Raw genomic sequence first — 57671 nt, 5'->3', positions numbered from 1 at the left:
TAAAAATGATCCGAATTATTTAGACCAAGGTCAATGGTATACACCTTCGATGGCGCAAGCGGGCGTCGCTGGCGTGATGCGACAAGTGCTTATCGATGCGTTATTGACTAGCAAACATCCCGTCATTATCAGATCATTAAAAGATGAGGATTTGCCACAGTTAAGCCAGCTGTTCTTTTGTAATGCACTGCGCGGTGTCATGCCAATGAGTAGCCTGACGTTATTATCGGGTGAAATGGTGAGATTTTAAGCGATTGAATCATATTTAAAAAATATTAAACTTGGTATCAATGAAGTCATCTGGGTACAAAACAACTTCTTCATTGCGATACATATCTCGCACTTTTAATAGTGCGTCTTGCTCGTTCTCTGCGTTAACTTCTACGATATTATTCAACGTCTCGACAATCTCTATCTGAAGAGCTCTCTTCAGTTTTTTATCTACTTTCATAATTACTATCCCCGATATACGCTTATCAAAATTTCTTGAGTATTTATATATTCTAGGTTAGCAAAGGCGCTTAAAAAGAAGTGATCGTCTTTTGTTACGTAGACTTGTGCGATAAGGAAAATCGATCAATGATAGTATTTTGATAAGGAGAGATATCCATGGACTACATCTACGAAGATGAACGAATACCTTTACAAATCCGTCGACTATTAATTTTTGATGAGATTTGCAAATTAGCAAAAAAACAACCTGATGAAATTATTCATTTATCAAGATTCACTGAATTATCGCTTGGTGTTATGTATTTGAAAGACTTTAAAAAATTTATTGCGTTTGGCGGCGTGTTTGAGTACGCAGAAACAAGAGAAGAAGTTATCGAGCAGCGTATTAGAGTTTTTCCTAACGATGAACCAGTCACACGTGCGCTGACAGTTAACTTAAAGCAGTTTACTAAACCTGCGCGTACAACTATCCAGCTGGTCTGGTATTGGAACAACTACGTTAAAAATAGAATGCATGCTTACGTCGATTATCGAGAAGAGCACTTTTTTAAAATCAATGATGAAATTGATGGAGAGTATCCACCGCATAAGTTTCATGACCGTCTCGTTGCAACGGCACGTTTACCTTTATGGGACGATAGAGAGGCGTTAATTGCAGATGTATACCGTAATAATAAAGGGCAACCAAGACCTGAGCGCTTCAATGAGAAACGTTTAATATAATTTGCAATAACGCCCACGACCAGTAAATTCAATAATACCTCTATCGCGTAATACTTGTAATTGTCGGCGGATTTTATCTTTAATGTGATTATTTTCAGGATGTTTACGCTGTAATTCATCAGCAAACGCATAAACTTGATTGAGAGAAAAATTAACGTTCAGTTATCAATACATTGCCAAACATCCAGTGTCCAACCACGCGGAGCTGTAGATTGCTTACGTAGAAACAAGGTTTTTTGAAATTGCTCGGTGACATTATCGCGTGGTATGACTTGCTGGTTTTTCACCAAAAATACTTTCCCTGATTCGGGCACTTGTCGTAAATCAATATTGCAACCAACCCAACCGGCACGTTTGGCAGTGACTGATAAAGGCTTACGTTTGACAATCATATCAGGCTTAAAAAAATGCTTAGGAATAATCAGGAAGTTGTTAACGCTATATTCTTGAGAATAGGTTAAAAAGAAAAAGTTAGGATTATTGTCGCTACTGATACGCTCAATCATGGTGTCATAAGCGCCGTCATTGATAATGTTGCTTAACTTTGCTTGCTTACTTTTTAGCTCATATTGCTCATTACAATTTGCACAATAAAAGTCAGCGACAGGCTGATTGTTAGTAAATTCCGCCAATGGCTCGGTATTGCAACTAGGGCAGTAACTTTGCTTAGCAACCCAATCTTCACTGAGTACTCTAATGATTTGACTAGGCGACTTGTAATTTTTGGCAAGATTTTGATTAAAATGTAGATTCATAACCAGTTTTCGTTATTAAAGAAAAGGAAAAACAATAAAAGAAGGTAGAAATATTAGCCCATATCAGCAGGCGTAAATACCAAGATAATTCATAAGCTAAGCAAATACCATTGAAAATCGCACGGTTCAGTGCTAAATTCTAGCAAACTTCTGCCTCGCGAGTTGCCATGAGCAAGCCTACATCTGAAACGCCTCCTGAACGTCCTAATGAAACGCCATCGAATAAACCAGATAGCAGTGTTGAGGAGCGTGTCGATACCACACTACCAGACACGCAACCAGCAGTTGATGGAGTAGAGGAAACGCCAGCGACAGATGTGTCACTCATCAGTGGAGCGGCTAAGCCACGCGAATATAAAGCCGATAATCAATCGTTCTTTATGCAGCGTGGTTATCAAGTGTTGCTAGTGCTGGGGCTTATCGCTGCGTTTTTCTTAGTGATGGTCTATCAGACATTGTTTGGGCGGATTGAGCAGCCAAAGCAAATGGTCACCATTGAGCAGGGTCAGAGCTATTATGCTTACTGCCGCAGTGGCAACAGCAAATCCCGCTGTTTTCTGCCACGATTGCCAAGCTCTATATGAAAACACAAGTCGATGGCCCTTACATGCTGGTATTTATCAATTACCTGAAAATCCTACCTTTGCTGAAACGCTACATATACTTGGGCAAGGGGTAAAAGCATCGATGGTAAAGGTGCAAATCATCGAAGGCAAAACCTCTAAAGATTTATATCAGACGTTACGGGATAATAAAGGCATCAAAAAAGAGGTGCTGACCGACGATAGTGGCAATGATAGAGACAATGCTGGTATTGCTCAAGCGTTGGATTTGGTTGGTATATTGCCAAATGAAGTGATTAATAGTAGCGACCCTATCGTCAATCACAATCTTGAAGGTTGGTTTGCCCCTGATACTTATTATTATGGGGAAGGCAGCACTGATAAGCAGGTACTGACCGATTTATATAAGCGTCAACAGCAAGTATTGACTGAAGCGTGGGAAAATCGTGCGCCCAATTTGCCTTATAAGACGCCTTATGAGGCGTTAGTGATGGCCTCTATTATCGAAAAAGAAACCAGTGTGGCAGAAGAGCGTCCTTTGGTCTCTGCGGTGTTTAGAAATCGTTTAGATAAAGGCATGCGAATGCAGACCGATCCGACCATCATCTATGGTATGGGCAGTCGCTATGAAGGCAACATTCGCCGTAAAGACATTGATGAAAAAACGGCTTATAACACCTATCAAATGGATGGCCTACCGCCAACACCTATCGCGCTACCATCTGCTGCCTCTATCGAAGCGACCTTGCACCCAGCAGATAGTGATGCATTGTACTTTGTAGCGACGGGTAATGGCGGGCACAAATTTACCAATAGCTTGGCGGCGCACAATCAAGCGGTAAAAGAATATCTCGGCGTCATGCGTGAGAAAAAATCACAAACCCCGCCGCAGTAATTCAATCCTCTATCTTTTCTCAAAACCTATCGTGAACTGAGCGTTATGCAACTGTCTACATAACGACATAACGACATAACGCTCATCAATGACATAAGGTCATATCATGTCAGTACCTATACAAAACCATGTATCTCAAACAGTCCAGTCGCAAGCAAAGCAGCCCAAAACAAGTCAGCCCAAAGCAAGCAATGACATCAATGATATCGCACTCAATCAAGGGCGCTTTATCAGTTTTGAAGGTACTGAGGGCGTAGGAAAAACGACTGCCATTGAGCAGCTGTGCACACGCTTAGACGATAGTAATATTGCGTATCTGCGTACCCGTGAGCCGGGTGGTAGCCCATTTGCAGAACGTTTGCGCGCTATATTATTGGACCCTGCGACCGACATCAATGATGATACAGAGCTATTGCTACTATTTGCGGCGCGCTGCGACCATATGCAGCAGGTGATTCTGCCAGCGCTACAACGTGGGACGTGGGTAATATGCGATCGTTTTACCGATTCTACCATTGCTTATCAGGGCTTTGGGCGGGCACATGGCGATGCGGTGGTACGAGCCAAAATTGAATCGCTTATCGAGCAGTTTGTGCCGCACCTACCTGAGCTGACATTGTGGCTGGATTTGCCCGTATTAGAAGGTATGACACGCGCTAATAAACGTAGCGCCGCTGATAGATTTGAGCAGCAAGCGACCGAGTTTTTTACTTGGGTGCACAAAGGCTTTAACACGCTGGCGACTCAGCACCCCGAACGGATACAGCGCATTGACGCATCAGGCACAGCCGATGAGGTGAGCGCGCGAGTATGGCAGGCAGTACAAGGCAGATTTGATGTTTAGTCACTGATTTTATAAAGCCATCACCTAGCCAAATAAAAAGCCCCAACATTGCGTTGGGGCTTTTGTGTTCTATAAACTGTGATATTTTATAAAGTATCAAAACAGTCATCAAGATATTGTCAAAACTGTGTTAAATCAAAGCTGTGGCAATGATCATTTATCCTGTTTATTCACCGCTTTATTATCTGAAATTTCTTGAACATTGTCTTTGTTAATAATATTGTTTTTAGTGACATCGCCTTTAGTGATATCGACATCAGAGCTTGCATTGGTTGTATTATCTTGACCAGAGTCGGGTAAACGATTTGGATCAAGCGCGCCCTTCTTAGTTTTAGGTGCGTTGCCATTACCATTCGTACGGCTGCTGTTAGACACTTTATTTTTAGGCATTGCCTTCGAAGTCGCTGTCGAGTTGGCTGACATGACGCCTTTATTAACGACGTCAATAAACTCATCTTGTGACGCTATCACTTTGTCATTTAAGGTGTCTGACGTGGTTTTAGTTTCAGCATTGCTGCTCGAATGGTTTGATATCTCGTTATCTACATTTTGCTCAGCGACTTTCTGCTCAGTGATTGCCTGCTCAGCAATTATTTCTTTAGCGCTGTCGCTATCAGTGGCAGTGGGTTGTTCTGTTGCATCAACACTATCATCGCTCAGCTCTTTTTCTTTACGCTTTTCAGGTGCTTTTGAGCTGGACTCAAAGTTAGCATCAGCTGCCAGTCGCGCCTGCTCTTGTTTAGGTGTCACGTCGACAGGTTTTGGCTGTACTTCATCTTCCACTACCAGTGAGATGAGCTTGCGATCGCGTGGCACGATGCCATCAAACTTATCGGTAATGACGTGTAGCTTGCCTTCTTTGTCAATTGTATACAGCGGCACGAATTGCTTATTGTCGGCTTTGTATTGCTCAAAGCTATAGCTGTCAGTGATGTTGGTAATCTTGATACGGGCTTTTTTCGACAGCATGCTGGCAAGTTTGGTATAGGTGACGTCTTTGCCAAATAGCCACTGCGAGTGGAAGTTACCTTGCTTATCATCGCGCTCGCTTTTGACCTTTTCGTCGCTGAACTTGAGACGGTACAATTTGCGCTCACCAAATTCATGACGATAATGAATCTCAGACAAGGTATTCATCTCTTTGTCCATACTCATGGCAAACAGACGACCGATACCGATCAGGTCAAGATGATGATCGGCATGATCAGAGATAGGATTGCCAAAATAAGTACGCAGACCGCTCATGCGTGCGCGGGCAATATTGGTATAGTTGTTGTGTGCGACGATGACATCAAAGCCCTGATCTTTTAGAGAAGTTGCTACCAAAAGCGCAATGGGATTTGAGCCGACAATAAGAATACCATTGGTCTCAGGCTCACGGACACCCAGCAAGTTGCCGACTATTTTCGCCCCCAAGCCCTGAATCATAACCGTGCCAATAATGACCATGAATACTAAGGGCACGAGCAGTTCAACACCTTGGATATCGTATTCTTGCAGACGAATAGCAAACAGTGATGAGATGGCTGCAGCGACGATACCACGTGGCCCAATCCAACTAATCATCAGCTTTTCATTGGTCTTTAAGTTTGAGCCAATAGACGATGCCCAAACGGATAAGGGTCGCGCCACAAACATGACGATAGCAAGTAACACCAGACCTGCGAAACCAACGCTAAGTAAGCTTTCCAGCTCTACACGTGCTGCAAGGATAATAAACAGCACAGAGATAAGAAGGATGGTTAAAGATTCATTGAACTCTAAAATCGTATCGCGTGGAAATTTTGGCCAATTCGCCAATGCCACGCCCAATACGGTGACTGTCAATAGCCCAGATTCATGCTCTAAATGGTTCGATACTGAAAATAACACCAAGACAAAGGCGAGCGTAAAGACATTGCGTAAAAATTCAGGAATCATATGCCGACGCATCAAGAAGGCAAGCAGCCAAGCGCCTGCCATACCCATCGCTGTCGCTAATACCACGATTTTGGCAAACAATAAGATACTGCTGGCTTCGCCGCCTGAGATGATGTATTCATAGACCAAAACCACGGCAATAGCGCCGATTGGGTCAATGATGATACCTTCCCATTTGAGGATATTAGAGATCGTCTTATTGGGACGCACACTACGTAATAGCGGCATAATCACCGTTGGACCCGTGACGCACACGAGCGCACCGAACAGCAAAGCAATCAGTGGATCGACATCGAATAAGAGATAAGTCGATAACGCCACGATAGCAATGGTGATAAGTACACCGACCGACACCAGCATTTGCACTACGGTGCCATGCTGTTTAATCTCGTCAAACTCTAACGTCAGAGAGCCTTCAAATAGGATAATCGCCACGCCCAAAGAGATGAAGGGGAACATCAGCTCCCCCAGCACCAAGTCAGGATCGAAGACTCCCAGCACTGGGCCCACGATAATGCCAATCAGTAATAAAAATAAAATGGACGGTTGCTTTAAATACCAAGCCAACCATTGGGCAGCAATGCCAATCCCAACCACGCCAGATAATAATAGGGCGGTATCCATAAATTGATCCTTTTATAATCTTGTCGTATTTTATAGCTATCAACCGCTTTTTTAGAGTAGCGGCTGCCAGTAGTATAGTAATAAGTTGACGCTACTCGCTATAGAGACACATCTCTATAAAACGTAAGCGACGACAATGGTATCCATCATGAATCACAACATGAGCCAGATATGATATAACTACTATAGAGTAGTAAAGACAAAAGCATTGCTAGAAAAAATCGTCAATCTCATATAAATCGTATATGGCATCAAGCTCGCTCAGTCTATTATTGATAGTACTGTCACGCGACTTTTTTTATCCATTTATCTTGAATCGACCATCGCATTATTCTAGTGATGCAAAAGATGAAAAATAAGGGTGATAATAGCCAGCTTTATAAAACAATAGTCAATAATGATTATTTATAGACTTTAGTTTGCTTAAAAATTTATTTGGCTTGCTATCATAACATGCTTTTATTTCATGCTGAGCAAGGCCGTATCTAGTACGATATCAGTAGGCAGCGGTAAAAATATACAATAACTGGGTCAAATAATCGCGCTTGGGTTATTCTACATGATCGGAATAATGACAAAATAGCACGATGACTTATCATACAGTAGCTGCCTTTATCATGCACCTAGCGAGGATTATCATTGTTTTGGGGTGTTTATATAAGGAAAGGCTAATGGTCGATGGCATAAGGGTATAAAAAACAGTAATCTAATAAACGACTAGATGGCGACTAAAAAGGTTGGCCGTCATAACATTCAGTGCCGATGCAACGTTTGTCATATACGGATTTGGTTAAAATTAAAACATCGTATACACGTCACTAGCGATAGTAGCCAAAACATAACCATTAAAAATAACAACGATTACTTATATGGAGGACAACATGCCTATCAATATGCTTACAGCGCAATCTAAGTTTTATGTGCCGCATTGGTTAAAACGTAGTGCGCTGGTGCTTGCTGTCAGTACCTCGGTGGTTACTGGCGTCACTGCCACCGCCATGGCGAGCGCTCAAGCTGTCGTCACCACGGCGGATTTTTCTGACTTAGTACAGCAAGTTACCCCAGCCGTTGCCCGCGTAAATGTCACCAAGACCGTCAGCGAGGCTGAGCTTGCCCAAGCCCAAACAGCCGAATTGTTACGGCAGTTCTTTGGTGATCGTTTACGTATTCCTGATCAGGCTGCCACGCCAGCGATTGAGCATGCTTATGGTACTGCCTTTTTTGTCACAGCCGATGGTTATATGCTGACCAACCATCATGTGGTGGAGGGCGCTGATAAAATCACTGTCACTCTTAACGATAGAACGGAGCTTGATGCAACCTTGGTTGGTAGTGATGAGCGCTCTGATGTGGCAGTGCTAAAAGTCTCGGGTAACCAATTTCCCGCTTTGCCTATCGGCGACTCAAATGCTCTGAAAGTAGGGGAGCCAGTACTAGCCATTGGTTCGCCATTCGGTTTTGATTACTCAGCATCGGCGGGCATTGTCAGTGCTAAATCACGCAGTTTTTCACGCGATACCAGCGTGCCATTTATCCAAACAGACGTGGCATTGAACCCGGGTAACTCAGGTGGTCCACTATTTAATCAGCGCGGTGAAGTGATTGGTATTAATTCGCGTATCTTTAGTGGTACAGGTGGTTACATGGGTCTGTCGTTTTCCATTCCGATTGATGCGGCGATGGATATTTACGAGCAGCTAAAAACCGATGGCGAAGTGGTGCGTGCTTATTTAGGTATTTATCCGCAAGACATCGATCGCAATTTAGCAGAAGCTTATAACCTAGATCGTCCTCAAGGTGCACTACTGACAAGGGTATCACCAGACTCACCTGCACAAAAAGCTGGTCTAAAACCTGGCGATATCATTTTGCAATATAATGAAGTGCAAATTATGCGCGCCTCAGATTTATTAAACTTGCTCAATCGTGCCAAACCGAGCGATAGCTTCCGCGCACAGATTCAGCGTAATGGTAAGCAGATGACCATCAGCGGCAAACTCACTTATGCGCCCAATGATGTGAGAGCACAAGGCGGCGATCAGCAGAATGATGAGGTGCAGTTAGGCTTGCGTTTACGTAACTTGACCGCTGATGAGCAAGCAGAAATCGCAGTGGATAATAAGACGGGTATTTTGGTCACCACAGTTGACCCAACGGGATTGGCGGCGCGCTCAGGTCTATTGGCAGGTGATGTGATTACCAATTTCCACCAAAAGCCAATTAAAAAGGTCACGGATTTTTCAAGCGCCATCTCATCATTGCCCAAAAAAGGCGTAGTGACCATTGAAATTATCCGCCAAGGTATTCCCGCGATTATTGGTTTACGTATTGAGTAAGCTTTGATAGCTTTGATAGCTTGGTAGGAGTAATGGGTAGTCGGGGCAGCAATTGAGCATGGCATAACAGGCGCGTCAATAATTCTACTTGTCTATGATAGAGCTCGACCCCTATAATGGCTGATTTTTTTACCCATGACTTAAAATAATCTAACACTGTCACTAACTTATTCATGGAGCGACTTATTTATCGCTCTATACGTTCTAATATAGGGTAAGCCAGTTGCTCGGCTCATACCCTCCCGTAACCATCAGGTAATTATGACTGACCATGCTCTTTATATCCTAAGTATCTCTACGGTAGCAGTATTGCTCGCGTATATTATACTGTGGTCAGGATTACAAACGTTCAATGCCAATCCTACCAAACGTTTTATGCGTATTTGGTTGAAGTTGGCACTCTACTATGCTGCCTATACTATGCCCGTTTGGGCTTTGCTGTTGGTGATAGGTTGGTCGCAAGACATGCTGCCGATACTGGCGCAGCTATCACTATCACTCGTGCTAGTGGCTGTATTTGCAATGGGGTTCTATTTTTATACCGTGGTGATACAACCCAATCGTTTACGTTTAGATCATCATGCAATCGACTTAGATTTATCCACACCGTTGACGGTTGCCGTATTGGCTGATTTACGCATAGGCTTGTATAGCGGCAAGCCGCGTCATATCCGTAAACTGGTTGCTACCATCAATGCGTTACCAGCAGATGCGGTGCTGATTACGGGCGACTGGTTGTATTATCCAAGTGCTGATTTAGTGGGTCAGCTCATGTTGTTTAAAGGGGTTAATAAGCCTATTTATACAGTGATGAGTACCTCAGACTTGCGTTATCAATCGATTAATACGACCAAGCAAGGACAGCCGTTATTAGAAGATACGTTGTCTAGTGCCTTTGATGTGCTTGATATCAGCTATATTGGTCAACAGTGTACCTCGCTGCCACTCAAATGTACTGGGGCTACTAATGCGCTTCCAGTAATGCCCAGTGCGAGCTATTCTAAAAACAATAAAGAGGGTTTTAGACAGCAAAATTTGGAAAATAGCCCAACCGTCGCCGTGCTTTGCGGCTGGCAAGATGTTCCTAAACAATTTGCTGATATTGAAGAGGCAAATGCGTCTGATAAAGCCGCGCTTGGTGCTGAAATTGCTAATACCACGAAGCCCGTCATCATCTTGGCTTCACGATTTGATAGTATTAGTGATTTGCCAAAATCCTTACAGCCACGACCACTATTGATTACTGGGGCGGCAAAGGCGATTCAAAAAAATATATGGTTGGCACAAAAACAAAAAAATATTGAGCGTAGTAGCGAGCAGTCAACCCTGTTAAACAATAGCCGCATGGGTAAGCAGCGAGGTTTATACCAACATGGCAGTGCGCAAATCTTTGTCAGTAGCGGTATTGGTACACGAGGGTTGCCTTTTCGCTTGTATCGCCCCACTATCGATGTGTTGACGATTCGTTAACATGACTCAAAAGACTTATCAGTGCTGATTCATTGCGCTAAACTGAGAGTTGAATAATAAGGCTGTTGGTTTATAGGTTGTAATGGTATGTCAGCAATTCAATTGATCGAACGTTAATTGATTGATAGCGGTCAAATCAAAATATGCTACACTAGCAGGCGTTTTTATTATTCTATTTTTAGTACTAAATAAGCGTTGTCGGTCATTGGCAAAATAAGGCTAAGACGAATTTTAGTATCTATATTGCGAACGCTTTTATCATAGAAAAAGATTGATCATAAAAAATACTTAGCATTAATATCAAGCAAGATATTGCCAATGTTGCCTATGAATGTACACAATATGAGTGCAGGCGTAGACATAATCATTGACACTTGCCAACGACCTATCATGTGACAGCTTTGAAAAAAGCTAGGATAATACAGTAAGGCACGGTTATGAGCACAGCATACGACGAGATCAAAACCCGACTACAAGGCTCAATGGTAGCCTTGGTAACGCCCATGCATCCTGACGGCACGGTTGATTATAAGCGTCTGGCGGATCTCATAGATTGGCAGATTGAGCAAGGCACGCATTGTCTCGTTGCCGTTGGTACTACTGGCGAGTCAGCGACATTATCTATGCAAGAGCACAGCGATGTCATTCGCTACTTTGTTCAGCATGTCAAAGGTCGTGTACCAGTGATTGCTGGAACAGGTGCCAATAATACGATGGAAGCCATTAAGCTGACCCAAGATGCTGCCGACGCTGGTGCAGATTGTGCGCTATTGGTTGCGCCTTATTATAACAAGCCGCCACAAGAAGGCTTATACCAACATTATAAGGCTATCGCGCGCGCGGTGAATATCCCGCAGATGCTTTATAATGTGCCAGGACGTACGGTCGTTGATATCGCACAAGAGACCGTAGAACGTCTGGCTGATATCGATAATATCGTCGCGATTAAAGATGCCACAGGCTCTATCGCTCGCGGTGAGCAATTGATCAAAGCAGTTGGCGATAGAATCGTCGTGCTATCTGGCGATGACAGTACGGCGCTTGATTTGATGACATTTGGTGGTAAAGGTAATATCTCAGTCACTGCCAACGTCGCCCCGAAAGCGATGAGCGAGACTTTTACAGCGGCGCTTCGTGGTGATTTTGATGCGGCTCATAAAGCACATGATGTGGTCAAGCATTTACACCGTGACTTGTTTATTGAGTCAAGTCCTATCCCAGCCAAATATGCGCTTCATAAAATGGGTATGATAGATACTGGTATTCGTCTGCCTTTGGTATGGTTGGCTGAACAACATCATGCCACTATTGATGACGCCTTGGTGCGTGCGAACTTATTATAAAATGATGCGTGTAAATGCTAACTCAGAGAGATAATATGATGAAAACATCATCACCGACTGCAAAAATATTCCCTGCGCTGCTGACCTTAATATTGGGAAGTACCTTAGTATTGAGCGGTTGCCAAAGTGCTAAAAACTTACTTGGTAAGCGTGACAATGGTAGCTTAGAATATCAGCAAAGCAAGAAGCTTGTGCCAATAGAGCTGCCTGCTAACAAAGAACCAGCGCCTTTTGTACCTTTGTATGCAACTCCTAATGCTGGTGCAAATACGCTGAAATTACAGAACGAATCAGGTAATCAGTACCAGCTGCCGAAGCCTGAGCGCGCTGTCAGTAGTCTTTCGAATTGAAGCTATTTCCTTATTTATACCGCTGACATTTTACAGTGATTAATGTAAATATTATTCATTCTGTCATACAAAAATCAGCGGTCGCTGCGCGTTTTTACCACATAAGCTTGAACGAACAGGAACTCCCATAATGCAAAAGCAACAACTGCTGTATAAAGGCAAAGCCAAATCTGTCTATGAAACTGAAGATAATGATCTTTTGATTCTACATTTCCGTGATGATACTTCAGCGCTTGATGGTAAGCGTATTGAGCAATTAGCACGCAAAGGTGTCGTTAATAATCGTTTTAACGCTTTCATCATGCAAAAACTGGCTGATGCTGGTATCGAAACGCATTTTGAAAAGCAATTGTCTGAAGATGAAGTATTGGTCAAGCGTTTAGAGATGATCCCAGTTGAGTGCGTGGTTCGTAACTTTGCTGCGGGCAGCTTGGTTCGTCGTTTGGGCTTAGAAGAAGGGCAAGCATTGACGCCACCTACTTATGAGCTGTTTTATAAAGATGATGCGCTGGGTGATCCAATGGTCAATGAGTCACTTGCTGTGTCTCTTGGCTGGGCAACCGAAGCACAACTGGCAAAAATGGAAGAGCTGACTCATCAAGTAAATGAGGTGTTAAAGGCGCTATTCGAAGCAGGTGATTTGATACTAGTTGATTTCAAACTAGAATTTGGTGTGTTCCATGACCGTATCGTCTTAGGGGATGAATTCTCACCAGATGGCTGCCGTATTTGGGATAAGACGACTAAGAAGAAGCTGGACAAAGACCGCTTCCGTCAATCATTAGGCGATGTCATTGAAGCTTATGAAGAAGTGGCTAACCGTATTGGTGTGCCATTAAGCTAGATATTTGATTGGCACTGCACTGCAGGTCAATCTTTAGCGTAAAAAAAACTGAGCCATGTGCTCAGTTTTTTGTGATTTTAAATTAATCTTCGTGTTTATCTTACGACTAATAATATAAAGGCTTTGACCTAAAGGTAGTCGTTATTATCAAATATGGCTATTCTGAATAGCTCCACTGCTATTTGATTTACTTCATTATTATCTAAAGATAAGAACAACCTCTATTAGAATAGTTAAGGTTGGAGTTATAGGATTTATTATAAAAACAAGAGTCCTAAACCAATCACAACACCACTGACAATCAGCACGATGACACAAAAACCCATGATATCTTTGGCTTTTAGACCTGCGATCGCCAGTGCTGGTAATGCCCAAAATGGCTGAATCATATTTGTCCAAGCATCACCCCATGCTACAGCCATAGCAACTCGTGACGGATCACTGCCCAACATTTCCGCCGCTTCTAACATGATTGGTGCTTGTACTGCCCATTGTCCACCACCTGAAGGAACAAAAAAGTTGACGAGTCCTGCACTGAGGAAAGCAAAAAGTGGTAGCGTCTCCGCTGTTGAAACGTTGACAAACGCTTCTGACATCACACCTGCCAACCCCGAAGCTGTCATCATTCCCATAATGCCTGCATAAAAAGGAAATTGGACGATGATAGCGCCTGCACCTTTAACCGCTTCTTGAACTGCAATCAAATACTTGCGAGGTGTACCGTGAAATATAATACCAAGAAACAAGAACATAAAGTTAACCAAGTCGAGCGTTAGAGCAAAACCGTTCTGTGCGAAATAATACACGATAAAGGCGATGCCCAATACGCCAATGACCATTGATAAAATCCAGCTATTTTCTAAGCGTTCTGCTGGTGTCATATCCGATTTGGCTGGCAGATCCTCAGGGATAGGATCTACTAGAAGTTTTGGATCTACCGTAATCGTATCTTCTTTTTTTGGCATCATCAGACGGTTTAATAAAGGGACGATAATAACCAATGCTGCGACGATAATTAGGTTATAGCTAGCAAAGATGGTCGCACTTGTTGGAATAACACCGATTTTATCAACGAAGGGATGGCCTGCTGTTGCAATGGATAATGGAATCGACCCAGAGAATCCGGCATGCCAAATGATAAATCCAGAATAGGCGCTGGCAATCAATAAACGGTAATCGACATTTTCGACACGCTTCGCCAGCTCTTTGGCAAATAATGCCCCAATGACCAAGCCAAATCCCCAATTAATCCAGCTTGCTGCAAGCGATACTAAGGTGACCAGTATAATCGCACTACCTGGCGAGATTGCGAAACTGGCAAGTTTACCCAGCCCTTTTTTAAATATGGGGCTGCTTGCTAATACAAAACCAGTTACTAGCACCAACACCATTTGCATTGAGAATGCCAGCAAAGCCCAGAAGCCTTCACCCCAAAACGCCACCATCTGTACCGGTGAAGAGTCGGTTAAACCTAAGCCCATTACAAAAATAACCAAGGTTAAAATAATGACGAACAGAAATGGATCTGGTAAATATTTTTCCATCAAGCTATTCGAGAAGCGTGTAATCCCTTTCATTTTTTGACTTCCTTTTTGTCTAAGTTTACGTTTCATTCCTCATTCCAATGTTACCTCATTCTTCCTTTTTTATGCTTATTCATTCAGCAAAAATCATCTTTTTGAATGCTATATCGACCTTGCAAGGTTTGTTTAAACATTCCTTAAACACTGTGTGCCATACCTTGCTGTATTTTTATGCTAACTTATTAATTATTCCATGATATAAAAAGCATAAAAGGTCATTACTAATGTCAACGCCTCAAACTTCCACGGCGCAGCCTACTATTTTAGAGCCATCATGGTTTACTCGACCAACCTGTGTGGTCGCTGCTGATTTAATAGGTAAAGTGCTGTGTAGAAAGCTGTTAGACACGGATGGCACGCCTAAAATAATACGTATGCGCATCTCAGAAACTGAAGCTTACATCGGTGTGAGCGATCCCGCTTGTCATTCACATGCTGGCAGTCGAACGCCGCGCACTGAAATCATGTATGAGCAAGGTGGCGTTTTTTATGTGTATTTGACTTATGGCGTCCATCATATGCTCAATTTAATCAGCGGTGCTATCGACTCCCCTGAGTCGGTGCTGATACGCGCAGGGTTTTTAGCAGAAGATAGTGACCGCCTACGAGATGAGCAATTATTGAGCTTAGATCAACAACTGATTCATCCCAAGCAGTTCGCTGGTCCCGGTAAGCTGACCAAGCGTTTACAAATCGACCGTGACTTGTATGGCAAATCCATTCATCCAGCATCAGCCGTTTGGATAGAAGACGACGGTTGCAAGCCGCCAGTATCGCTGCGTCCACGGATTGGCATTGATTATGCGGGCGAGGCAAAAGAGTGGTTATTACGCTACATTTGGACAGACCATCCTTCGTTATCCAAAAAATAGTAAGATTGATAGTTGATGGCTGTTTTTCTAAATAGACTGGAAGGAAGTAATACATGTATAAACTGACCGTTTTTATTCCAGATACAGCATTAGAGCAGGTCAAGTCCGCTTTATTTTCGGCGGGCGCTGGGACGATTGGCAATTATGAACAGTGCTGTTGGCAAGTGCAGGGGACAGGGCAATTTAGGCCACTGGCAGGCAGTAATCCGAATATTGGAGCACATGATCGACTGGAAACCGTTGAGGAATGGCGAGTAGAAATGGTAGTGGCTGATGCTGATATTAAAGAGGTCGTCGAGGCGTTAAAGCAGGCGCATCCTTATGAAATGCCTGCCTATGATGTGATTGAAGTATTAGACTTTTAGGGTCAGCTCTCAGTCTTTTTTGATTTTAATCACGTTATAACTCGGATAGCCAAGCTCGATTTTGTAATCTTCACTGCCGCGTTTGGCTTTTACTTTTATTTTACTGTCACCTTTTTTGTATTTGACGTCTTTGACTCGATAACCCATATTGCTGACTTTATTCGCAGCCCTTTGCTCGATAGCAGGCTGATAAAGCTCTTTATCAATGGAGTTGATGGTCTTCTTGTGCTTTTTGTAGACCTTACTGTCTTTATAAATGTCTTCGTAAAGGTCGCCGTAAGCATTATAACCAGGTGCGGTGACACAGCCAGTCGTTATCGTCAGCAACACTGCAATCATACTAGTGCTAGTAGTGGTTTTTAATAAAGTATGGTGGTTCATCAAATCCTCTTATGATGTCAAAGATGTTTTTGCGTCTCTTATAAAAAGGGTCAAATAAACCAAGGGCTGGCTTATTTGACCAAAGGCATCAAGTAGTCAATGATGCCAAAAACTTTATTTAATAGCTTTATTTTACTTATCTCATTTTTAATGCACTTAAATATAGTCGGTTCAATATAATTTAGATTCAAGGAAGGCAAGCGAAAATACTATAAATAGTAGACTAAGCGAGCCTGACACCGTATCTGATTTATATAGGATTGACTATAACTATCAATTGAATGGAGGATATGCTCTAGTCTTTTTCAATCTTAATCACATTTAAGTTTGGGTAACCAAGTCGTATTTCATATTCTTGCGAGCCGCGCTTGGCTTCAATCTCGAACACGCCGCGTCCGTTCTTTTCTTCCAGCTCAATGTCGTTGACCCGATAACCCATGCCTTGTATTTTATTGATTGCACGTTGCTTAATTGCTGGATAACGCGAGTCTCTTTTAATGCTATCTTCGATATCGTCATTCTTATAGTGCTTATTATTCTTATGCTTGCCATTATTTTTATATTTGTCTTTCTTGTAATGGTCTTTGTCATATCTATCGTCTTGCCAAACATTAGACCAAGCTTTTTTATTTGAGCTAATAAGCTTTAGATCAGGATACGTGTATTTTAGCTCGTATGCTTGGTTGTTCTTTTTGGCATAAGCGGTCATTATGCGATTGCCACGGTAGTTATCGGATTTGATATCCATAACCTGATAGCCTTTACGGCGCAGATCAGCGCGTAGCTTTTGACTAATACGGTTGTAGTCAGCGTTACCATAATCATCATTACCACCATATACTGGATAATTATCATATCCTGGACCGACGACGGTACACCCAACTGTAGTGCCCAATAATGCAACCGCAAGACCAGTAGATATAACGGTCTTAAATGAGAAAGGCTTTAGAGTTTTCATGATCCAATATCCTATAATATTTTTAAATTACCCGTCGCATCATTGCTGGTGATAGCCGAGCATGTACGCACTCTATAAATTTTTCATATAATCGTATTCATAACTTACTGGCAAATTAATTATTACCATCGTCATTACCATTATGCGCTTTGAAATATTTTCTTACATTATCTATCATAATGGACAAAGCTTGATGATTAGTGTCTTTTGCGTTAATAAGTTGTAATCAAGGTAACGAATATGAATCATGTAAGCATATGCTTACACGAAATGACGCTTACGCGACTTAACATCAGGTTAGGAATTAGGCATTATAGTCACACGGCATTAGGGAATGTGACTCAAGGATTGAGTTGACCGCATTAAGGATAATGATTCACTTATTAGCATCAGGATGATAATGATAAGTGGAGTAAGGACACATACCCTTTGCTGCTATCAGTAGTTAATGCTGGTAGTTGTAGTAAAAAGGGCAGGATGCCCAGTATCACAATATGCTGAATCTTATGCAAGGATGCATGGGAAACAGTGGTGATAGGTAACATGGATGGTTAACAATAAAACCGCATAACAGTTAATTGCTATGCGGTTTTATCGTGTCTGGACTTTGAGTTTTATCTTTTAGAATTATTTGATATAAATCAAGTTGGTGATCAGTCCAGCATAAAAAAACCGCATTAGAAACTAATGCGGTTTTCGTTTAAATAATCTGCTTATAAGATTTTTATCTTAATACTTCTTACAAGCATGATTATCTACTAGTATTTATGTTCAGTACGCCATGCGTCTACTTCACGTTCAGCATCATCTTTGCTGTGACCATAACGTTCTTGAACTTTTCCGACCAATTTATCACGGCTACCTTCAACGTGTAATAAATCATCATCAGTAAGATCAGCCCATTTTTGTTTTACTGAGCCTTTTATTTGGTTCCATTCACCTTTTAGAGTATGTTCGTTCATTTTTATGTTCCTTCTTTTATTATAAAATTGGTTATTGAGACAATTATTCCATCTGTCTTTAATCGACATTTTACTCAGCTGCTATCAGTACTTATGAATCAGCTAACTGGTGATATCTAATATAAGTGCTCACCATCGCCATGTCTGTATATGCAATGTTGAGAGTGTTGCTCCATTATTGAGATCTGCACAGCTATGTTATGCATCGTCCATTTGTGTAATGAATGAAGTGTTTTATCAGTGACATACGTAAAGAGGATTAACAAGTCTGGCGATGATTTATAAAAAATGACGTCGTAACACGCTGTAAATATAGGAATAAAAAAGTAGCTGTCATCATAAATGTGGCGGCTATTTTTTATAATTGTTTTAGGATGGGTTAAAACGAATCATCAAGAATAAGTAAGGCTAAACATTTAGTGATAGACTTCTTGTTTAAATGGCTATAGCCTTATAGTTGAAATAACAATTGTTTTATAGATTAAGTTGGGGCAGGTTGATAGTGAATGTACTTGATAGTGTAAGTGCTACAAAACCGGAAACAAAACGAGAGCTGGCAAAGGCGAAAACGCGTCATACGTTACTCAAAAGTGCCTTGCAGCTGTATAGCGTAGAGGGCGCTTTTGGTATGAGTATGAATAAAATCGCGAAAGGCGCAGGTATTGCTCAGCCAAGTTTTTATAATCATTTTGATAGTTTAGATGCGTTGCAGCAGGTGTTAGGCGAGCAGCTTAAAGACAATTATTTATCGCCAATGCGCATGGCGTGGGTAGATATGCTTAAAGACTATCCAACGCTGTCTAAAGAGGACTTCAATGAGCGTTGTCAGGAATGCCTAACATTGATTTTTGATGCCGCTTTTCAAAACATCACTTTATTTCAACGTTTGCTCGAAGACAGTCTGCGCTTTGATTCAAACATAGAACGTAACGGGTTGGGAAGTCTAATCATAGAGATAAGAGACGAGTGGACTAAGATATTTATAGAGGGATTGCAGTCAGCTGAGTGCTCTTTTGACGAATCTGACGTTCATCTCTGTGTCGATATCGCTGCCGCTCAAGTACATGAATTGATATTGGGCTGTCATCAACAGCGTTATTCACGGCAGCAAGCCATTGAGATATTGTGCAAAAACTTTGATGGCGTCTTTAGCCATTTTTTCACCAAAGAGAGGCACAGAGTAAATAGCTAGTCATTCAGCTTATCAATGTTGCACTTTGACTAATTCTCAGTGTTTTTAAGATTGTTAGGGTGAGTAAATTTAGCAACCATATTAAACTTATAAAACGGAATTTATATAGTGAAAGCGATATAGTCGATTCAATTTAAAAGTAGTACAAGGCAACCGAGTGTAGATGTCTATTTAATACTTCAAACGAGATTAACGCAGTAATACTTTTATAGTGGAATGACTATAGTAAAAAATAACAGGGAGCGCGACATGGCTAGTGAAAAGAGTCACACGGATGAACAAACACATTTTAGAACCTGCAATTTATGCGAAGCAATGTGCGGTATTGAAATAAAGCACGATGGAGCAAAGGTATTATCGATTAAAGGCGATAAAGATGATCCATTTTCTAAAGGGTATATTTGTCCAAAAGCGACTGCTTTGCAAGATTTGCATGAAGACAGTGATCGCCTGCGTCATCCCGTTGAGAGAACGGCTAACGGTTGGAAAGAGATTAGTTGGGCTGAGGCGTTAGATAAGGTGGCAGCTGGTATTCAGTCGGTACAGAAAAAACATGGTCAAAACGCTTTCGGGATTTATTTAGGCAATCCTAATGTCCATAATTTGGGCGGCATGTTAACCATTAAGCATCTATTAACCAGTATTAAGACGCGCAGTCGCTTTTCTGCGACTTCCATCGACCAGTTGCCGCATCACATTGTTAGCATGCATCTGTTCGGGCATATGCTGCGCATCCCTGTGCCTGACGTCAATCGTACCCAATATATGCTTATTATCGGCGGTAATCCGCTGGCGTCTAACGGTAGTATTATGACAGCGCCAAATATGCGCCAAAAGCTAAAAGACATCAAAGCCCGTGATGGCAAAGTAGTGGTCATCGACCCAAGGCGCACCGAAACCGCCGACATTGCTAGCGAGCATCACTTTATTCGTCCAGCGACCGATGTTTTGCTCTTGCTTGCCATGCTCAATGAAATTTATCTCCAAGGGTATGCGGACAAGGCACGCGCTAACAATAATAGAGCCGCGCGCTCGCGCCAGAGATTGCACGCATTGCAGACTTTGCAAAAGACTATAGCGCCGAGTCCGTCGCTGATATTACTGGCATTTCGGCAATTAAGATTAAACGACTGGTCAAAGAGTTTTGTGAAGCCGAAAGCTCGGTCTGTTATGGACGCATGGGCGTTTCGGTGCAAGAGTTTGGCTTGCTGAGTCAGTATCTCATTATGCTGATTAATATTGTCACAGGTCGTTTGGATGAAGTGGGTGGCATAATGTTCCCCAATCCTGCGGTTGATGTGGTCAATAACTCTGGCCCAGGTTATTTAGGTAAGCGCCATAGCCGCGTGAGTAACTTGCCTGATTTTAATGGCGATTATCCCGTCGTGGCAATGGCGGATGAGATGTTGGTAGAAGGGGCGGGGCAGCTAAAAGGATTTATGACTGTCGCGGGCAACCCTGTACTCAGTACGCCGAATGGTGAAAAGTTAGATACGGCTTTTGCCAACTTAGACTTTATGGTCGCTATTGACTACTTTGTCACAGAAACCAGCCGTCATGCGCATATCATTTTGCCGCCGGTATCGCCGCTAGAGCGCGATCATTATGACGTCACCTTTAACAATTTTGCTGTCCATAACGTCGCCAAATATTCAAAGGCATTGTTTGCTAAGCAAAGAAGTGCCAAACATGACTGGCAAATCTACTTAGGGTTAGCAAAACGCTTGGATAAAAAAGCCGTACTTGCGACCAAAGTCGAACGCCTAACAATAAAAGTTTTGGGTCCGAAATTTGTGCTTAATCAAGGTCTGAAACGTGGGCCTTATAAGGGTCTCAATCTAAAGCAATTGAAGAAAAATCCGCATGGAATTGATTTGGGATCGCTCAAAACCATGCTGCCACAAGCGTTAAAACACAAAGACAAGCAGATTCATCTTAATGTTGATTTTTATCGAGCAGATTTAGAGCGGGTGCAGGAGATGATGCAGGACTATGATGACAAGCAAATTCTATTGATTGGTCGTCGTCATGTACGCAGCAATAATTCGTGGCTACACAACAGCTATCGCTTGGTAAAAGGTAAGCCGCGCTGTACTTTGATGCTGCATCCTGAAACGGCGAAACAGTACGGTATTGAGGATGGTCAAAACGTAAAAGTAACGTCGCGTGTGGGTAGTGTCACGATCGTAGCAGAAGTGACGGATGAGCTGATGCCCAAAGTGGTGAGTATCCCTCATGGGTGGGGTCACGGCCGTAAAGGGGTAAAACAAAAAATCGCTCAAGCGCATGCGGGCGTCAGTGTCAATGATTTGACAGACGATACCTTAATCGATCAGCTAAGTGGCAATGCGGCAGTCAATGGCGTCCCAGTACAATTGCAAGCAATCGCGCCAGAAGCGACTGATTTGGAGACGGCTGATTCTGACGTTGATTTCGATATGGAATCAGGGAGCGCTGCATAAAATAGTTCTAAAATAAAAGTCTTCCATATAAAGAAAAAAGGCGCTGACTTATATTGGTAGCGCCTTTTTTACGTTTCTTATTCTTACGTTTCTTATTTTTACGTTCCTAAGCCAACAAAATCAAAATCGACTTGCGGTGTCTCACCCTGTATTAATAAACTGATCGCCTTTGCAGAACCGCAAGCATGGGTCCAGCCAAGCGTACCATGACCTGTATTGAGCCATAAATTATCAAAACTAGCATCCACATTATGACTGCCATGACGGACTTGACCCCTATGCGCGCGCCCAATTAACGGCACATTTGATGGAGTCATTGGACGTAGCCCTGTCCAATATTGCACAGAATTGGCAATGATACCTTTCGGGAATAACTGCTGCACACGGCGCGTGATGGCTTCGCAGCGTGTGCTATTCAAATCCAAATTGTAGCCGTTAAATTCTGCCGTTCCAGCGACGCGTAACTTGTCGCCAAGGCGTGATGTCACCAGCTTAAACTCATCATCAATGAGACTGACAAAGGGTGTAGATGCGGGGCGCGGGGTTGATTTGATAAGTAGCTGAGTAGCCTTTGGCTGGAAATATCGGCGCATGTATTCCCAAAGGTCTTAGTAATGACACACTATAGCTACCGAGGCTAGTACATGGCTGTCTGCACTAAAGGTTTGCGCGTTTTCTCCCTTAGGTTGAATGGTAATACTATGTACATGCGGGCGAGCAGAATGGGCGTCAGTGTTTAACGCCAGAATCTCGGTATCGTATAAAAACTTCACGCCAGACTTTATGCAGCGCTCGGCTAAGCGCTGGGTAAATAAATGGGCATTACCCGATTCATCACGGCTGGTATAAGTCGCACCTTTTAGCTTATGAGCAATAGGGTAAAGCGCAGGCTCTAAGTTAACGGCATTATTGATATCGATGATATGACGCTCACAGCCTAACGCTTGCATGCGCTCCGTTGGCGCAATAGCGGCATCAAATTCCGCTTGATTGGTATAAAAATGCATAATACCGCGCGTTTGCTGCTCGTAATCAATACCAATATCAGCACGCAGCTGTTGTAGTGCATCTCGTGAATACAAGCCCAAACGTACCATTTGTACCAGATTGGCATCGGCTCTATCTGCACGGCATTCTTGCAAAAACTGCATCGCCCACTTAAGCTGTGCCTTATCAGCACGCAAGCGATACAACAGTGGTGCATCCTCGCGAAACAGCCATTTAAGCGCTTTCATTGGAGCCGCAGGGTTTGCCCAAGGGGTTGCGTGCGAGACAGATATTTGCCCACCATTGGCAAATGAGGTCTGCATACCAGCAGCTGGCTCACGCTCAATGACGGTCACATCGTAGCCTGCTTGGCGAAGATACCATGCGGTGGTCACGCCCACCACACCCGCTCCGAGTACCGCAATATGGGTCATAGATTACTCTGCTGCTTTTTTAGTAAAAATGTTTTGACGAGTGCTGCTTATTACGCATCACTCATCATGTCGTACTATTTTTGGCGTGCAACATCGGCTTGCAGCGCTGGCGGTAAGTCTAATATCGTAAGCTCACTATCGGCTAAATGCTCTGGACGGGCAACGACCAATGCTTTAAAACCATTACCATTAATAGTGTCATCGGCAATCGCATTAACCACATGAATTTTTTCTAGCTTGTCACCGGCTGCTGGCACCTCGCCTGCGCCGCTGACATAATGTAAAAACGCTTTTGGCGCTGCCTTAAAATAAATACGGGCAATCACTTCTTGACCAAGATAGCAGCCTTTGTCATAGTCCATACCGCCGCGCTGATGCAGACGCAGCTCTTGTGGCTGAAACAGACCTTGGGTGGCAGCAACTATCCAATAGTTGCCAATGGCAAGACTCGCTTGCATCCACGCTTGGGTATAGGCTGGCGTATTGTGGTCTTCTTGATGGCTAAAGGTTGGCACGTCATCAAGCACGCAAGGATAAATGGGCGCGGGCGCACTGGTGTCAAATTTTGAAAAGGCACCGAACTTTTTTAAATGGGCTTGAAAAGCCTCAGCGCAATCGGCACTGATAACCACATCATAATGCTTTTCGGCTTGTTTTTTTATCCAAAGACCAAAGTCAATGCGACCTTTTAAATTACTAAGCGCCGTTGCTTGATAACTGAGTCCGAGCTTGGTGACATCAGAGGTGAGCTGACCTTGTAAGAATTTTTCCGCATCTTCACCTTGAATTGTTAGTTGAACAAATTGTGGCAATGTTGATGAGAGTGTCGATACGCTTGATTGAGTCATTATTATTATCCTATTCATAAGTAGCTATCGTTATAAGTAGTTATAGCCTCAGATATTGTGATGAACACTGAGTTATTAAAGTAATTGCTAAAGTAGATATTGAGGTTTTTACCATCTAAAGATACATGGTCATCAAACCAAATTTAGTTAAAGCAGAGTACCACAAAACACTGTGTGATAAAAAATGTCCGCTGTAAGACATGAGCGAATCTATCAATTAGTCACAGCACCGCATTTACGAGTGAAGCGATTGGTTAAAGCTGGCGAGTTACGGTACAATGTTAGCTCTAGAATACACCCAATTTATCACGGCTGACGAGGAAATTATGAGCTTACCCAATTGCCCAAAATGCGATGCTGAATATACGTACGAAGATGGTGCGTTACTGGTATGTCCATGTGTGCTCATGAATGGACGGCGGCAGAGTCTGATGCAGCGCAAGCTGAAGAGCAAGACGCGGTCATTCGTGATGCGGTCGGAAATGAGCTGCAAGATGGCGATACCGTCACCGTGATTAAAGACTTAAAAGTCAAAGGTTCATCGACCGTTATTAAAGTCGGTACCAAAGCAAAAGGTATTCGCCTGCTGCCCGATGCCTCTGATGGTCATGATATTGACTGTAAACTTGATGGTTTTGGCCCAATGAAGCTTAAATCATCTGTGGTCAAAAAAGCATAAATTATTAAATGTGCTTTAAAAATCTGCTAAGCATTAACAATAAGCCGCAAAATTATTTTTAATAAAATAAGACAGAACCAATATTAAAGAAATAATAAGTAGAGAATGATTATGAGCACTAAAAACGAACAGCTATTTGCGCAAGCTCGCAAACATATTCCTGGCGGCGTAAACTCGCCAGTCCGTGCCTTTGCTGGAGTTGGTGGTACGCCAATTTTTATGCACCGTGCCAACGGTAGTAAAATCTATGACACCGAAGACAATGCTTATATCGATTACGTCGGCTCTTGGGGCCCAATGATTTTGGGTCATGCCCATCCAAAAGTCATCGATGCGGTCAAAAAAGCGGCTGATGATGGTCTAAGCTTTGGTACACCAACGCCGTTTGAAACAACCGTTGCAGATAAGATTTGCGAGATCGTTCCTAGCGTTGAAATGATCCGTATGACCAGCTCAGGTACAGAAGCAACCATGAGCGCGATTCGTCTAGCACGTGGTTATACCCAACGTGACAAAATCGTTAAATTTGAAGGCTGCTATCATGGTCATTCAGACAGCTTACTGGTAAAAGCAGGCTCTGGTATGCTCGATATCGGTGAGCCAACCTCGAAAGGCGTGCCTGCTGATTTTGCTAAGCACACGATTACGATTCCTTATAATGATTCGCAAGCGATTAAAGATTGTTTTGAGAAATGGGGCGAAGAAGTCGCTTGCGTTATCTTAGAGCCAATCGCGGGCAACATGAACATGGTCATCCCTACGCAAGAATTCCATGATACGTTGCGTGCCGAGTGTACCGCCAATGGCGCAGTGCTTATCTTTGATGAAGTGATGACGGGCTTTCGTGTTGGACTTGGTGGTGCACAGGCACATTTCGGCATCGACCCTGATTTAACTTGCTTTGGTAAAATCATCGGCGCAGGTCTACCTGTTGGCGCTTTCGGTGGCAAAAAAGAAGTCATGTCTTGTATCGCCCCACTTGGCGGTGTCTATCAAGCGGGTACGTTATCAGGCAACCCGCTAGCGATGCGTGCTGGTATTGCGATGTTTGAAGACTTAACGGCAGATGGTTTTTATGACGAGTTAGCAGCAAAAGTTGATCGTCTAGTAGACGGTTTTCAAGCGGCGGCTGACAAACACGGCATCAACATGCGTACCAATAAATTGGGCGGTATGTTTGGCATGTTCTTTGTTAAAGACAATGAAACTGACACGCCAAAGAATTTCGATGACGTGACAGAGTGCGATATGACGGTGTTTAACACGTTCTTCCATGGCATGCTCGATCGCGGTATTTATCTGGCACCGTCTGCTTATGAAGCAGGCTTTATGTCAATTAAACATAGCGATGAAGACATTGATATCTCTATTAAAGCGGCTGACGAGATTTTTGCAGAAATGGCAAAAGCGTAACTGTTTATTCAGAACCTTATTTATTCAGAACCTTATTTATTCAGAGCCTGGTTCATTTAAGACCTGTTTTAAATGTATGTAGTTACAAGAACCAGTATGAGAGATCATGCTGGTTTTTTTTGTCCCCAATATTTATCCTTTTGTGATTTTCACTATAAGAGATAAAGGTTTTTTGACGATGACTGCATAAATTAAAAAACTAGGACGGAGACAATTCCTTCTTTGGGTGATTGCAAAATAAACAATAAATTATGCTATTCTGAGATGAATCAAGATAATTGAGCAAGGATGCTAACTGATGACTACAAGCACTAATGATATGCCTAGCAGTAATACGCCACCGCTATGGCAAGCCTCATATGAGAAATATGGAATAAGAAATAATTTAGATGTATTAGAGGGAAAGCACAACCTGCTAGATTTATTGCAACCCAAGATAGATCAGCATGGTAATTCTGTGGCTTTTAGTATGGGGCCCGCCACCCTTACCTTTGCACAATTGGATATTGCCAGCCGCCGTTTTGCTGCTTTTTTGCAAGCACAAGGAATCAATAAAGGCGACCGGGTCGCTGTGCAATTACCCAATATATTGCAGTATGCCGTGGTGTTACTTGGTTGTCTGCGAGCAGGCGCGGTATTGGTGAATGTCAATCCGATGTATACCCATTATGAATTGGCGCATCAGCTGACGGATGCTCAAGCTAGTGTGCTGATTGTCCTCGATGGTATGACCTCTGCTTACGATCAGTTAGATGATGCAGTCAAAGCGCAACTGTCATTGGTTGTACATTGTTCCGTCAATCCAAATGCTGGACCTGCTGATAACGATATTGCCTTGCTTACCCAACTTGAACTGTCGACCGATACTACTCGTCAATTCAATAAAACCAGCCAAACCACAGCCGATAATGCTGCAAACTATATCTCAGAGCATAATATAAGCTTTGCCCATATTATGAGTGCATACCACGCTGAACAATATCAGCCTGTTACTATCGAGCGTGAAGATTTAGCTTTATTGCAATATACGGGTGGCACGACCGGCAAGCCAAAAGGCGCGATGCTCACGCATTACAATGTCATGGCCAATGTCTGTCAGTGTTATGCGATGTTTGGTCACGCGATTGAAGCGGGTCGTAGCGAGCAGATCAAAATACTGAATCCGTTGCCGCTCTATCATATCTTCTCATTTACCGTTTGCGGCTTACTAGGCATTTATGGCGGCTGGGAAGACATACTGGTCACCAATCCGCGTGATATCGATGGACTAGTCAATACCATCAAGCAGCATCGTCCGCATGTTATTCCTTCGGTTAATACCTTATTTATTGGTATGCTGCATCATCCAAAGTTTGCCAACCTTGATTTTAGTCGCTTGGCACTATCTATTGGTGGCGGCACCGCAATCATCAAAGCCGTATCTGATCAGTGGCAACAAGTCACTGGTATGATTATCAATGAAGGTTATGGCATGTCCGAAACTGCACCAGTTATCTCTTTTAATCCACCTGGTATAGATCGTTTTAATGGTAGCGTTGGTCTGCCACTTGCGATGATGGATATTAAAATCATTGATGAACAAGGTGCAACTTGTGCAATAGGTACACGGGGCGAGGTTTGTATTAAAGGCCCGCAGGTCATGCGTGGTTACTGGCAACGAGACAATGCAGATACTTTTACAAAGGATGGCTATTTTAAATCAGGTGATATTGGTGTGCTAGATGAACATGGATTTTTGACGCTGGTGGATCGCAAAAAAGACATGATACTGGTTTCAGGATTTAACGTCTATCCAAACGAAGTGGAAGCGGCATTGACAGAGCATCCGAAAGTACTTGAAGTCGCGGTGGTTGGTATTGCAGATGAGCACAGCGGTGAAGTACCCAAAGCGTTTGTGGTCAAAAAAGATTCGAGTTTGACGGTAGAGGAGCTACAAGACTTTGCAAGTGAGCGTTTGACAGGTTATAAACGCCCGCAGTCATACGAGTTTATCGATGAATTGCCCAAAACTGCGGTAGGAAAAATATTACGTAAGTCTTTACGTTAGTTGGGCTAGGGGCGAGTTATTATCGTCCAATTTTATCAAATTTACGGTCTTTTAAGCTGAGTCTACCGCGTAGGACATCACTGTACATACGAAAGTCGCTAGCAAAGCTTTTTAGCGGGAATTTGAACGAGGCAGGTTTGTTTTTTTCAAAGAAAAATGACCGACCCAAGCGCAAGCATATCCAGCAGCGATGCCTTTAAGTAATGGTTTTGGCGAAGCAGTTTTGACCGACTTTGCGAGTCCCAATAAGCCAAAGCTACTACCGGCGAAATGTAAGCGGCGACAAGCCATGTTTTGATGTTCAGCTAAATAGAAGTCATAAAATTTTTGCTTTGTTGGACTGACGGTTGTCATCATGTTTTTTTTGGCATTGCTGACCGCTTGAGCATCGGCGTTTTTGGTAGTGTTTTGTGTGGTCGTTTGATTCATTTGTTTAGCTTCCTTGCTAATAGTTTCTTGAGTATAGATATTAGGGCGAGTAATTAGAAGGCTTTCTGTTTTACTAAAACGGCTAGTCGGTCATTAAGTAACTGTTATTTATTATAATATTGGTCGTTTTTAATGTAGCAAAACGCTATCTTTAACACAAGCAATGGATGTTTATGGCGCATTTGTTATTTTGTGAATGATACGCTTGCTGCTTAATTAGCATTTGGGTCACTTGCCAGTGTTTGGCATAAATGCTTTAATGGCGAAAATTGCGTCAAATACGTGAGCCGCTTTGCGTAAATGGCACTATTTGGTGCAGCTACGATGTTTATATGACTCAATCGTCTAATTTTTAGCCCATATCCTCTCCCTTTTATCCAACACGGTAACGATTCCTCTTATGCCTATTGACTACCTTACAAATCCGCCGCTTGCTGATGATGAAATGATGGCAGCCATTGATATCGGTTCCAATAGTTTTCATCTGGCCATTGCGCGTCTTGACCATGGTGAGGTGCGAAAAGTCGTTTCTATGTCTGAAAAAGTCCAGCTCGCCGCAGGCTTGGATGAAAATAATATCTTAAGTGCGGCAGCTGCACAGCGAGGTCTTGACTGTTTGAGCCGATTTGTGGCACGTTTGGATTCGGTACCACCCGAACGCATTCGCGTGGTTGCGACCAACGCTTTACGTCAAGCCAAAAACGCCAATGACTTTATTGCCCGTGCCAATAAAATATTGCCGAAACCCATTGAGATTATCGCGGGACGAGAAGAGGCACGCTTGATTTATTTGGGCGTCTCACACACCAATGCCAGTAGTGACAAGCGTTTGGTCATCGATATTGGTGGCGGTTCGACAGAGTTTATCATTGGTCAAGAGTTCGATCCGCTGTTGACCGAGAGTTTGCAGATGGGCTGTGTCGCCTTTACCCAGAAGTACTTTGCCGATGGTCAAATCACGAAAGAAGCCTTTAATAATGCGATATCAGCCGCTCGCAAAGAAGTGTTAGCGATTCAGGGTCGTTATCAAAAATTGGGCTGGAGTAGTGTGGTTGGCTCGAGTGGGACGATTAAAGCGGTACGTAATGTGCTGGTCTCTAAGGGCTGGCTGATGAGCAAGAGCGCATCACTTATAAAGGTGTCAAAAAGTTAGAGAAACTGTTGCTTAAAATTGGCAACGTCGATGACATCGATTTAGAAGGCGTTAAGGAACATCGCAAAGCCGTCTTCCCAGCAGGCGTTGCGGTACTGCGTGCAGTCATGAAAGTGCTGGGTGTCGATACCATTAGTTACTCAGATGGTGCACTACGTGAAGGTGTGATGTACGACATGCTTGGACGCTTTGCTAGCGAAGATGTTCGTGACCGCAGTGTGCTGGCGCTGATTAAGCGTTATTCGGGGGACAAAAAACAAGCCAAACAAGTGGTGAAAACCAGTCGTCATTTATTTGAGCAAGTGAAGGAGAAGCTCGCCCTTACCAATGATGATTGTGATTTACTCAGACGGGCGGCTTTCTTGCATGAGATAGGATTGGCCATCAGTCATAGTAGTTATCATAAGCACAGCGCGTATTTGCTTGAGTATTCTGATATTCCAGGATTCTCGCAAGTCGATCAAAAGCGCATGGCACAACTGATGCTCAATCATCGTCGTAAGCTCAAAGCCGATATGTTAGAGCAGACCTGTACTATCGGTGGTAATCAGCTTGTTTATCTTTGTCTGCTGCTACGTTTGGCTGTACTGGCGCATCACAGCCGCAGCGATCATGAATTACCAGAATTACAGTTACAAGCCATGGATGATCATTGCTGGCAAATCACCGTTGCCGATAGCAGCGAGCACTATGCTTTCTTATTGCCGGATCTGCATACTGAGATTGAGCAGTTTGCTAAATGGGGCGTGACGCTGAGCGTGGTTGAGGGCTAGATAGCGCTGGTTTGTACTGAGCGATCAACACGGTGCTGTTACTATTGTAATGAGTATGCTATAGATTAACGTAACAAAAGCGGCTTTGTCAGTAATGTCATGCCATTTAAGATGTGCTACTATAGCTTCTATTGAGTTTACAACTGTACTTTCATTATCTAAAAATCGATAACGATATTATTCTTAAACATAAATACATTAAGTATAATTATTAAAGGGAAGCGTCTATGAGCACTGTCTGGGATAGTGTGCAGCTTGCACGGCACGCCAAGCGTCCATTATTTATGGACTATGTTAATCAGCTGTTTACCGAATTCGATGAGCTGCACGGTGACCGTGCTTTTGCTGATGACAAAGCCATTCTTGGTGGTCTGGCGCGTTTTGATGGTCAGCCTGTGATGGTAATTGGTCAACATCGCGGTCGCAGCACCCGTGAGCGTATTGCTCATAACTTTGGCATGGCCAATCCTGAAGGCTACCGCAAAGTGATTCGTTTGGTCAAAATGGCTGAGCGTTTTAATATCCCTGTGATGACCTTTGTGGATACCCAAGGCGCTTATCCGGTATCGGCGCTGAAGAGCGCGGACAAGCGCAAGCCATTGCCGAAAGTATCGCTGTTTTTTCTAGCCTAAAAGTGCCTATTATCGTGACTATCATCGGTGAAGGCGGCTCAGGTGGGGCGTTGGCTATTGGCGTTGGTGACAAAGTCAATATGCTACAAAATAGTATTTATTCGGTTATCTCTCCGGAAGGCTGTGCATCTATCCTGTGGAAAACAGCTGAAAAAGCACAAGATGCTAGTGAAGCCTTGAAATTAAATGCGATTAATTTATATCAGATGGGGCTGATTGATGCGTCATTGAAGAAGGTGAAGGCGCACATATCAAGCCGCAGCCAGTCATGATCGCCTTGAAAGCACTGATTGCTGAGCAGTTAAATGAGATTAAAGATTTAGACGCACACGCGCGTTGTGAGCTGCGTTATGAGAAGCTGAAAACCTTTAACTCAGAAGTGATGTTGCCTGCTTAATTGGTCGCTATGACACCTCTGTTACAAAGCCTCTATTCATGGACACAAAGCTTTTCATATTAGAGACTGAGTCTTAATGCTAAAATAAAAACGTGTCATTTTATGGCGCGTTTTTTGTGGCTGTTAATATAGGTGCTAACTGACGCTGTAACTGATGTCGTAGCTGACGTATGAGCAGATTCATTTATATGTCAATTCATGTATGCATGCTAAATAAATAAGGCTGATTATGACCAGCAGTGCAATCCTCTCGCATCCTATGAAGCCAATCGCAGACTTGCCTGTCGATGCCGATCTGGCAAAAGCATTATTGAGTAGTATGGCTGAATATGGTGAACAGCTGCACGGTCGACGGATTTGGCTGGCGTGTAGTGGTGGTCGTGATTCATTAGCATTGGCTGCGCTGTGTGTGCAGCTCTATCGCCAAGGTAAGTTGCCATTTTTGCCACAATTGCTGCATGTGAATCATGGTTTGCAAGCAGATAGTGAGACTTGGGCGATGCATGTCGCTCATTGGGCAGCAGTGCAGCAGATACCGTGTCGGATTTTACGTGCGCAAGTGAATGGTTATGATGAGCAAGCCGCAAGGCAGGCTCGTTATGATGTCATGCGAGCGCAACTCAATCAAGATGATGTATTGCTCTTAGCGCATCATGCCGATGACCAAGCAGAGACGGTGCTGATGCGGCTGATACAAGGCGCTGGGTGAATGGTCTGTCTGGTATGCAGCCGTGGCGTATCCAAACGCAGGGCGCACAACGTATGGCGTTATGGCGACCTTGGCTGACGGTCAAACGCGGCAATATCAGCAGTTATGCTCAGCGCCTAAAGCTCCCTTATATTGATGACCCAACCAATGATGCTGGCGATAATGTACGTAGTGGGCTACGCCTTGACATTATGCCAGTATTGGCGACCTATAATTCCAATGTCATTGACAATATCGCCCGTAGCGCACAGCTATTGCGTGATGCCCAATTGATAATCAATGCACAAGCGGCAGAAGATTTACAGCAGATAGAGGTAGCATCATTACAGCTATCGTCTGCCCAGCGTGTGCTAAATATAGACAAGCTACAAGCATTACCCATTTATCGTCAGCGCCAACTATTGCATCATTGGCTCGGTCAAGATGAACCGTTACCGCCTGCTAAGCAGCTGGTCGATGATGTATTTATGCTAAGCCAACGTGGAGATGCTGATCACCAAACGGCGCTTTTTTGGCAAGCTCGCAAGCAGTCCTATACGATTTGCCGCTATCGTCAGCAGCTTTATCGTTTAAGCAGTGAGTGGAGCAAGTGGTTAGCATTACCGCTTACCAAACAGATTCAACCCTTATCTAATCTTGTGGTGGCTGATGCGTATTCAGCGGCTGCTCAGCCTGTATCAGTTACCTTACGTAGTGATGATAACTTTATTTGGCAAGTGCAAATGATGCCAGATGCCTTGGTAAAGCTATTAGACAGCGATCAAGATGATGAGAGGTTTGAGATTACCTTTGCACCATTAGGTCGTCAGCAGCGTGTGCAAACTGCATTGGCATCACGTCCACAAGCGGGCAAGAAACTATATCAAACGCTTGGTGTACCTGTATGGTTGCGCGAGAGTTTGGTGGTGGTCAGTGCCGTATCCGTACAGCAGGATAAAGAGTGGCCATTATTGCTGGTTTCACCTTTTGAGAGCTGGATACTAGGGACGAGTAGATCGCTAACAGACACGACAGAAAATATTGGCGTTTTAGACAGTGCTATTAGAAGCAATGTTATTAGAAACAGTCTAAGCATCAATAACGCTTTTTAATATTTGTAACCTAAGCCTTTTAGGAGGTCAGGTTATCTAGGGCTAGGGCATCAGGACATCAAGTTTTCTAACCATTTTGATATCTATTATTTGCGTGCTTTTGTAGCATTCTTCACTCTTTTCGCCATTAGCTCCAAAGCCAAATTTTTGATAGAAATCAATAGCAGCCACATTATTTTCTAATACCCATAAATAAAAATGGGCATGGATATGAGATTCTAAGAGAGCTTTCAATGATACTGTCATTAATTGAGTGCCTATACCCAATCCTTGATAATCGGGCAAAACATACAACGTGGTAATTTCATAATTTTTATTATTAATGAAGTACCCAATAAACCCCAAATTATGATGATGAGCATCATATGCTATCCAGACAATAACATCAGGATGCGCCATTAACTCCTGCCACATTTTTGTCTTATTACATAAGTTGTTTTTATCATTGATATAGGACGCTGGTAGCAAATCTAAATAGGCGGCATGCCAACTTTTGAAGTGAATGTTAGCAATGTCTGCATAATCCTCAGGGTTGGCTTTACGAATGAAAAACATATTACTCTCCGTCACTGATTTTATATAATGCCCTTGTTAATCTAACCGTTTGGTTGTGCCATAGTCCATGGCAATTAAGTGATTCAACGGAGCTTACAGCCGGGTTAGATGCCGTCAATTTATCAAACGATGCCAGTAGCAGTATGGTAAACTGAGTGTCATTTTACCTATCATTATGTTAGTTTGAATACCTTTGGATTTTTGAATAGGAGACATGTATGTCAGTATTAGATAATAAGAAAATCAGCTTTATCGGTGGCGGAAATATGGCGCAGGCTTTGATTAGCGGGCTTGTCAGCTGCGGTGTCAAACCGAGTTTAATTACCGTTGCTGATCCTAGCAGTGAAGCGCGCGAGCAATTGGCTGCTAAAGGATTGAACACGGTTGATCCAACTGCTGATGCAAAAGCTGCCGTTATCGATGCTGACATTGTGGTACTGGCGGTCAAACCGCAAGTGATGAAAGCAGTGGTCAGTAGCTTTGCAGATGCCTTAGACAAGCAGCTGGTGATTTCAGTGGCAGCAGGTTTGTCGACTGAGCTTTTATCTGACATGTTGGGTGGCTATGACAATATCGTCCGGGCGATGCCAAATACCCCTGCAATGATTCAAATGGGCGCAACGGTCTGTACGGTACTGATAATATTTCTGCTGAACAAAAGCAATTAGCAACGGCGGTGATGGAAGCATCAGGATTGGTCATGTGGGTCGATAATGAAGAACACATGCATGCGGTAACCGCCGTATCAGGTTCAGCACCAGCATATATGTTTTACTTTATTGAATCGATGATCGATGGGGCAGTGGCTTTAGGTTTGGATAAAGAGCAGGCTTCAGCGCTCGCTATGCAAACCATGCTAGGCGCGGCAAAAATGGCGATGAATAGTGAAGATGCACCTGCTGAATTGCGTCGCAAGGTCACCTCGCCAAATGGGACAACCCAAGCCGCCGTTGAGTCAATGCAAGCCAATGATATCGGCGGTCAAATCGTTGAGGCTATGCAGGCTTGCTATGACCGTAGCCAAGCATTGAGTGAAGAGATGAGTAAATAATCATCCATATATCAGCGCGTTATTTGCTACAAGCGAATGACGCGCCTGAGCCGTAATACTAAGCAGCAATATTAAGCACCAATATTAAGCACCAATATTAAGCACCAATATTAAGCACCAATACCAAGCAATGACAGTCGTCATCCCAAAACCTGTTAATAATGTCACATTGAGTAGCACTTCATGAACAACATGTTATTTCAAATCTTTGATTTGGTCACCACCTTCGCCATGATGTTGGTGTTTATTCGCTTTATGCTGCAATTTGCAGGGATGGATGCCAGTAATCCCATGATTGCGCCTGCCTATAAAGCAACGCATATTGTCGACGTGTTTGGGCGTATTTTTCCAACCGTCGGGCAAGGGCGTATCAGTATTGCGGCTATTGTCCTGATGTTTTTGATTCGTTTAATCGATATCTCTGGAAAAGCAGCACTGACCCATAAAGGTATCGCTCCTGTACCGTTATTTTTCACTGGTACTATCAGCTTGGTATTAGACTTTTTACGTATGTGTCGCTATCTCGTCATTGGTTCCATCATTGTCAGCTGGATTGTGGTATTTACCCAATCTCAGCATCCGATTATTGGTATTATTGTCGATTTAGCGGAGCCAATCTTGGCACCATTTCGTCGAATCACACCAAACTTGGGTATGATTGATTTATCACCAATGGTCGCATTCATTGCTTTTATTTTGCTTGAGATGTTTATTGGTGGCTTTGCCGCGAGCTTCATGCCAATGTTGGGTTGAGCTGGATTAATGGTCACTTGAAAGCTGCTATCTAAAAAAGGGCGTTCTATGAGATATAGAGCGCCCTTTTTTATTAATTATTTAGAGGTTATGTTGAAAGTCTATAAAACGATTGGGTATTAATTGGGCTTGGTCATTATTAGGGTGCGGTGCATCAGCGGCTCGCAGCGTCTGGGTAATCCAGCTGTCTGCTGCCTTTACTGCATCGATAAGCGCATCACCCATTGCTAAGCGCCCAGCGATAAAGCTGGCAAGCGAACAGCCAGAGCCATGAAATTCGCCCGTTAAGCGCGGCAAGGTGCTTTTATGTACCATCTCACCCTTTATGTACAAATACTGCTCTATATCGCCGCTATCAAAGTCGTGTGAGGTCTTTACCAATACGGCATAGGTGCCTTGAGCGCATAATTTTTGCGCGCCAATATGTAAGTCTTGCTCACCGCTTAATGCGCGTAGCTCATGAGTATTCGGTGTGATGAGGGTCGCGTATGGTAACAGCTCCCTAAATGCGCTAACGAGCGTCTTTTCATCGCCCAAACTGCCACCACTATTGGCAACCAATACGGGATCTAATACAAATGGCGTATCAGCGGCGATAAGGCGCTCGGCAAACAATTGAGTCAGCATAGCGATATTATCAGTCGTACCCAACATACCTGACTTAATAGCTGCAACAGGCAAATCATCGAGCACTGCGGTGGCCTGATCCTTTACCAAATTTGCTGCACAAGCTTCAAACCCAAAGACTTGCTGCGAGTTTTGTATGGTAATAGCTGTACAAGCAATGGCAGCATGCGCACCTGCTTGACCGATGGCCTCTATATCCGCTTGTAATCCAGCGCCGCCTGAGGGATCTAATCCTGAAAAACACAGTACCACTGGTCGCATAAAAATTCCTTTGACATAATCTACAATGAGTAACAAATACTATAGACACCCACTGCTAAAAAAGCCATAGTAGGTGAGAGATGGTATATAGACAATCCATCCATCAATTAACAACAACCCAGAGCGTGCTGACTAACTTAAACATCGTTTTTACTGGTTTTTATTGATATTTGAGCTGCTCAAGAGGCTATGAAACCCCATAAAGAAATAAATATGATAAAAACTGCATTAAATTTGTAGACAGTGCTTGCAATTCGTTTTGGCTTTGCTATAATACTCGCCCACGGGATAAGACGTATTATCAGCAATAATACTATTTTTTAGAACTTAAAAAGTCTTACGTCGTTTGGTGAAGTGGGTGAGTGGCTGAAACCAGTTCCCTGCTAAGGAACCATACGTTTGCGCGTATCGAGGGTTCGAATCCCTCCTTCACCTCCATTTATTCGGTTTTTAGTAGAGTAGTGACGCAGCATAAAAGCGTTAATAATCTTCCGTTTTATTAAAGCAAAAAATAATTTGATTTTAATAAAAAAAGATATTGACACAAGCGAAATTATCTATATAATAACCAACCTAATTTGCTGCAATTGTTTCTTAACAACGCAGTAAATGATGTGCAAAGTACGCGCTTGTAGCTCAGTTGGATAGAGCACTTGGCTACGAACTAAGGGGTCGGGAGTTCGAATCTCTCCAAGCGCACCATTTGCATTATCATTTCTTTAACCCAGTTAAAGAAACCTTAAAATAATCGCCTGTCTTATGACAATTTGGCGATTTTTTTATGTCTGTAATTTTTGTGTGATAGTCTGATGAGCTGATGAGTCATACGACATGGTTATACCACATTGTTATATGACTTACGGCATCTTAGGATAATGTACGATAAGACAGTGAATTACGGTACAATAGAGCCACTATTCACTGCTTGCTATGAGCTTGTACCATGTCAAAGAGTTTACCTAAACGACCTACCAAATCTGCTGCTAAAACGAAAGCATCATCACACCATGCTTCTGACGTTGAAGAGCTAACGATTGCTAAACCTGGCACCCGTATGGCAGCCATTCTCTATGATGGCATGTTAATTTTAGCGTTGTTGTTTTTGGTCGGTACCCTGCTAACCGTGATTGGTACATTGCTGACCATGAATACCGGTACAGACTCTTCTCAAGCGCAGTCGCTGCCAACGTGGTATCAAAACGTGATTATGACGCCGTCTTTTATACTGACGTTAGTCGGATTCTATGGGATATTTTGGCGTCGTGGTGGGCAGACATTAGGTATGCAGACTTGGCGGTTAAAGACGGTCAATAGCAATGGTCATTTGCTAACGTGGGGACAGTCATTTAAGCGGATTTTAGCGGCCAGTATTATGCCACTTATATTTGGTATCATTGGTAGTGTCATCGATGGCTCGCGTGCTGTTTTATTGACCAGTGCCTTTTTGGGCTTTGTCTTTAACTATGCTTTTTGCCTCTTTAACCCACGTGGTCTCGCAGTGCAAGATATGCTATCGAATACCATTACCTTAAAAATGCCAAAAACAGAGAATGAAGGACTATGGCGGGTGATTAGAAATCGCAAGCAAGGAAAATAAACCACATTATCATCGCCATAGCCTGTTCATACATTTTAAGGTCTGTTAATACACTCTAAGCGTTACAGGTTGACGGTTTGTATCAGCCATAAAGTATAGCCGACAAAGAATAAGACCAAGGTTGACCCAGAAGTGCGACCGAATGGACGCTTACTCATAAAGGCAAACCCGCACAATACCAAGAGTAACAAGGTGACCAATCCCATCGCCACTATATCGCGTGATAAGATAATTGGACTGACTGTGATTGGCGCTATAAGCGCTGCGAGACCAACGACGCCCAAGGTGTTAAATATATTAGAGCCAATAATATTACCCAGTGCCATGTCGTGTTCGCCTTTACGGGCGGCTGATAGGCTCGATACCAGCTCAGGTAACGATGTCCCCACAGCAACAATCGTCAATCCAATCACCAGTTCGCTAACGCCCCACAGCGTTGCCAATTCTACTGCACCCCAAACTATAGCTCGTGAGCTAATGACCAGTAAAAGCATGCCGATAACTAAGCTGATGAGTCCCCGTGTTAGGGTTTGCTCGATATGTTCAGCATCGACGCTTTCTGCTATGGGTTCTCCTTCGTGCTCATGGTTGCCTTCACGTAAGCTTAGTACAATCTGAATGCCTAAAGTCACGACCAGCAGCGCTATCAACACAATCGCATCTGCTTGGTCTAATTGCCCATCACGCAGCTGCCATGCGGCGACCATAGTAATCAATACCAATAGAGGTAAATCACGCTTGATGATGCCCTTACGAATGATAATAGGGCTAATCAATACGGTTGCACCCAATACCAGCGCAATATTGATGATGTTTGAGCCATAAGCGTTGCCTAATGCCAAATCAGGGCTGCCTTCTAGTGCCGCCAATACTGACACGACCATCTCAGGGGCGGATGTACCCACACCCAAAATCAACACACCGATTAAGAAACTAGGGACGTTGAATTTTTTGCTAAGGCAGTGGCGCCATCAACAAAAAGGTCTGCACTCCAAACAAGAATAGCTAGTCCGATCAATACTGCAATAACTGCCAACCACATCAGTTTGTTTCCTTATTAGTGTTAATACCAAACCTAAAAATACGCTTAGCCGTGCCAAATTCATTTAGCCTAAAAACATAGCGCTGACATTTATTTTTCTGACGACTTCATTTTTTAAGAGTGGTATAAAATGTGAATTTGCCATATAAAAATGGCATAAAAAAAGCTGAATCAGAATGGAGATTCAGCTCTCATATTAGCATAGCGGTTTTGGTTGGATAATAAGAATAACTTCAACAGCTTAGTCGATTATTTATCCTTGCTTTATCCAAAAATCTTCGGTGTTCTGGTGCTTTAAGCCACTTGTACTGGAATGATGTTTGCTGTGTCTTTTACGGTGTTGTCTTCGTTGCAATACACCAGTTTTGGCTGGTAGGTTGCCGCTTCTACTTCATCAAAATGAGCATAGGCACAGATGATAACGATATCGCCTAAATCTGCCATGTGAGCCGCCGCACCATTTAGCGAGATGATACCAGAACCCGCTTCAGCGCGGATAGCGTAGGTGCGAAAGCGCTTGCCATTGGTCACATTGTAGATATCGATAGACTCATTTTCGCGCAGACCAGCAAGATCCAATAAATCACCATCGATACCGCATGAGCCTTCGTAATGAAGTTCGGCATGGGTGACGCGAGCACGGTGTAATTTGCATTTAAGCATATTAAGTAGCATAGGTTGCTTCCTTAGCGTAACTGAGATTAATGATTCAAATCAAAAGGTTAATGGGGGATAACTTGCTAAAATAAAAGGCTATTATAGTTAAAGCATGATTTTATTCTGGCAGTTTGAAGCCATTAATTTGTGAACGTGCTTTTTCAATATCGCCATTTAGTAATAATGGCAGCGCTTCAAATGCTGCTGTCAGAGCGCTATCAATGGCAATCTGTTCATCGGGCGCAGCTTTTGAGAGCACATGACCACTAACTTTAGACTTATGACCAGGATGACCAATACCAATACGCAAACGATGGAAGTCGTTGCCGATATGAGGGGTGATATCACGCAGACCATTATGACCGCCATGACCACCATTCGTCTTAAGTTTGATACTGCCAGCTGGAATATCGAGCTCATCATGAGCAATCAGTAACTCATCATTTTCAATGCCATAAAATTTCACCATCGGCACCACTGACTGACCAGACTTATTCATAAAGGTGAGCGGCATCAATAGACGTACGTCATGCCCATGAATCTGCCCACGTCCTGTGATTCCATGAAATTTTTTATCATGAGAGAGGGTAATGTTGAACTGCTGAGCCAAGTGATGGACAAACCAAAACCCTGCATTATGACGTGTAAACATATACTGCTGACCAGGATTACCAAGACCGACAATAAGCTTTATGGCCATAAAAACACCCTGCTTAAATTGAATAAATGAGGCATAAGATTTGCGATTATGCTATTTATTCATAGCATATCTGTTATTTTTCAAACCTTACTTACAAAAACAGCAGGAGATATTTATCACCTGCTGTTTTTTGACTAAACAAACCTTGTATTACATAGCAGACGCTAGGTTGCGTGCTCTATGTAACCGTGGTTTATTATTCGCCGTCTTTGTCTTCAGTACCTTGCTCAGTAGCAGGTACGTCAGCAGCATCAACTTCTTCAGCGTCTGCGTCAACTTCTTCAACCGTTGGTGGCTGCATGTTAACGATAGTACGGTCGTGGGCATCTTCCATGTCAAGATCAAAGATAATAACGCCTTCAGGTAGTTTGATGTCTGATAGACGGAATAGATCACCGATTTCCATGCCTGATACGTCAATTTCTAGGTATTCAGGTAATTGTGATGGTAGGCAAACGATTTCGATATCAGATACTAGCGTTGATAGAACACCACCAGCTTTAGTACCAGGCGCTTCTTCACGACCAGCAAAATGCACAGGAACGTTCATGTTGATTTTCTGACCTTTCACAACGCGCTGGAAATCAGCATGCATTGGGAAGCCTTTAGCTGGATGGCGTTGCAAGTCTTTGATAACTGCTTGATGCTCTACACCATCAACATTGATTGTCAAAATGTGTGAGAAGAAAGCTTCGAATTCAAGTGACTTTACTAGCTCGTTGATCTTGATAGAGATAGACGTTGGCTCTTCGTTACCACCATAGATGATAGCAGGAACTAGATTCTGCTTACGTAGGCGGCGGCTCGCACCTTTACCTTGTTGCTCAGCAGAACGATCAACAGCGTTTAGTTCAAAATGATTAATGCTCATGGATATAATCCTATAAAAAGAATGATGAAGTGTCTGGTCATAAAAAAGTGGATTTGCGACCAATCCACTAATACGTGATGATAGCTAACATTTATGATTGCTAACAAAATTCACAATTGCTAAATGTAGCCATTTGCTCATCATAACGATTTTTTGGATAGTCATTATCATGACAATCGTTACTTTTGGGCATGATCAGCACTTTTGAGAATGCCAACCTAATTAAATCGAACAAATGGTCGGCACAGGCGCGCATTATACGTGATTTTGTAGTAATAATAAAGACCTACGCAAAATGACTGTGCAGCACCAATAGGCAAAAAAGCGTCAAGTAAAGATACTTGACGCTTTTTTTTAAACTTAAGCAGTGTTTTATAACGAGCATTACCAACAGAAAGTAGAGCGAGTGCTCATTAAAAGTCTAAGCGTCAAACATGGCGCTGATAGATTCTTCGTTATTGATACGGCGTAAGCTTTCAGCAAGCATCGGTGCGATACTCACTTGGCGAATTTTGCTACAGGCTTTTGCCGCTTCAGACAATGGAATCGTATCGGTAACAACGACTTCGTCTAGCGCAGATTCACTGATATTTTGTAACGCGTTGCCTGATAGGACAGGGTGCGTAATATAAGCCAATACGCGACGTGCACCGTTTGCTTTCAATGCTTCAGCTGCTTTACATAGCGTACCTGCGGTATCAACCATGTCATCAACGATGACGCAATCACGATCACGAACATCGCCGATGATGTGCATGACTTGCGATTCATTGGCACGGGCACGGCGTTTATCGATAATCGCCATGTCAGTATCGCCCAACTGTTTAGCCATAGCACGCGCACGCACCACGCCACCAACGTCAGGAGAGACAACCATGATGTTGTCGTAATCTTGTTTTTGTAGGTCGTTAAGCAATACAGGCGTGCCGTATATATTGTCTACAGGAATGTCAAAGAAGCCTTGAATCTGATCTGAGTGCAAATCAACCGTCATCACGCGATCGATACTCACGATGTTTAGCATGTCAGCGACGACTTTAGCAGAGATAGGCACGCGAGCTGAACGAGGGCGACGGTCTTGACGGGCATAACCAAAGTAGGGCATGACTGCTGTGATGCGACCCGCACTAGAGCGACGCAGCGCATCGGCCATCATCATGATTTCCATCAAATTGTCATTGGTTGGTGCACAAGTTGGCTGCATGATAAACACGTCTTTACCGCGCACGTGTTCTTTGATTTCTACGGCGATTTCGCCATCAGAAAAACGCGTGATGTCAGCTTTACCAAGAGGTATATGGAGATGATCGGCTACGGTTTTTGCTAATTCAGGGTGGGCATTACCCGTAAAAATCGCCAAATAAGGCATGACAGAAGTCCTATTGATTGACTCAAGCAGCGACCGCTAAGCAGTGTCAAACTGCTCAAATTCAGAAAAGAGTGGTGAAAAGTTTTGATGACTACTATTACAGTAAAAAATGGCAGGGGTAGCTGGACTCGAACCAACGGATGTCAGGATCAAAACCTGATGCCTTACCAACTTGGCTATACCCCTGTAATGTCTAAGCTGTGTACGTCGATATCTAAAAGCAACTTTTAATAAAAGTCATTGTTAGAATAGCGTCACGACCTGTTCGCTATATTATAAACGGATAAACCATTTAAAATATAACTGTTCCCTAGCGGTGTCCATTGCGAACTATACCGAAACTGGGATAACGTTGTCAATGTCAATAAGATAAGCGGCTATTTATAAACCACCTATGATCACTGCATATCAAACGCTTCGTACTAAAAAATGGCAGGGGTAGCTGGACTCGAACCAACGGATGTCAGGATCAAAACCTGATGCCTTACCAACTTGGCTATACCCCTATTGAGGCGACCTATTATAATTAAATTTTCAGAATTTGCAAGTCATTTGCGCCTTTTTATGGCTTTTATTAAAAAATAGGTCAAAAACAAACCGAATATGGGGTCAACAAAGCGCTTTACGCTGTATTTATAATCATTTTATCTTCGCACTACAGCTCAAATCTAATTCATAGATGACGAACTAAATAGGCAGAACAAGGCGCCTCTTCAATCCACTTTGCTAAAAGTGCTTTGTCAGTAACCACGCTTGCATCCAAAGGTAAAAACACTGCGCTACCAGAGCCCGTCATTCGTGCTGTGCCGAGTGCTTGCGCCTCTAACCCTTGTAAGTAACGTAATGCTGCGCTGACGGCAGGGGCGAGGCTCGTCACCACTGGCGTAAAGACATTGTGATAGGGCGTGGTCAGAGTTTGTACATAGTCATTGAACTGGTTTTTGATGGTTTCAATTGACAGCTCGGCGATATCTCGTTGTAGCTTGGGATGCGCAAAAAGCTGGGCAGTATTAACGTGAGCATTGGGGGTCAATACTAAATATTGCTGGTCGGGCAACTTGATTGCGGTTAACTGCTCTCCAATACCCATCGCAATCGCATCTTGCCCAAAGATAAAAATCGGCACATCTGCGCCAATAGCGGCAGCAATTTTTATCAGCTTATCTTGCGTCAATTTAAGCTGCCAAATTTCATTAAGTGTCATCAATGTCGTTGCGGCATTGGATGAGCCGCCACCCAAGCCTGCACCCATCGGCAAATGCTTATCTAAAGCGATATGCACAGGTGCTAAATGCTCAGGTAAGGTGTCTGACTGTATGGCAGACGCTAGCAATGCACGTGCTGCTTTAAAAATTAAGTTGTCTTCTATATCGACAGTTATAGTCTCTGCACCAGCCAATATTAGCAGTTGATGACAGAGCTTATTGGCATCCAATTTACTATTTTCCGTAGATTCACTATCTACTGTAAAAATTACGGCTTCATCTATGACTGAGAAATGCAAATAATCGCCCCAATCAAGCAGGCGAAACACGGTTTGCAAATTATGATAACCATCAGCACGCTTACCTGTGATATGCAAAAATAGATTAATCTTTGCCGGTGATAAGCGGGTGATGGTGGAAGTAGGCGTAGCGGCTAGGTTTTTAATCATAGTTCTTAATGATTGTTCTCAGTGATAGTTTTTAATCATAACTTTTCGCCATAACCATCAGTTATAGACAGCTATGTTAATAAATATTGACGATTTGATAGTTATAGTCAAGTTCATATAAATTCGATACATCGTCAGCCTCGCTAACCATACTAATGTATAGCTCTCAATCGGCTTCCTTGTATCGGAATCATTTGAATTCAACTATATTTATTCATCATTCAATGACGTCTTAATGATTGATCGTCATTACCACCTTATTGCCTTGTGGCAGCACGGCACTGATTTTATTTGGTAACTTATCGGACCCTTTATAGGTGAAGCTTGCGGTCCATTCACCATTGACTGAGCTGATTAAACGATTCTGATCATCGAGCTGTGGTGCGCTATCGGAAGGCGCCGGGCGACCAGATATCCAATAGGGCATTTGTGAAATAGGCGCTTGCCATCCTGTGGCCTTTTTGAGCAAAGTCTCAGGATCATCAGCAGTTAAGGTACCTGTTTTTTCGCTGACTAAAGTGGCGGTTTGACCATTATACTCGATGTTGGTTTTACCAATACCGAGCGCGCCGATCAGCTCAATGGCAAAGCGATCATTCTGCTGCCCCCATGCATAGAACGCACTACCACCTTGAGTGCCTGTGGTGTCATTGGCGGGCATCGTTACACCGATTTTGCCAGTGATATTAAAGTTCTCAAGCTTTTGCGGTGGCTCAGCGTTTTGACCTTGTAAGGTCGCGCTGGGTTGGTTAGTAGCGTTTGCTGTTTTTAGTGATTGACAACCAGACGTGATGACGAGCGCGGTTGTCACGGCAGCGAATAGCACCAATTTATTAGGTTTATTAGCATGGACCAATACTGACATGATGTTTCCTCAAAGATAGACAAATTTACGAAATCATTGTTTCGAAAATAGATTAGCTTAATGGTTGTATGTTACTCAGTTATGCGTGGCTGTTAGTATCTTATGAGTGCCTTGTAATCATAGCACGCAACGATTTATCCACTATAAAATGACGGGTCAGTAAAGTTGTATACGGTCATTGATATTGTGTTGCCCAAATGAGAAGCGCTGCTGCAAGTCTGCGAGTAATGCCTCGACTTTTTCATTGTTGCCTAAACCTTGATAAGCGCGTAGTAGTAAGCTGCCAGAGCGTAAGGTAGGAAACACGTCGTAAGGGGTCTGCAGGTAGTCGATGACTTGTTGATAGTTTTCATTGGCCAATGCATTGCCAGCCAGCACATTCAGCGCTTGCAAGTGCAGCTCATTGTCATAACGTGGGTCATCATAGCGAATTTGAATGATGGCGGTGGCCAATGCCAATCCTTGTTCCGAACTGCGTTCATTGGCTAGCAATAACTGCGCGTAACTGAGCTGGTAGGAGAGGTTGGTTGGGTCAAGTGCTTGCAGATGATTAAGCAAGGTGCGCTTAACGATATAGTCGTCTTTGTCGTCAAGGAGCTGGGCGCGTGCAAACAAGAGCATCTCATTATCAGGATACTTGCGAGCAGCTTTGGTTAGTAGGCGCAGAGCTTCTTCGGACTCATTTTGCTGCCATAAAATATCGGCTTGTAGCACAAAGGTATCTGGCGCAAAGACGTTGAAGTCTTTACGCAGCTTTTCTAAAGTAGCAATCGCCGCATCTACATCGCCGTTAAGCAATTCAAAAGCCACTACTTTTCTACGAGCCTCTAATACCAAGTCTTCTTGCATGACACCGTTGAGATAGTATTTGGCTTGGTCAAAGTGCTGCTGACGCTCGGCACTGATGCCAAGGTAATAATAAGCTTGATCAAGGTAAGCGGGGTTTTTTGCGAGCATATTGAGTAGCTCATCGGCACTGTTATATTCTTCGATGTCTAAGCTCACCAATGCAGCCAACAGAGTAATCTCGGCATCATCCGCAAAGCGACCATGGGCATCCAGCAATAATTGCCACGCTTCTTGGCTTTGCTTTAAGTCAAGCAAGTAGCGAATCTCATACAGATAGAGACTTTTACTATCGGGATTACGCAGGCGTGCTTGGCTCACATAATTGACGACGGTTTCAGCCGTGACGATTTTGCGCAGTATGTCTGCCTTTAGCGTAATAAAAGGTACATAGTCAGGCTGGCGTTCTAGCGCCCGATTGATATGGACAATGGCAATCTCAGGCTCGTTAAATTGGTAAAGCAACCCTGCTTTCAATACCGACAATGAGGCATTCTGCTCGCTATCTAGTGGTTGCAAAGCGGCAAGTAATTCACGTTTGTCTTCATCATTGTTTGGATAGATACCGATAAGGATTTCGCTTAAGTCCGCTCGAGGATCATAAAGCAAAATACGATTCAAGGTTTCGCCAGCTAACAGATAATCGTGAGCTCGCAGAGCCAAATGCGCCACATAAAACCAAGCAGGCACGTGATCCGGATTTTGGTCTTGCCATGACTTGGCAAATTGTAACGATTTCTCAACCCTTTCAGTGCGTAAAGAAAGGCTGAGTGCTCTTTCAAACACGGCAGTTGCATCTTCTTTAAATGCTTGCTGCTTATAGATGGTAATCGCTCGTTGTTTATCACCGCGATCGGCTGCGAATTCTGCATCAAGCAGCGCATACAGCTAGGCTCTTTGAGCTCAGGTTGCCATAAGGTAGTTGGCGCTAACCCATTAATATTGGCGACATTTTCTATTGGTTGTGTATTGGCAGGAGCAATTGCTGGTAGCGTTGAGCGGCTATTATCAATACCGTCGCTACGGACTGCCTTGTCGTTCTTATCAATACCGTCGCTACGGACTGCCTTGTCGTTCTTATCAGTAATGGCTAGTTTGGGTACATGGGCTTCGAGCGAGATATCAGGATGACTGGCATGAACGGAAGACGATCCTAAGCATAGGCAAAAGGCCAACGACAAGGTTAGCTTATAACGCTGGCACAGACGTTCGATAACTGCATGCAATAGAGCACGCAGATTAGATTGGTCGTCGTGCGCAAGTTGTGATCGAAATAATGACCCAAAAAAATCATAGATAACCGTATTCGCCCATTGTTCATCTATATCGATAAGACAATTTTATTTTAATCATTTCAAACTAACTATTGGTAACGAGTACCCATGCCTGACATTATAAAAGCAGACTGATGGGATAAACAATAGTGCCCGTGTTACTCCGTCATTAATAGCAGCCGCTCTACCAAATCTTTGCTAACAAAGTAGGATTGGCTAATAACCTGTATCAACGGGGTCTTTCATTGGTTGTAAATCTTAGCCTAAATATTGTGAAAATATAACAAGTTAACGTCAAGTAAGCGAATGATTTCTATCCATTTCTATAAGCGCTCGCTAAAACATAGATATTGGTTTTAACAATCGTATCGGTAGTTGATTTGTTACTCATGCGCCCAGATACAAGCAAATAGCTATCATCGATAGCTGAGTGTTAATTAAAGCTGGCAATAATGATATAATAGGCGGCTTTTAGAGTCTTCCTTTCAGCGCTGTCGTCTACAACTGTCTTTTAAAAATAATGAGATAGCGTGGGCTGGCAGGTGAGCGTCATGTTTATGGTCTATCAATAATGAGATTAGTGGTCATTGGGGTCAATCACAAAACTGCACCAGTCGCTCTGAGAGAGCGCTTGGCGCTTGTGGGTGACGATGTGAATATCGCTCTCAAACAATTAGAGGCCTTTACTGATGGCAGTGTGATTGTTTCGACTTGCAATCGTACGGAAATCTATGCGCTCGTGCCGCAGCTAGCAGAGCCGCAAGATGTTCCCTCTTTGTCTGCTAATGGCGCGGTCGGTGCTCAGACATCTTCGGCGGCCATTAGTGCTCATATCTTAAAAATTAAAGCATGGCTTGCTGACTTTAAGCAGTTGTCACTGTCTGAGATTGATCCCTATCTTTATGTGCACCGTGACACTCACGCGCTGACCCATTGGCTTAGGGTCGCCGCAGGGCTTGACTCTATGATATTGGGTGAGCCGCAGATACTCGGTCAAATCAAACGCTCAGTACAGCTCGCGCAAGAACAAAAAGCGCTGAGTAATCAGCTTGGCTGGATTATCGATCAAGTATTTGCTGCCGCCAAACGCGTCCGTAACGAGACCCAAGTGGGTGCTCAAGCGGTATCGCTTAGCTATGCGGCCGCCAAATTGGTGACGCAAATATTTGATGATTTACCAGTCGCACTTTGCTGGTGGTCGCGGCAGGCGAGATGAACCGTTTGGTTGCCACCCACATTGCTGGGCTTGGGGTAGGTCGTGTGATTATTTGCAACCGCAACCCTGAACGCGCTGAAGCGCTGGCAGTGGAGCTGCGCCGCGCAGGTCACTTGGTAGAAGTCAGACCTTTGCAAGAGTTACCACAAGTTTTAGCAGAAGCCGATATCGTTAGTAGCTGTAGCGGTAGTATGGATGTGTTGATCGATAAAACCATGACTTTGCGCGCGCTGAAACATCGTCGTTATCAGCCTATGTTGATGATTGACTTAGCCGTACCGCGTGATATTGACTCGACCATTAGTCGTATCGATGATGTTTATCTTTACTCTGTCGATGATTTACAACACGTGATCGCTGGCAATATCGAACAGCGTAGGCAAGCGGCAGTCGATGCCGAACTGCTCGTTAGCCAATTAGTCGTTGAGATGGATCGCAGCTTTCAAGTGCGCCAAGTTGGTAAAGACATTCAGCAGTATCGCACGCATACGCAGGACCAAGTAGATAAACTCCTGCATGAATCCATTGCCAAGCTACAACAGGATAATGCCAGCCCTGAAGATATTATCATTGAGCTGTCACGCCGTTTGACGCAGACGCTAACCCACGCACCATCGAAGCTTATGCGCAAGGCTGCCCGTGAAGGGATAGTGAACTGCTAGACTTTGTAGTGTCTGGGCTGCAAGAGGCTCATCGCGGACGTCGATAGCCATTATTGACTGATCAAAAAAACATAAGTGGCGCAAACGTTATTATTGCGCAAACATATCGTTGTCAACCTGCATTATCAGTGCTAATATCAAGCTGTTATGAGTATATTAAGCGATGATAATCTTTTGTTATACGCGAGCGGTTATTTTCTAAAAACCTTAGTGTATATGTTCTCGTTTGATGCCTATTCATCTCATCAGTTGTTAGTGACCATTATCAGCCTACCACCGCGTAGCCCTATAGTGGCGCACCTGTTCTGTACGACTTTGTCTAAAATCAATAAAAACACGGCGTGCAAAACACAATCACCAACGGCAATAGCGCTAGGATAAAGTGCTATATCGTCAACCCTGCGTCATGCTCTCGACTATTACCCAATATTAATATTCAGTTAATACTACCTATAGTAGTATCTAGCTGCTATGCAATCTAACGACTATGCTATTGGTCAGCAATGCTATTTGATAGCCATATTATTTAACAAAAACGTTATTTGACAACCATGTTATCTAATAGAAGCATTATTTGGTTAAGTTGACGAACAGTAGGTGTGTAGATTGGTTAGCGTTATTAAGGCAGGTTGGTTTAAGAGAGTATCTGGATTTTGCTATAGCCAATGCTTGAGAAAAATTAAACTATCTAACTATAAACTAGGAGCTTCCTATGACTGCATTACGTCAAGATATTGATCCAAACGGCTTATTAGAATACTCAGTGGTCTATACTGACCGCGCCTTAAACCACATGTCAAAAGTCTTTCAGCAAGTGATGAATGACTTATCTAGCGACCTAAAATCCGTGTATAACGCCGAAGCAGTGGTCATTGTACCCGGTGCTGGTACTTATGGAATGGAAGCCGTTGCACGCCAATTGGCTAATGATGAAGATTGTCTCATTATTCGTAACGGTTGGTTTAGCTATCGCTGGACGCAAATTTTAGAAAAAGGCAAAATCGCCAAGTCGTCTACGGTATTGACGGCACATCGTGAAGAGGGTGAGTCACCAAAACCATTTGCCCCCGTTGATATCGATGAAGCCGTTGCTAAAATTAAAGCAGAGAAACCAGCAGTGGTCTTTGCGCCGCACGTCGAAACCTCATCGGGTATTATTTTATCATCAGACTATCTCAAAGCGCTAAGCGTGGCTGTACATAGCGTTGGCGGTTTATTGGTCATTGATTGTATCGCTTCAGGTTGTGTGTGGTTGGACATGAAAGACTTGGGTATTGATGTTCTCATCAGCGCCCCGCAAAAAGGGTGGAGCAGCACTCCGTGTGCAGGCTTAGTCATGCTAAGTGCTGCGGCAATCGAAAAAGTAGACAATACAGAATCAGATAGCTTTAGCTTAGACTTAAAGCAGTGGTTAAATGTCATGCGTGCCTATGAAAATGGCGGTCACGCTTATCATGCTACTATGCCAACCGATAGCTTACGTCAATTCCGCGATACTATTTTAGAGTCAAAAGAGATTGGCTTTGATAAATTGCGTGATGCGCAGTGGCAATTGGGCAACCGTATTCGTGAAGTATTAGCCGCTAAAGGCATTGAAAGCGTTGCGGCGAAAGGTTTTGAAGCGCCAGGCGTCGTGGTTGCTTACACCGATCGCGATGATATGCATAAAGGCAGTGCGTTTGCCGAAACAGGCATGCAAATCGCTGCTGGTGTACCGCTAAAAGTTGGTGAGCCGGATAACTTTAAAACGTTCCGCTTAGGTTTATTTGGTCTAGATAAATTGACTGATGTAGACGGAGCAGTACAGCGTTTTGAAACTGCACTTGATGAAGTATTGGCAAAATAATATCTTTATCTCGTAAGATGTTTTTTAAGTAAAAAATACTGAGCCGTGTAACGAGGGTTCAGTATTTTTTTACCTATTTATTATATTTTATAATATAATGTATTTATATAAAACGAAATTCAAAACTGTTTTGATAAAAATTGGCTTAGGTAAATATTATGAGTATACAAATAGATTGGCAGGCCTTTACGCCAATTTCCTTGGTAGGCGGTCTGATGCTAGGCGTTGCAACGGTCATTTTGCTATTGGGCATTGGTCGTATTGCGGGTATTAGTGGTATTTTCTCAAGTCTTCTTAAGCCCAAGCGCGTCGAGATGTGGCAGGTGTTATTTATACTTGGTCTTGTTATCTCGCCATTATTTTATGGTCTGGTAAAACCGTTGCCCGATATAGAGATTAGTCGCTCTTTGCCACTGCTTATTGGGGCAGGATTACTGGTTGGTTTTGGCACACGTTTGGTTCAGGTTGTACCAGTGGACATGGTATTTGCGGTAATGCGCGACTGTCGCCACGATCAATGGCGGCGACGGTGACCTTTATGTTATTTGGTATTGTGACCGTTTATATTGGTCGTCATGTCTTGGGTTTGATTTAAAAACCACATAGACAGTACGTTGCGAAGATAGCGATGACTATTGTTTATATCGGATGGTTATAACCGCTTGGATTAACACATTAGGTGCGAGAAAAAACATGCTAAAAAATATAATTGGATTACTGGCAGGGTTATTATTTGGCTTTGGACTGCTGATATCAGGCATGACCGACCCTGTTAAAGTACAAGGCTTCTTGGATGTCTTTGGTGCGTGGGATATTTCTCTGGCACTGGTGATGGGCGGTGGCCTAATGGTAGCGATAGTCGGCGTACAATTGGCTAAGCGTCAAAAGACCAGCTGGATTGGGTCATTAATTGAGATGCCAACCAAAACCACTATTAATAAAAAATTGTTAATCGGCGCGATGCTATTCGGTATCGGTTGGGGCTTAGTCGGTATTTGCCCAGGTCCCGGTATTGTGCTGCTCGGTACAGGACAGTGGCAGGCTTATGTCTTTATTCCTGCGATGATAGTTGGGATGCTAATTTATCAATGGCTTGAGCCAAAACTGAATTAGTAATAGAGTAATCTTCTCAAAAATTTATTCTTAGTTCAAGTAACAAAAATCTCATTTGGCTTATTGACGCTTACCAGCTACCTATTTAATATAAAAGATCTGAGGAGAATGGAATCAAAAGGGAGAAGTACTTGAAAAGAGGAATAATAGCTACCCCTGGTATTATTAATAGATTACCGAAAGGCTTTCAAATGGTAGGAAGTCTTTCTTTAGATGAGATGCGCTATTATGCTTTACTGGGATAGTGTAGTGATTCCAACCAATAATTTAGTGCATATGGGCTTACCTCAAGAAGAAGCCTTCATATCAGCTGGAGCTATAGAACGTCCCAATGTTGCTTTCAATGGATCGTATGAAGGTGATCAAGTTACAAATGCTGTGCTTTCATGTCAAGGTATAGTTGCTAAAGAGCTAGTCAAAGACAAGAAGATAGATTGGGTGATTCAACAGTTTAATGATGAACTTATTATTTTAGATGACTATATTGAAGAAAGAAATACTCTTCGTATAGACCTAGCTTCTTGTCTCCCTGTCCCAACAGGAGAAATAAATATTCACGATATTCTGAATTTTAAAGAACTTAGAAAAACTGAGTTTATTGCACTTCATGAATATTTAGATGAAGTTTATCAACAAGCATTATTATTTCCTGATCAAGCTTTAGCATCAAAAAAAGCTATTTCTAACCTTACAAGAGCTATAGAAGACTTAGATAAAGTAACCCAAGAGGGTTTCAAAGAGTATATGAAGCATAACCTATCAACAGTATTTAATCTTTATAAAGATAAGATAGGTGAGGGTGTAATAATGGATTTAACTGTGGCAGCTTTGATGGGCAGCCTATAGTACCAGCGGTAACAATTGGTGGTATTGTGTCCGCCACTATAAAAGTAAGTATGAATTCGACTCAAACATTTAGACCAGCAGATAAAAATTTAAAGCTGGCCTATCTATCAAAGCTAAGAAAAACGGTTTATATAAGTGAGCATTGAATTAAAAAAGGTCAGCGATATATCGCTGACCTTTTTGATGCGGTGATTGATGACATCACTTAATAAGTTGCCGTTTTATTTTACACTTGCCGTTACTTTTGGCGTTTCGTGTGCTAATGACTTGGCCGCTTGACGCAGCTCAAATTTCTGCACTTTACCGGTGCTGGTTTTTGGAATTTCAGCAAAGATAATATATTTGGGCACTTTAAAACCCGCCAAATGCTGCTTGCAGTGCTCCATCACATGGTCGCGCTGCAAGGTGCTGCCTTCATGAATTTCGATAAAGGCGACAGGTACTTCGCCCCATTTATCATGCGGCGCGGCGACGACCGCACAGCTTTGGATTTCTGGCATTTTATATAAGACGTTCTCGACTTCGATACTAGAGATGTTTTCGCCACCTGAGATGATGATATCTTTGAGCCTGTCCATGATTTTGATATAGCCGTCAGGGTATTTAATGCCCAAATCACCAGTACGGAACCAACCGTCAGCAAAGGCTTCTTCGGTCGCTTTACGGCTTTTTAGATAACCTTTCATCACCATGTTACCGCGTAGTGCCAGCTCGCCCATTTCTTCGCCATTCGCGGCAACCGGCTCCGTGGTGCCTTGTTTAAATAGCTCAAAGCCAGTCATTAAATGTGACGTTACGCCCTGACGTGATTTCTTTTGCGCACGAGTAGCGACATCCAGTTCATCCCATTCTGCTTGTTCCGCGCAGACGGTGACTGGACCATAGACTTCGGTAAGACCGTAAACGTGCGAGATATGAAAGCCCATGGCTTCCATGGCAGCGAGCATGGTTTCAGACGGCGGCGCACCAGCGACCCAGCCTTTGACTTCATGATTGATGGCGTCTTTATATTCAGCTTTGCCGCCAGCAATCATATCGTGCACCACAGGCGCTGAGCAATAATGCGTAACTTTATACTTGGCAATCAGCTGCAAAATCAAATCAGCGTCAATCTTGCGCAAGCAGACATTGACGCCCGCACGTTCGGCAATCGTCCACGGAAAGCACCAACCATTACAGTGAAATAATGGTAGCGTCCATAGATACATCGGGTGCTTGGGCATATCCCAATCTAAAATATTGGAGACAGCGTTGAGTGTCGCGCCGCGATGATGATAGACCACGCCTTTTGGCTTGCCAGTGGTGCCAGAGGTATAGTTGAGGGCGATAGCATCCCATTCATCGAGTGGCTTTTCCCAATTATCCAAACTGTCTGAGCTGGCGATTAATGCTTCGTAGCTCATTTGTCCAAAACGTTCAGTATTGAGCGCCGCATCTGTCGCATGAATCACGATGAGATTGGGAAAGGCTTCATCGATAATCTCGGCATGCTCAGCAAACTCGCTGTCTAGAATTAATACTTTGGCTTCTGAGTGTTGCAGACAAAAGGTAAGGGCATTGATGTCGAGGCGGGTGTTCAGTGTACAAAGCACGCCACCTGACATGGGCACCCCAAAAGCGCATTCGATCATCGCTGGGGTGTTCGGCATCATGACGGCGACAGTGTCATTTTTATCGATGCCTAATTTGCGTAGACCATCCGCCAATTGACGACAACGATCATAAGTCTGTTGCCACGTTTGCGTCAGATTATTATGTGTTAAATCGTCATAAATGATGGCAGTTTTATCGGGATAGACCTGAGCACTACGGATAATAAAGTCGATAGGGGTAAGCGGTTGGTGGTTGGCAGCATTTTTGCCGAGACCTGTGTGGAAGTCTGTCATGGGGATAGTCCTTTATCTTGCTGTTATAATTCGGTGAATACGCTACAAACTTGCTATAAAGTTGGCTTCGCCATTTATCACGATTTGATAAGTTATTAATATTTTTGCTGACCTTCCTTGTAGCAACTCGCCGATAGGTGACTCACGGTAAATATTTGTTCGTCCATTATAGACAATGCTCTGTGAAAAGCGAGTATGTTTTTAGTGCTTGCTTATATTGGATCGCATGATCAATTAGCCGAATGCACATAGTGTTCACTCATCAGTCGCTTGTCTGCATAGCTGATGATAATGGCGGTGTGTTACGATACCAGTGATGTTAAATCCTATCGCTTAACTATTTCTAAAAGCCTCATTTTTAAAAATCTTAACTTTTAAAAAGCCCGGCCAGCTTTAACAAGCATTTCCACAAACCATTCATAAGGAAAATGATATGTCCGCCAGCCGCACTGCCAATACGATTGAAACTGCTAGCACCAATGAACACTATCCGCATTTATTTGAGCCATTAGACTTGGGCTTTACGACGCTAAAAAACCGCATGGTGATGGGCTCAATGCACACGGGGCTTGAAGACCGTTTTTATAATTATGGTAAGCTAGCGGCGTATTTTGCTGAACGTGCCAAAGGTGGCGTGGCGATGATGATTACGGGCGGTATTTCGCCCAATCGCGAAGGGTGGTTACTCCCTGCTGGTGGCACGATGAATAGCAGAGCGGACGTGATTAACCATCAGCGTGTGACTCGTGCGGCGCATAAATATGACAGCAAAATCATCATGCAAATTTTGCACAGTGGTCGTTACGGCTATCATCCGTTTGTCGTCTCCTCTAGTCCAATAAAATCACCAATTTCACCCTTTAAGCCGCGTAAGATGAGCATTAAAAACATCGAACAAACGGTAAAGGATTATGCCCGTTCGGCTAAACTTGCCAAGCAGGCTGGTTATGACGGTGTGGAAATCATGGGCTCAGAAGGTTATTTGCTCAATCAGTTTTTATCGCGTCATGTGAATCAACGTACCGACGAATACGGCGGTGATATTCAAGGTCGCATGAAGCTGGCGGTCGATGTCGTCAAAGCCGTACGCGAAGCTGCTGGTGAAGATTTTATTATTTTATTCCGCTTGTCAGTGATTGATCTGGTCAAAGACGGTAATGTCATGGACGAAGTTATCACCGTTGCCAAAGCGTTAGAAGAAGCGGGCGTGACCATCATGAATACGGGTATCGGCTGGCATGAAGCGCGTGTACCGACGATTGTCACCAGCGTACCGCGTGCCGCGTTTGTTGATTTTACCGCTGAAATTAAAAAGCATATTAGCATTCCCATGATGGCGGCTAACCGTATCAATATGCCAGACACCGCTGAGGAAATCGTGGCTAGTGGTCAGGCCGATATGATTCAAATGGCGCGTCCATTTTTAGCCGATGCCCATTGGGTCAATAAAGCCAAAAATGGTCAGACAGATCGCATTAATACCTGTATCGCCTGTAACCAAGCGTGCCTCGATCATACCTTTGAAAACAAACGCTCGACTTGTCTGGTCAATCCACAAGCGTGTTATGAGACAGAATTAGTTTATAAGAAAACCAAAAAACCTAAAAAAGTCGCCGTCATCGGTGGCGGTGTCGCTGGTATGTCAGCGGCTCACGTCGCCGCGTTACGTGGGCATGAGGTTACCTTATTTGAAGCAAAAGATATCTTAGGAGGACAGTTTAACTACGCCAAAGTTATCCCTGGTAAAGAAGAGTTCTTTGAAACCATCCGCTACTATATCAATGAGCTTGAGCATTTAGGCGTTGAGATTAAACTCAATACCAAAGTCGATAAAGCCATGCTTGAGAAAGCCAAATTCCACCATGTCATCGTCGCCACAGGCGTTGTCCCTAGAAGCCTAGCTGGCAAACTGGAAGGCGCGGATTTGCCACAAGTGATGAGCTATGCTGAATTACTCTCTGGTGAAAAATCAGTTGGTGACACCGTCGCTGTCATCGGTGCTGGCGGTATTGGCTTTGACGTCAGTGAATATCTGACCGCCAAACATGGTCAGCCGCTTGATGAGCTAGGCCCTGAATTATTAAAAGATCCAAGCTATCGTCCAAAAGCGCAGTCTATCGAAGAGTGGCGTGAAGAGTGGGGTGTGACTAATGATACCAACTATCAAACTGACGGTGGACTGATTAAGCCTGAAGCCATCAAACCTATCCGCCAAGTGTACTTGATGCAGCGTACTAAAGGTCGCTTGGGCAGTGGTCTCAATAAAACCTCGGGCTGGGTACATCGTGCCCATGTCAAATCACACGGCGTCATCCAAGTATCAGGTGCTCAGTACGATAAGATCACTAATGAAGGCATTTGGATCACCAATAACCAAGGTCAAAGCCAGTTGCTACGTGTCGATAGCGTCGTGGTCTGTGCCGGTCAAGAGTCTGTGGTTGAGCTGATGCCAAATGTTGGTGATGCACCAGACGCCCAATATCATCTAATCGG

General features: G+C 43.4%; 44 protein-coding genes, 4 tRNA genes and 10 pseudogenes (2 of these 58 running past the window's edge). 32 read left to right on the top strand and 26 right to left on the bottom strand.

The genetic code is table 11. The features are described 5' to 3' along the window. Positions 1-250: the 3' portion of an aminotransferase class IV gene (locus tag TT12_RS18230; RefSeq protein WP_279378803.1), read on the top strand. Its footprint begins 83 nt before the window's first position; 250 of the gene's 333 nt are visible here — the last part of the coding sequence; the start codon falls outside the window, past its left edge; the stop codon is at positions 248-250. A gap of 15 nt (positions 251-265) precedes the next feature. On the opposite strand, the gene TT12_RS05340 is transcribed toward TT12_RS18230, so the two are convergent. Next, positions 266-451 (bottom strand): DpnD/PcfM family protein, encoded by a 186-nt coding sequence (locus TT12_RS05340; RefSeq protein ID WP_045452722.1) that lies wholly within the window; start codon positions 449-451, stop codon positions 266-268. A 158-nt stretch (positions 452-609) separates the two neighbouring features. Here TT12_RS05340 and TT12_RS05335 point away from each other — a divergent pair, with 158 nt between their 5' ends. Continuing rightward, positions 610-1176: a hypothetical protein gene (locus TT12_RS05335; RefSeq protein WP_045452719.1), complete on the top strand. Its 567-nt coding sequence runs from the start codon at positions 610-612 to the stop codon at positions 1174-1176. Here the strand turns inward: TT12_RS05335 and TT12_RS16725 are convergent. Both TT12_RS16725 and TT12_RS05330 read right to left on the bottom strand, forming a co-directional pair. Then, positions 1168-1338, bottom strand: a complete 171-nt coding sequence (locus tag TT12_RS16725; RefSeq protein WP_243443411.1) for a hypothetical protein — start codon at positions 1336-1338, stop codon at positions 1168-1170. The two genes, TT12_RS05335 and TT12_RS16725, sit on opposite strands and share 9 nt — an antisense overlap. Continuing rightward, positions 1335-1931 carry a DpnI domain-containing protein gene (locus TT12_RS05330; protein ID WP_243443400.1) on the bottom strand — a complete coding sequence of 199 codons (597 nt, stop codon included), beginning with the start codon at positions 1929-1931 and terminating at the stop codon, positions 1335-1337. Before TT12_RS05330 ends, TT12_RS16725 begins: the two co-directional genes overlap by 4 nt. A gap of 167 nt (positions 1932-2098) precedes the next feature. On the opposite strand from TT12_RS05330, the pseudogene mltG reads away from it, so the two are divergent. Next, positions 2099-3389 (top strand): annotated as a pseudogene (mltG, locus tag TT12_RS05325) (endolytic transglycosylase MltG). Between the two features lie 106 nt (positions 3390-3495). Continuing rightward, positions 3496-4233 (top strand): dTMP kinase, encoded by a 738-nt coding sequence (gene tmk / locus TT12_RS05320; RefSeq protein ID WP_201605952.1) that lies wholly within the window; start codon positions 3496-3498, stop codon positions 4231-4233. 153 nt (positions 4234-4386) lie between these two features. Here tmk and TT12_RS05315 read toward each other — a convergent pair whose 3' ends face one another. Continuing rightward, complete coding sequence (locus TT12_RS05315; protein WP_227679004.1) at positions 4387-6777, bottom strand: cation:proton antiporter domain-containing protein; 2391 nt, start codon at positions 6775-6777, stop codon at positions 4387-4389. 881 nt (positions 6778-7658) lie between these two features. On the opposite strand from TT12_RS05315, the gene TT12_RS05310 reads away from it, so the two are divergent. The 5 genes from TT12_RS05310 to purC all read left to right on the top strand — a co-directional run bounded on the left by TT12_RS05310 (position 7659) and on the right by purC (position 13120). Beyond that, positions 7659-9113 (top strand): Do family serine endopeptidase, encoded by a 1455-nt coding sequence (locus tag TT12_RS05310; protein ID WP_045452716.1) that lies wholly within the window; start codon positions 7659-7661, stop codon positions 9111-9113. Between the two features lie 261 nt (positions 9114-9374). Beyond that, a complete protein-coding gene (locus TT12_RS05305) occupies positions 9375-10583 on the top strand; it encodes a metallophosphoesterase family protein (RefSeq protein WP_045452713.1) in 1209 nt (402 codons plus the stop codon). Between the two features lie 437 nt (positions 10584-11020). After that, positions 11021-11926 (top strand): 4-hydroxy-tetrahydrodipicolinate synthase, encoded by a 906-nt coding sequence (dapA, locus tag TT12_RS05300; protein ID WP_045452709.1) that lies wholly within the window; start codon positions 11021-11023, stop codon positions 11924-11926. A 35-nt stretch (positions 11927-11961) separates the two neighbouring features. Next, complete coding sequence (locus TT12_RS05295; RefSeq protein ID WP_227678182.1) at positions 11962-12276, top strand: hypothetical protein; 315 nt, start codon at positions 11962-11964, stop codon at positions 12274-12276. Positions 12277-12406: 130 nt separating this feature from the next. After that, entirely contained in the window at positions 12407-13120 is a 714-nt protein-coding gene (gene purC / locus TT12_RS05290) for a phosphoribosylaminoimidazolesuccinocarboxamide synthase (protein ID WP_045452705.1), read from the top strand. A 257-nt stretch (positions 13121-13377) separates the two neighbouring features. On the opposite strand, the gene TT12_RS05285 is transcribed toward purC, so the two are convergent. Then, positions 13378-14697 (bottom strand): short-chain fatty acid transporter, encoded by a 1320-nt coding sequence (locus tag TT12_RS05285; RefSeq protein ID WP_045452703.1) that lies wholly within the window; start codon positions 14695-14697, stop codon positions 13378-13380. Positions 14698-14927: 230 nt separating this feature from the next. Between TT12_RS05285 and TT12_RS05280 the strand changes: the two genes are divergently transcribed. After that, positions 14928-15575, top strand: a complete 648-nt coding sequence (locus tag TT12_RS05280; RefSeq protein WP_045452702.1) for a DNA-3-methyladenine glycosylase — start codon at positions 14928-14930, stop codon at positions 15573-15575. A gap of 53 nt (positions 15576-15628) precedes the next feature. Then, positions 15629-15940, top strand: coding sequence for a YqfO family protein (locus TT12_RS05275; RefSeq protein ID WP_045452700.1), 312 nt, complete (start codon positions 15629-15631; stop codon positions 15938-15940). A 9-nt stretch (positions 15941-15949) separates the two neighbouring features. Here TT12_RS05275 and TT12_RS05270 read toward each other — a convergent pair whose 3' ends face one another. The 3 genes from TT12_RS05270 to TT12_RS05260 all read right to left on the bottom strand — a co-directional run bounded on the left by TT12_RS05270 (position 15950) and on the right by TT12_RS05260 (position 18241). Next, positions 15950-16321 (bottom strand): hypothetical protein, encoded by a 372-nt coding sequence (locus tag TT12_RS05270; protein WP_045452698.1) that lies wholly within the window; start codon positions 16319-16321, stop codon positions 15950-15952. A gap of 295 nt (positions 16322-16616) precedes the next feature. After that, positions 16617-17279: a PepSY domain-containing protein gene (locus TT12_RS05265; RefSeq protein ID WP_045452695.1), complete on the bottom strand. Its 663-nt coding sequence runs from the start codon at positions 17277-17279 to the stop codon at positions 16617-16619. A 758-nt stretch (positions 17280-18037) separates the two neighbouring features. Beyond that, positions 18038-18241, bottom strand: coding sequence for a CsbD family protein (locus TT12_RS05260; protein WP_045443240.1), 204 nt, complete (start codon positions 18239-18241; stop codon positions 18038-18040). A gap of 502 nt (positions 18242-18743) precedes the next feature. On the opposite strand from TT12_RS05260, the gene TT12_RS05255 reads away from it, so the two are divergent. From TT12_RS05255 to TT12_RS16715, 3 genes are all read left to right on the top strand, one after another. Next, the gene (locus TT12_RS05255) at positions 18744-19433 is read left to right on the top strand and encodes a TetR/AcrR family transcriptional regulator (RefSeq protein WP_045452692.1); all 690 of its coding nucleotides are present in this window, start codon (positions 18744-18746) and stop codon (positions 19431-19433) included. A 249-nt stretch (positions 19434-19682) separates the two neighbouring features. Further along, entirely contained in the window at positions 19683-20645 is a 963-nt protein-coding gene (locus TT12_RS16720) for a molybdopterin-dependent oxidoreductase (protein ID WP_243443399.1), read from the top strand. Further along, positions 20612-21895 (top strand): molybdopterin oxidoreductase family protein, encoded by a 1284-nt coding sequence (locus TT12_RS16715; protein ID WP_243443398.1) that lies wholly within the window; start codon positions 20612-20614, stop codon positions 21893-21895. Before TT12_RS16720 ends, TT12_RS16715 begins: the two co-directional genes overlap by 34 nt. A 98-nt stretch (positions 21896-21993) precedes the next feature. On the opposite strand, the gene TT12_RS19070 is transcribed toward TT12_RS16715, so the two are convergent. The 3 genes from TT12_RS19070 to ygfZ all read right to left on the bottom strand — a co-directional run bounded on the left by TT12_RS19070 (position 21994) and on the right by ygfZ (position 24164). Next, positions 21994-22488, bottom strand: coding sequence for an FAD-dependent oxidoreductase (locus TT12_RS19070; protein ID WP_243443397.1), 495 nt, complete (start codon positions 22486-22488; stop codon positions 21994-21996). A 15-nt stretch (positions 22489-22503) separates the two neighbouring features. Beyond that, complete coding sequence (locus TT12_RS19065; protein WP_243443396.1) at positions 22504-23316, bottom strand: FAD-dependent oxidoreductase; 813 nt, start codon at positions 23314-23316, stop codon at positions 22504-22506. A 74-nt stretch (positions 23317-23390) separates the two neighbouring features. Continuing rightward, entirely contained in the window at positions 23391-24164 is a 774-nt protein-coding gene (gene ygfZ, locus TT12_RS05240) for a CAF17-like 4Fe-4S cluster assembly/insertion protein YgfZ (protein WP_045452689.1), read from the bottom strand. 326 nt (positions 24165-24490) lie between these two features. On the opposite strand from ygfZ, the pseudogene TT12_RS05235 reads away from it, so the two are divergent. From TT12_RS05235 to TT12_RS05225, 3 genes and pseudogenes are all read left to right on the top strand, one after another. Next, positions 24491-24843 (top strand): annotated as a pseudogene (locus TT12_RS05235) (zinc ribbon domain-containing protein YjdM). A gap of 111 nt (positions 24844-24954) precedes the next feature. After that, a complete protein-coding gene (gene hemL, locus TT12_RS05230; RefSeq protein ID WP_045452770.1) occupies positions 24955-26256 on the top strand; it encodes a glutamate-1-semialdehyde 2,1-aminomutase in 1302 nt (433 codons plus the stop codon). A gap of 298 nt (positions 26257-26554) precedes the next feature. Continuing rightward, positions 26555-28303, top strand: coding sequence for an AMP-binding protein (locus TT12_RS05225; protein ID WP_045452686.1), 1749 nt, complete (start codon positions 26555-26557; stop codon positions 28301-28303). A gap of 19 nt (positions 28304-28322) precedes the next feature. Here TT12_RS05225 and TT12_RS05220 read toward each other — a convergent pair. Further along, positions 28323-28660 (bottom strand): annotated as a pseudogene (locus TT12_RS05220) (Mpo1-like protein). A gap of 472 nt (positions 28661-29132) precedes the next feature. On the opposite strand from TT12_RS05220, the pseudogene ppx reads away from it, so the two are divergent. The 4 genes and pseudogenes from ppx (at position 29133) to TT12_RS05205 (ending at position 33487) form a co-directional block, all read left to right on the top strand. After that, positions 29133-30658, top strand: a pseudogene (gene ppx / locus TT12_RS05215) (exopolyphosphatase). 227 nt (positions 30659-30885) lie between these two features. Continuing rightward, positions 30886-31687: pseudogene (locus TT12_RS05210) on the top strand (acetyl-CoA carboxylase carboxyltransferase subunit alpha). A gap of 229 nt (positions 31688-31916) precedes the next feature. Then, positions 31917-32539, top strand: a pseudogene (gene tilS / locus TT12_RS16700) (tRNA lysidine(34) synthetase TilS); the annotation flags it as partial. Between the two features lie 48 nt (positions 32540-32587). Next, a complete protein-coding gene (locus TT12_RS05205; protein WP_353511615.1) occupies positions 32588-33487 on the top strand; it encodes a TilS substrate-binding domain-containing protein in 900 nt (299 codons plus the stop codon). A gap of 42 nt (positions 33488-33529) precedes the next feature. Here TT12_RS05205 and TT12_RS05200 read toward each other — a convergent pair whose 3' ends face one another. Beyond that, positions 33530-34042: a GNAT family N-acetyltransferase gene (locus TT12_RS05200; protein ID WP_045452683.1), complete on the bottom strand. Its 513-nt coding sequence runs from the start codon at positions 34040-34042 to the stop codon at positions 33530-33532. Between the two features lie 218 nt (positions 34043-34260). On the opposite strand from TT12_RS05200, the pseudogene proC reads away from it, so the two are divergent. Further along, positions 34261-35093: pseudogene (proC, locus tag TT12_RS05195) on the top strand (pyrroline-5-carboxylate reductase). A gap of 183 nt (positions 35094-35276) precedes the next feature. Further along, positions 35277-35846: a YggT family protein gene (locus TT12_RS05190; RefSeq protein ID WP_045452679.1), complete on the top strand. Its 570-nt coding sequence runs from the start codon at positions 35277-35279 to the stop codon at positions 35844-35846. A gap of 81 nt (positions 35847-35927) precedes the next feature. On the opposite strand, the gene TT12_RS05185 is transcribed toward TT12_RS05190, so the two are convergent. After that, positions 35928-36734: a hydroxymethylpyrimidine/phosphomethylpyrimidine kinase gene (locus tag TT12_RS05185; RefSeq protein WP_045452676.1), complete on the bottom strand. Its 807-nt coding sequence runs from the start codon at positions 36732-36734 to the stop codon at positions 35928-35930. Positions 36735-37082: 348 nt separating this feature from the next. Here TT12_RS05185 and TT12_RS05180 point away from each other — a divergent pair. The 3 genes from TT12_RS05180 to TT12_RS05170 all read left to right on the top strand — a co-directional run bounded on the left by TT12_RS05180 (position 37083) and on the right by TT12_RS05170 (position 38331). Next, positions 37083-37172: transfer RNA gene (locus TT12_RS05180), tRNA-Ser, on the top strand. Between the two features lie 187 nt (positions 37173-37359). Beyond that, a tRNA-Arg gene (locus TT12_RS05175) sits at positions 37360-37436 on the top strand. A gap of 241 nt (positions 37437-37677) precedes the next feature. Continuing rightward, on the top strand, positions 37678-38331 hold the full coding sequence (locus TT12_RS05170; RefSeq protein ID WP_045452672.1) for an RDD family protein: 654 nt from the start codon (positions 37678-37680) through the stop codon (positions 38329-38331). Positions 38332-38393: 62 nt separating this feature from the next. On the opposite strand, the pseudogene TT12_RS05165 reads toward TT12_RS05170, so the two are convergent. From TT12_RS05165 to TT12_RS16695, 11 genes and pseudogenes are all read right to left on the bottom strand, one after another. Further along, positions 38394-39373 (bottom strand): annotated as a pseudogene (locus tag TT12_RS05165) (calcium/sodium antiporter). A 294-nt stretch (positions 39374-39667) separates the two neighbouring features. Next, the gene (gene panD, locus TT12_RS05160) at positions 39668-40048 is read right to left on the bottom strand and encodes an aspartate 1-decarboxylase (RefSeq protein WP_045443274.1); all 381 of its coding nucleotides are present in this window, start codon (positions 40046-40048) and stop codon (positions 39668-39670) included. A 100-nt stretch (positions 40049-40148) separates the two neighbouring features. After that, on the bottom strand, positions 40149-40730 hold the full coding sequence (pth, locus tag TT12_RS05155; RefSeq protein WP_045443276.1) for an aminoacyl-tRNA hydrolase: 582 nt from the start codon (positions 40728-40730) through the stop codon (positions 40149-40151). Positions 40731-40926: 196 nt separating this feature from the next. Next, a complete protein-coding gene (locus TT12_RS05150; RefSeq protein WP_045443278.1) occupies positions 40927-41601 on the bottom strand; it encodes a 50S ribosomal protein L25/general stress protein Ctc in 675 nt (224 codons plus the stop codon). A 421-nt stretch (positions 41602-42022) separates the two neighbouring features. Further along, complete coding sequence (locus tag TT12_RS05145) at positions 42023-42970, bottom strand: ribose-phosphate pyrophosphokinase (protein ID WP_045452669.1); 948 nt, start codon at positions 42968-42970, stop codon at positions 42023-42025. Between the two features lie 110 nt (positions 42971-43080). After that, positions 43081-43156, bottom strand: a tRNA-Gln gene (locus TT12_RS05140). Between the two features lie 244 nt (positions 43157-43400). After that, positions 43401-43476: transfer RNA gene (locus tag TT12_RS05135), tRNA-Gln, on the bottom strand. 167 nt (positions 43477-43643) lie between these two features. Continuing rightward, positions 43644-44624, bottom strand: a complete 981-nt coding sequence (ispE, locus tag TT12_RS05130; protein WP_045452666.1) for a 4-(cytidine 5'-diphospho)-2-C-methyl-D-erythritol kinase — start codon at positions 44622-44624, stop codon at positions 43644-43646. A 232-nt stretch (positions 44625-44856) separates the two neighbouring features. Beyond that, a complete protein-coding gene (lolB, locus tag TT12_RS05125) occupies positions 44857-45489 on the bottom strand; it encodes a lipoprotein insertase outer membrane protein LolB (protein ID WP_045452664.1) in 633 nt (210 codons plus the stop codon). A gap of 156 nt (positions 45490-45645) precedes the next feature. Then, entirely contained in the window at positions 45646-47007 is a 1362-nt protein-coding gene (locus tag TT12_RS05120; protein ID WP_243443393.1) for a tetratricopeptide repeat protein, read from the bottom strand. Continuing rightward, positions 46968-47561 (bottom strand): hypothetical protein, encoded by a 594-nt coding sequence (locus tag TT12_RS16695; protein ID WP_243443392.1) that lies wholly within the window; start codon positions 47559-47561, stop codon positions 46968-46970. The genes TT12_RS05120 and TT12_RS16695 overlap by 40 nt, the downstream gene beginning before the upstream one ends. 619 nt (positions 47562-48180) lie before the next feature. Between TT12_RS16695 and hemA the strand changes: the two are divergent. The 5 genes and pseudogenes from hemA to TT12_RS05095 all read left to right on the top strand — a co-directional run bounded on the left by hemA (position 48181) and on the right by TT12_RS05095 (position 53292). Beyond that, positions 48181-49534 (top strand): annotated as a pseudogene (gene hemA, locus TT12_RS05115) (glutamyl-tRNA reductase). Positions 49535-50199: 665 nt separating this feature from the next. Beyond that, on the top strand, positions 50200-51333 hold the full coding sequence (locus TT12_RS05110; RefSeq protein WP_045452661.1) for an aminotransferase class V-fold PLP-dependent enzyme: 1134 nt from the start codon (positions 50200-50202) through the stop codon (positions 51331-51333). A 158-nt stretch (positions 51334-51491) separates the two neighbouring features. Continuing rightward, a pseudogene (locus TT12_RS05105) lies at positions 51492-51928 on the top strand (YeeE/YedE family protein). A 98-nt stretch (positions 51929-52026) separates the two neighbouring features. After that, a complete protein-coding gene (locus TT12_RS05100; protein WP_045452657.1) occupies positions 52027-52446 on the top strand; it encodes a DUF6691 family protein in 420 nt (139 codons plus the stop codon). A gap of 249 nt (positions 52447-52695) precedes the next feature. Next, positions 52696-53292, top strand: a complete 597-nt coding sequence (locus TT12_RS05095) for a DUF6236 family protein (protein ID WP_207804000.1) — start codon at positions 52696-52698, stop codon at positions 53290-53292. A 221-nt stretch (positions 53293-53513) separates the two neighbouring features. Here TT12_RS05095 and TT12_RS05090 read toward each other — a convergent pair whose 3' ends face one another. Beyond that, positions 53514-55178, bottom strand: coding sequence for an AMP-binding protein (locus TT12_RS05090; RefSeq protein ID WP_045452653.1), 1665 nt, complete (start codon positions 55176-55178; stop codon positions 53514-53516). Between the two features lie 433 nt (positions 55179-55611). Between TT12_RS05090 and TT12_RS05085 the strand changes: the two genes are divergently transcribed. Continuing rightward, positions 55612-57671 carry the 5' portion of an NADPH-dependent 2,4-dienoyl-CoA reductase gene (locus TT12_RS05085; RefSeq protein WP_045452650.1) on the top strand. The gene runs 76 nt beyond the window's last position, so 2060 of the gene's 2136 nt are visible here — the first part of the coding sequence; it begins with the start codon at positions 55612-55614; its stop codon lies beyond the right edge, outside the window.

It is taken from the genome of Psychrobacter sp. JCM 18903 (genome assembly GCF_000586475.1).
Taxonomy (GTDB): domain Bacteria; phylum Pseudomonadota; class Gammaproteobacteria; order Pseudomonadales; family Moraxellaceae; genus Psychrobacter.
This window is presented reverse-complemented; position numbering and strand designations above follow the sequence as displayed.

Bases quoted from the DNA above. Each gene is read 5' to 3' on its own strand.
- TT12_RS05340 (WP_045452722.1), bottom strand. From the start codon at position 451: ATGAAAGTAGATAAAAAACTGAAGAGAGCTCTTCAGATAGAGATTGTC.
- TT12_RS05335 (WP_045452719.1), top strand. From the start codon at position 610: ATGGACTACATCTACGAAGATGAACGAATACCTTTACAAATCCGTCGA.
- TT12_RS05330 (WP_243443400.1), bottom strand. From the start codon at position 1,931: ATGAATCTACATTTTAATCAAAATCTTGCCAAAAATTACAAGTCGCCT.
- tmk (WP_201605952.1), top strand. From the start codon at position 3,496: ATGTCAGTACCTATACAAAACCATGTATCTCAAACAGTCCAGTCGCAA.
- TT12_RS05315 (WP_227679004.1), bottom strand. From the start codon at position 6,777: ATGGATACCGCCCTATTATTATCTGGCGTGGTTGGGATTGGCATTGCT.
- TT12_RS05310 (WP_045452716.1), top strand. From the start codon at position 7,659: ATGCCTATCAATATGCTTACAGCGCAATCTAAGTTTTATGTGCCGCAT.
- TT12_RS05305 (WP_045452713.1), top strand. From the start codon at position 9,375: ATGACTGACCATGCTCTTTATATCCTAAGTATCTCTACGGTAGCAGTA.
- dapA (WP_045452709.1), top strand. From the start codon at position 11,021: ATGAGCACAGCATACGACGAGATCAAAACCCGACTACAAGGCTCAATG.
- TT12_RS05295 (WP_227678182.1), top strand. From the start codon at position 11,962: ATGATGAAAACATCATCACCGACTGCAAAAATATTCCCTGCGCTGCTG.
- purC (WP_045452705.1), top strand. From the start codon at position 12,407: ATGCAAAAGCAACAACTGCTGTATAAAGGCAAAGCCAAATCTGTCTAT.
- TT12_RS05285 (WP_045452703.1), bottom strand. From the start codon at position 14,697: ATGAAAGGGATTACACGCTTCTCGAATAGCTTGATGGAAAAATATTTA.
- TT12_RS05280 (WP_045452702.1), top strand. From the start codon at position 14,928: ATGTCAACGCCTCAAACTTCCACGGCGCAGCCTACTATTTTAGAGCCA.
- TT12_RS05275 (WP_045452700.1), top strand. From the start codon at position 15,629: ATGTATAAACTGACCGTTTTTATTCCAGATACAGCATTAGAGCAGGTC.
- TT12_RS05270 (WP_045452698.1), bottom strand. From the start codon at position 16,321: ATGAACCACCATACTTTATTAAAAACCACTACTAGCACTAGTATGATT.
- TT12_RS05265 (WP_045452695.1), bottom strand. From the start codon at position 17,279: ATGAAAACTCTAAAGCCTTTCTCATTTAAGACCGTTATATCTACTGGT.
- TT12_RS05260 (WP_045443240.1), bottom strand. From the start codon at position 18,241: ATGAACGAACATACTCTAAAAGGTGAATGGAACCAAATAAAAGGCTCA.
- TT12_RS16720 (WP_243443399.1), top strand. From the start codon at position 19,683: ATGGCTAGTGAAAAGAGTCACACGGATGAACAAACACATTTTAGAACC.
- TT12_RS16715 (WP_243443398.1), top strand. From the start codon at position 20,612: ATGGGCGTTTCGGTGCAAGAGTTTGGCTTGCTGAGTCAGTATCTCATT.
- TT12_RS19070 (WP_243443397.1), bottom strand. From the start codon at position 22,488: ATGCGCCGATATTTCCAGCCAAAGGCTACTCAGCTACTTATCAAATCA.
- TT12_RS19065 (WP_243443396.1), bottom strand. From the start codon at position 23,316: ATGACCCATATTGCGGTACTCGGAGCGGGTGTGGTGGGCGTGACCACC.
- ygfZ (WP_045452689.1), bottom strand. From the start codon at position 24,164: ATGACTCAATCAAGCGTATCGACACTCTCATCAACATTGCCACAATTT.
- hemL (WP_045452770.1), top strand. From the start codon at position 24,955: ATGAGCACTAAAAACGAACAGCTATTTGCGCAAGCTCGCAAACATATT.
- TT12_RS05225 (WP_045452686.1), top strand. From the start codon at position 26,555: ATGACTACAAGCACTAATGATATGCCTAGCAGTAATACGCCACCGCTA.
- TT12_RS05205 (WP_353511615.1), top strand. From the start codon at position 32,588: ATGCCAGTATTGGCGACCTATAATTCCAATGTCATTGACAATATCGCC.
- TT12_RS05200 (WP_045452683.1), bottom strand. From the start codon at position 34,042: ATGTTTTTCATTCGTAAAGCCAACCCTGAGGATTATGCAGACATTGCT.
- TT12_RS05190 (WP_045452679.1), top strand. From the start codon at position 35,277: ATGAACAACATGTTATTTCAAATCTTTGATTTGGTCACCACCTTCGCC.
- TT12_RS05185 (WP_045452676.1), bottom strand. From the start codon at position 36,734: ATGCGACCAGTGGTACTGTGTTTTTCAGGATTAGATCCCTCAGGCGGC.
- TT12_RS05170 (WP_045452672.1), top strand. From the start codon at position 37,678: ATGTCAAAGAGTTTACCTAAACGACCTACCAAATCTGCTGCTAAAACG.
- panD (WP_045443274.1), bottom strand. From the start codon at position 40,048: ATGCTACTTAATATGCTTAAATGCAAATTACACCGTGCTCGCGTCACC.
- pth (WP_045443276.1), bottom strand. From the start codon at position 40,730: ATGGCCATAAAGCTTATTGTCGGTCTTGGTAATCCTGGTCAGCAGTAT.
- TT12_RS05150 (WP_045443278.1), bottom strand. From the start codon at position 41,601: ATGAGCATTAATCATTTTGAACTAAACGCTGTTGATCGTTCTGCTGAG.
- TT12_RS05145 (WP_045452669.1), bottom strand. From the start codon at position 42,970: ATGCCTTATTTGGCGATTTTTACGGGTAATGCCCACCCTGAATTAGCA.
- ispE (WP_045452666.1), bottom strand. From the start codon at position 44,624: ATGATTAAAAACCTAGCCGCTACGCCTACTTCCACCATCACCCGCTTA.
- lolB (WP_045452664.1), bottom strand. From the start codon at position 45,489: ATGTCAGTATTGGTCCATGCTAATAAACCTAATAAATTGGTGCTATTC.
- TT12_RS05110 (WP_045452661.1), top strand. From the start codon at position 50,200: ATGACTGCATTACGTCAAGATATTGATCCAAACGGCTTATTAGAATAC.
- TT12_RS05100 (WP_045452657.1), top strand. From the start codon at position 52,027: ATGCTAAAAAATATAATTGGATTACTGGCAGGGTTATTATTTGGCTTT.
- TT12_RS05090 (WP_045452653.1), bottom strand. From the start codon at position 55,178: ATGACAGACTTCCACACAGGTCTCGGCAAAAATGCTGCCAACCACCAA.